At 43.3% G+C, this 57,671-nt stretch carries 48 protein-coding genes (1 of these 48 running past the window's edge); 32 read left to right on the plus strand and 16 right to left on the minus strand.

Features of this window, described 5'->3' with window-relative positions:
* Nucleotides 1-1,261 precede the first annotated feature (1,261 nt).
* The 3 genes from KO531_RS19185 to KO531_RS19195 are packed head-to-tail and all read left to right on the plus strand — an operon-like array spanning nucleotide 1,262 to nucleotide 4,505.
* Complete coding sequence (locus tag KO531_RS19185) at nucleotides 1,262-1,528, plus strand: OadG family transporter subunit (protein WP_113941635.1); 267 nt, start codon at nucleotides 1,262-1,264, stop codon at nucleotides 1,526-1,528.
* A gap of 11 nt (nucleotides 1,529-1,539) precedes the next feature.
* The gene (gene oadA / locus KO531_RS19190; protein WP_219252007.1) at nucleotides 1,540-3,366 is read left to right on the plus strand and encodes a sodium-extruding oxaloacetate decarboxylase subunit alpha; all 1,827 of its coding nucleotides are present in this window, start codon (nucleotides 1,540-1,542) and stop codon (nucleotides 3,364-3,366) included.
* Between the two features lie 8 nt (nucleotides 3,367-3,374).
* Nucleotides 3,375-4,505, plus strand: a complete 1,131-nt coding sequence (locus tag KO531_RS19195; RefSeq protein ID WP_219252008.1) for a sodium ion-translocating decarboxylase subunit beta — start codon at nucleotides 3,375-3,377, stop codon at nucleotides 4,503-4,505.
* A gap of 167 nt (nucleotides 4,506-4,672) precedes the next feature.
* On the opposite strand, the gene KO531_RS19200 is transcribed toward KO531_RS19195, so the two are convergent.
* The gene (locus KO531_RS19200; RefSeq protein ID WP_168823570.1) at nucleotides 4,673-4,840 is read right to left on the minus strand and encodes a hypothetical protein; all 168 of its coding nucleotides are present in this window, start codon (nucleotides 4,838-4,840) and stop codon (nucleotides 4,673-4,675) included.
* Nucleotides 4,841-5,072: 232 nt separating this feature from the next.
* Nucleotides 5,073-6,326, minus strand: a complete 1,254-nt coding sequence (locus KO531_RS19205) for a dicarboxylate/amino acid:cation symporter (protein WP_113941634.1) — start codon at nucleotides 6,324-6,326, stop codon at nucleotides 5,073-5,075.
* Between the two features lie 291 nt (nucleotides 6,327-6,617).
* Here KO531_RS19205 and KO531_RS19210 point away from each other — a divergent pair, with 291 nt between their 5' ends.
* From KO531_RS19210 to KO531_RS19230, 5 genes are all read left to right on the plus strand, one after another.
* Nucleotides 6,618-7,043 (plus strand): YqaA family protein, encoded by a 426-nt coding sequence (locus tag KO531_RS19210; protein ID WP_219252009.1) that lies wholly within the window; start codon nucleotides 6,618-6,620, stop codon nucleotides 7,041-7,043.
* A gap of 181 nt (nucleotides 7,044-7,224) precedes the next feature.
* The gene (locus KO531_RS19215) at nucleotides 7,225-10,077 is read left to right on the plus strand and encodes a pitrilysin family protein (RefSeq protein WP_219252010.1); all 2,853 of its coding nucleotides are present in this window, start codon (nucleotides 7,225-7,227) and stop codon (nucleotides 10,075-10,077) included.
* Nucleotides 10,078-10,262: 185 nt separating this feature from the next.
* Nucleotides 10,263-11,912: a glutamate--cysteine ligase gene (gshA, locus tag KO531_RS19220; protein WP_219252011.1), complete on the plus strand. Its 1,650-nt coding sequence runs from the start codon at nucleotides 10,263-10,265 to the stop codon at nucleotides 11,910-11,912.
* Nucleotides 11,909-12,373, plus strand: a complete 465-nt coding sequence (locus tag KO531_RS19225; protein WP_168823560.1) for a hypothetical protein — start codon at nucleotides 11,909-11,911, stop codon at nucleotides 12,371-12,373. The genes gshA and KO531_RS19225 overlap by 4 nt, the downstream gene beginning before the upstream one ends.
* Nucleotides 12,374-12,540: 167 nt before the next feature.
* Complete coding sequence (locus tag KO531_RS19230; protein ID WP_081729062.1) at nucleotides 12,541-13,158, plus strand: hypothetical protein; 618 nt, start codon at nucleotides 12,541-12,543, stop codon at nucleotides 13,156-13,158.
* 193 nt (nucleotides 13,159-13,351) lie between these two features.
* On the opposite strand, the gene KO531_RS19235 is transcribed toward KO531_RS19230, so the two are convergent.
* From KO531_RS19235 to dauA, 4 genes are all read right to left on the minus strand, one after another.
* Complete coding sequence (locus KO531_RS19235; protein WP_219252012.1) at nucleotides 13,352-14,605, minus strand: sensor domain-containing diguanylate cyclase; 1,254 nt, start codon at nucleotides 14,603-14,605, stop codon at nucleotides 13,352-13,354.
* A gap of 163 nt (nucleotides 14,606-14,768) precedes the next feature.
* Nucleotides 14,769-15,872, minus strand: a complete 1,104-nt coding sequence (gene purK / locus KO531_RS19240) for a 5-(carboxyamino)imidazole ribonucleotide synthase (protein WP_219252013.1) — start codon at nucleotides 15,870-15,872, stop codon at nucleotides 14,769-14,771.
* Nucleotides 15,872-16,363: a 5-(carboxyamino)imidazole ribonucleotide mutase gene (gene purE / locus KO531_RS19245; protein ID WP_028760937.1), complete on the minus strand. Its 492-nt coding sequence runs from the start codon at nucleotides 16,361-16,363 to the stop codon at nucleotides 15,872-15,874. The genes purK and purE overlap by 1 nt, the downstream gene beginning before the upstream one ends.
* Before the next feature lie 268 nt (nucleotides 16,364-16,631).
* Entirely contained in the window at nucleotides 16,632-18,395 is a 1,764-nt protein-coding gene (gene dauA, locus KO531_RS19250; protein WP_219252014.1) for a C4-dicarboxylic acid transporter DauA, read from the minus strand.
* Between the two features lie 232 nt (nucleotides 18,396-18,627).
* Between dauA and KO531_RS19255 the strand changes: the two genes are divergently transcribed.
* The 4 genes from KO531_RS19255 to KO531_RS19270 all read left to right on the plus strand — a co-directional run bounded on the left by KO531_RS19255 (nucleotide 18,628) and on the right by KO531_RS19270 (nucleotide 22,650).
* Nucleotides 18,628-20,499 carry a VWA domain-containing protein gene (locus tag KO531_RS19255; RefSeq protein ID WP_219252015.1) on the plus strand — a complete coding sequence of 624 codons (1,872 nt, stop codon included), beginning with the start codon at nucleotides 18,628-18,630 and terminating at the stop codon, nucleotides 20,497-20,499.
* 45 nt (nucleotides 20,500-20,544) lie between these two features.
* Complete coding sequence (locus tag KO531_RS19260) at nucleotides 20,545-21,150, plus strand: sigma-70 family RNA polymerase sigma factor (RefSeq protein WP_105249949.1); 606 nt, start codon at nucleotides 20,545-20,547, stop codon at nucleotides 21,148-21,150.
* Complete coding sequence (locus KO531_RS19265; RefSeq protein ID WP_219252016.1) at nucleotides 21,143-21,877, plus strand: hypothetical protein; 735 nt, start codon at nucleotides 21,143-21,145, stop codon at nucleotides 21,875-21,877. Before KO531_RS19260 ends, KO531_RS19265 begins: the two co-directional genes overlap by 8 nt.
* A 236-nt stretch (nucleotides 21,878-22,113) precedes the next feature.
* Nucleotides 22,114-22,650: a hemerythrin domain-containing protein gene (locus KO531_RS19270; protein ID WP_105249947.1), complete on the plus strand. Its 537-nt coding sequence runs from the start codon at nucleotides 22,114-22,116 to the stop codon at nucleotides 22,648-22,650.
* Nucleotides 22,651-22,963: 313 nt separating this feature from the next.
* On the opposite strand, the gene KO531_RS19275 is transcribed toward KO531_RS19270, so the two are convergent.
* The 5 genes from KO531_RS19275 to KO531_RS19295 form a co-directional block, all read right to left on the minus strand.
* Complete coding sequence (locus tag KO531_RS19275) at nucleotides 22,964-23,149, minus strand: DUF3545 family protein (protein WP_006080618.1); 186 nt, start codon at nucleotides 23,147-23,149, stop codon at nucleotides 22,964-22,966.
* A 216-nt stretch (nucleotides 23,150-23,365) separates the two neighbouring features.
* Complete coding sequence (pgi, locus tag KO531_RS19280; protein WP_219252017.1) at nucleotides 23,366-25,003, minus strand: glucose-6-phosphate isomerase; 1,638 nt, start codon at nucleotides 25,001-25,003, stop codon at nucleotides 23,366-23,368.
* A gap of 19 nt (nucleotides 25,004-25,022) precedes the next feature.
* Nucleotides 25,023-25,979, minus strand: a complete 957-nt coding sequence (tal, locus tag KO531_RS19285) for a transaldolase (protein ID WP_219252018.1) — start codon at nucleotides 25,977-25,979, stop codon at nucleotides 25,023-25,025.
* Nucleotides 25,980-26,229: 250 nt separating this feature from the next.
* A complete protein-coding gene (locus KO531_RS19290; RefSeq protein WP_219252019.1) occupies nucleotides 26,230-27,339 on the minus strand; it encodes an OmpA family protein in 1,110 nt (369 codons plus the stop codon).
* Between the two features lie 238 nt (nucleotides 27,340-27,577).
* The gene (locus KO531_RS19295) at nucleotides 27,578-29,944 is read right to left on the minus strand and encodes a phosphoketolase family protein (protein ID WP_105249944.1); all 2,367 of its coding nucleotides are present in this window, start codon (nucleotides 29,942-29,944) and stop codon (nucleotides 27,578-27,580) included.
* A 428-nt stretch (nucleotides 29,945-30,372) separates the two neighbouring features.
* Here KO531_RS19295 and KO531_RS19300 point away from each other — a divergent pair, with 428 nt between their 5' ends.
* Nucleotides 30,373-31,815 (plus strand): alanine/glycine:cation symporter family protein, encoded by a 1,443-nt coding sequence (locus tag KO531_RS19300; RefSeq protein WP_113941318.1) that lies wholly within the window; start codon nucleotides 30,373-30,375, stop codon nucleotides 31,813-31,815.
* 129 nt (nucleotides 31,816-31,944) lie between these two features.
* Nucleotides 31,945-32,718 (plus strand): peroxide stress protein YaaA, encoded by a 774-nt coding sequence (gene yaaA, locus KO531_RS19305; protein WP_219252020.1) that lies wholly within the window; start codon nucleotides 31,945-31,947, stop codon nucleotides 32,716-32,718.
* 65 nt (nucleotides 32,719-32,783) lie between these two features.
* Here the strand turns inward: yaaA and KO531_RS19310 are convergent, their stop codons facing one another.
* Nucleotides 32,784-34,187 carry a M28 family metallopeptidase gene (locus KO531_RS19310; protein ID WP_219252021.1) on the minus strand — a complete coding sequence of 468 codons (1,404 nt, stop codon included), beginning with the start codon at nucleotides 34,185-34,187 and terminating at the stop codon, nucleotides 32,784-32,786.
* Nucleotides 34,188-34,323: 136 nt separating this feature from the next.
* Here KO531_RS19310 and KO531_RS19315 point away from each other — a divergent pair, with 136 nt between their 5' ends.
* The gene (locus tag KO531_RS19315; protein ID WP_006084975.1) at nucleotides 34,324-34,620 is read left to right on the plus strand and encodes a metalloregulator ArsR/SmtB family transcription factor; all 297 of its coding nucleotides are present in this window, start codon (nucleotides 34,324-34,326) and stop codon (nucleotides 34,618-34,620) included.
* A 63-nt stretch (nucleotides 34,621-34,683) separates the two neighbouring features.
* On the opposite strand, the gene rpsT is transcribed toward KO531_RS19315, so the two are convergent.
* Nucleotides 34,684-34,950, minus strand: coding sequence for a 30S ribosomal protein S20 (rpsT, locus tag KO531_RS19320; RefSeq protein ID WP_011790375.1), 267 nt, complete (start codon nucleotides 34,948-34,950; stop codon nucleotides 34,684-34,686).
* A 252-nt stretch (nucleotides 34,951-35,202) separates the two neighbouring features.
* Between rpsT and murJ the strand changes: the two genes are divergently transcribed.
* The 12 genes from murJ (at nucleotide 35,203) to KO531_RS19380 (ending at nucleotide 48,960) form a co-directional block, all read left to right on the plus strand.
* Nucleotides 35,203-36,762, plus strand: coding sequence for a murein biosynthesis integral membrane protein MurJ (murJ, locus tag KO531_RS19325; RefSeq protein WP_219252022.1), 1,560 nt, complete (start codon nucleotides 35,203-35,205; stop codon nucleotides 36,760-36,762).
* A gap of 65 nt (nucleotides 36,763-36,827) precedes the next feature.
* Nucleotides 36,828-37,763, plus strand: coding sequence for a bifunctional riboflavin kinase/FAD synthetase (gene ribF, locus KO531_RS19330; RefSeq protein WP_219252023.1), 936 nt, complete (start codon nucleotides 36,828-36,830; stop codon nucleotides 37,761-37,763).
* 32 nt (nucleotides 37,764-37,795) lie between these two features.
* The gene (gene ileS / locus KO531_RS19335) at nucleotides 37,796-40,618 is read left to right on the plus strand and encodes an isoleucine--tRNA ligase (protein WP_219252024.1); all 2,823 of its coding nucleotides are present in this window, start codon (nucleotides 37,796-37,798) and stop codon (nucleotides 40,616-40,618) included.
* A gap of 9 nt (nucleotides 40,619-40,627) precedes the next feature.
* Nucleotides 40,628-41,143: a signal peptidase II gene (gene lspA, locus KO531_RS19340; protein WP_173246249.1), complete on the plus strand. Its 516-nt coding sequence runs from the start codon at nucleotides 40,628-40,630 to the stop codon at nucleotides 41,141-41,143.
* Nucleotides 41,140-41,562, plus strand: coding sequence for an FKBP-type peptidyl-prolyl cis-trans isomerase (gene fkpB / locus KO531_RS19345; RefSeq protein ID WP_028760921.1), 423 nt, complete (start codon nucleotides 41,140-41,142; stop codon nucleotides 41,560-41,562). Before lspA ends, fkpB begins: the two co-directional genes overlap by 4 nt.
* 1 nt (nucleotide 41,563) lies before the next feature.
* A complete protein-coding gene (ispH, locus tag KO531_RS19350) occupies nucleotides 41,564-42,520 on the plus strand; it encodes a 4-hydroxy-3-methylbut-2-enyl diphosphate reductase (protein WP_028760920.1) in 957 nt (318 codons plus the stop codon).
* Between the two features lie 183 nt (nucleotides 42,521-42,703).
* Complete coding sequence (gene pilV / locus KO531_RS19355) at nucleotides 42,704-43,291, plus strand: type IV pilus modification protein PilV (protein ID WP_212601294.1); 588 nt, start codon at nucleotides 42,704-42,706, stop codon at nucleotides 43,289-43,291.
* An 11-nt stretch (nucleotides 43,292-43,302) separates the two neighbouring features.
* Nucleotides 43,303-44,271 carry a PilW family protein gene (locus KO531_RS19360; RefSeq protein ID WP_219252025.1) on the plus strand — a complete coding sequence of 323 codons (969 nt, stop codon included), beginning with the start codon at nucleotides 43,303-43,305 and terminating at the stop codon, nucleotides 44,269-44,271.
* A 12-nt stretch (nucleotides 44,272-44,283) separates the two neighbouring features.
* Complete coding sequence (locus KO531_RS19365) at nucleotides 44,284-44,745, plus strand: PilX N-terminal domain-containing pilus assembly protein (protein WP_219252026.1); 462 nt, start codon at nucleotides 44,284-44,286, stop codon at nucleotides 44,743-44,745.
* A gap of 2 nt (nucleotides 44,746-44,747) precedes the next feature.
* On the plus strand, nucleotides 44,748-48,254 hold the full coding sequence (locus KO531_RS19370; protein ID WP_219252027.1) for a PilC/PilY family type IV pilus protein: 3,507 nt from the start codon (nucleotides 44,748-44,750) through the stop codon (nucleotides 48,252-48,254).
* 11 nt (nucleotides 48,255-48,265) lie between these two features.
* Complete coding sequence (locus KO531_RS19375) at nucleotides 48,266-48,658, plus strand: type IV pilin protein (RefSeq protein WP_131525276.1); 393 nt, start codon at nucleotides 48,266-48,268, stop codon at nucleotides 48,656-48,658.
* Nucleotides 48,655-48,960 (plus strand): TapY2 family type IVa secretion system protein, encoded by a 306-nt coding sequence (locus tag KO531_RS19380; protein ID WP_113941310.1) that lies wholly within the window; start codon nucleotides 48,655-48,657, stop codon nucleotides 48,958-48,960. The genes KO531_RS19375 and KO531_RS19380 overlap by 4 nt, the downstream gene beginning before the upstream one ends.
* Nucleotides 48,961-49,051: 91 nt before the next feature.
* Here the strand turns inward: KO531_RS19380 and KO531_RS19385 are convergent, their stop codons facing one another.
* Both KO531_RS19385 and KO531_RS19390 read right to left on the minus strand, forming a co-directional pair.
* On the minus strand, nucleotides 49,052-49,546 hold the full coding sequence (locus KO531_RS19385) for a GspH/FimT family pseudopilin (protein ID WP_028760913.1): 495 nt from the start codon (nucleotides 49,544-49,546) through the stop codon (nucleotides 49,052-49,054).
* A gap of 143 nt (nucleotides 49,547-49,689) precedes the next feature.
* The gene (locus tag KO531_RS19390; RefSeq protein WP_198573930.1) at nucleotides 49,690-50,202 is read right to left on the minus strand and encodes a GspH/FimT family pseudopilin; all 513 of its coding nucleotides are present in this window, start codon (nucleotides 50,200-50,202) and stop codon (nucleotides 49,690-49,692) included.
* 241 nt (nucleotides 50,203-50,443) lie between these two features.
* Here KO531_RS19390 and glnB point away from each other — a divergent pair, with 241 nt between their 5' ends.
* Nucleotides 50,444-50,782 carry a nitrogen regulatory protein P-II gene (gene glnB, locus KO531_RS19395; RefSeq protein ID WP_028760911.1) on the plus strand — a complete coding sequence of 113 codons (339 nt, stop codon included), beginning with the start codon at nucleotides 50,444-50,446 and terminating at the stop codon, nucleotides 50,780-50,782.
* A gap of 196 nt (nucleotides 50,783-50,978) precedes the next feature.
* Nucleotides 50,979-52,268: an NAD(P)/FAD-dependent oxidoreductase gene (locus tag KO531_RS19400; RefSeq protein WP_028760910.1), complete on the plus strand. Its 1,290-nt coding sequence runs from the start codon at nucleotides 50,979-50,981 to the stop codon at nucleotides 52,266-52,268.
* 48 nt (nucleotides 52,269-52,316) lie between these two features.
* On the opposite strand, the gene KO531_RS19405 is transcribed toward KO531_RS19400, so the two are convergent.
* Nucleotides 52,317-53,333, minus strand: coding sequence for a LacI family DNA-binding transcriptional regulator (locus KO531_RS19405; protein WP_131525952.1), 1,017 nt, complete (start codon nucleotides 53,331-53,333; stop codon nucleotides 52,317-52,319).
* Between the two features lie 428 nt (nucleotides 53,334-53,761).
* Here KO531_RS19405 and KO531_RS19410 point away from each other — a divergent pair, with 428 nt between their 5' ends.
* The 3 genes from KO531_RS19410 to KO531_RS19420 form a co-directional block, all read left to right on the plus strand.
* The gene (locus KO531_RS19410) at nucleotides 53,762-56,398 is read left to right on the plus strand and encodes a TonB-dependent receptor (RefSeq protein ID WP_247651455.1); all 2,637 of its coding nucleotides are present in this window, start codon (nucleotides 53,762-53,764) and stop codon (nucleotides 56,396-56,398) included.
* Nucleotides 56,399-56,495: 97 nt separating this feature from the next.
* A complete protein-coding gene (locus tag KO531_RS19415; protein ID WP_219252028.1) occupies nucleotides 56,496-57,200 on the plus strand; it encodes a SapC family protein in 705 nt (234 codons plus the stop codon).
* Nucleotides 57,201-57,220: 20 nt separating this feature from the next.
* A protein-coding gene (locus KO531_RS19420; RefSeq protein WP_219252029.1) for a tryptophan halogenase family protein crosses the window boundary here: on the plus strand, nucleotides 57,221-57,671 show its 5' end (the start). Its footprint extends 1,091 nt past the window's final position; only the first 451 of its 1,542 coding nucleotides appear in the window; it begins with the start codon at nucleotides 57,221-57,223; the stop codon falls past the right edge of the window.

Raw genomic sequence — 57,671 nt, forward strand, 5'->3', positions numbered from 1 at the left:
ATCCCGAACTCAGAAGTGAAACGCAAACGCGCCGATGGTAGTGTGGGGTCTCCCCATGTGAGAGTAGGTCATCGCCAAGCATCCAAATAAACACAAAAGCCCTAGCCTAAATCGCTAGGGCTTTTGTGTTTTATACGCTCCGCGAAAAACTTATCTCGATGTCGGTCAATAAATGTTCCTCCAATATTGACACTTCCACCATCCATGGCGGTCGCCCGCCGCTAAGCGGACTCCCCGGCTACGAAGACAAGCTTCTTCGCGTTCAATCATGGTTAAATACTCCGTATTGATAGCGTTATGATTTCACCCCCATGTGAGAGTAGGTCATCGCTAAGCGCCTAATTATCTCATTGAGATGTAACCAAGCCAGCTGAATAAGCTGGCTTTTTTGCATTCGCAATTTGTAGAAATTAGTCCGTTTTTCTTTCAGCTTGCATGTTTCTCCGCTATTTTTACTCACCAACTCACCAACTCACCAACTCACCAACTCACTAGCCATTTCAATTACTGAGTTCTTTGTCGGTCCTAGGATTTCCTATTTCGTTCTCGTCCTATTGCTTAATCCTGCGCATAACTAAACGCTTGAGCTCTAGCTCAGGTAGCACTGTTGCTTATCTTTTAAATAGCCGTTCCACACCAACCGTATTGCTAGGTACTGCTCTGTGTTGGTATCTAGGGGGCATTTAAGTTGATTTAATTTGCTGAATTGAACCCATTCCTCTGCTTCAAGCAATGTCTTCAGAACAATATTCCTTTTTATTTTGCCACTTAGTCAGATGGCAGTAGCTTGGATTGTTAAATTTGCATATTTTTTCACTTGATTTATTCCTATGCTCGTTGTTTTCAATTTAGGAATCATTTTTTAGCCTAAGACATCACTTCAGCTTAAATCCAACATTATGCTTGTTTCATTATGGAATATTGAATTAATCGCTCGATTTATGAGGATTAATAACTTGCCGCCTGTGGATTTACTTAATTTTGGTAAGACCAATTTACACTGATATGGTTTTTTTGTTATCAATTGGTTATGTTCGTAGCAGGTTGAGTTCAACTGGTTTTCTTGTTGTGTGATTAGTTAGCTTTGAAATGTGATTTTTTATTCGATTTTTCTGATTGGTGGTCGCTATGTGTCTGTTTACGGAAGAACCATAGTTTGGAGCTGTTCATTTGATGAATTTTGAACTTGTAATGCGATAGCGATGATTTTGGGGCAATCGCGCTGTTGATAGGGATCTAGAGAGTAAGGGTTAGGGGAGCTATGGAGGATGTAACGCAATCTTTATTGGATGCCGTTGGCATTATGTTTTTGGGGATGGGCTTAGTTTATTTATTTTTAAGTGTACTAATCCTTGGGATTCATTTGGTTGCGCGTTGGTGTGCAGTCGATGCTGCATCTGCACGTTTTGCTAAAAATCATGCTAAGAGTCAGCAGAGGGTAGCGCAATCTGATGCTAAACCTTTAGAGCCAAGTTTGGTCGCTGCGATTTCACTAGCGGTAAAGCAGTATCGTTCACAGATTAAGTAATGGGGAGCAGTATGACTTTTGTATCTAATTCTACGACAGCAGTGGCTAAGCCATTATTTTTAACTGATGTCGTATTGCGGGACGCACATCAATCCATTTTAGCGACGCGCTTACGCATTGATGACATGTTACCTATAGCGCCGTTACTCGATAAGATTGGTTTCTGGTCGTTGGAATCTTGGGGCGGGGCGACTTTTGATGCCTGTATTCGTTATCTTGGTGAAGATCCCTGGGACAGAATTCGTGAGTTGAAAAAGGCAATGCCTGATACGCCGCAGCAAATGCTGCTGCGTGGCCAAAACTTATTAGGTTATCGCCATTATGCCGATGATTTAGTCACGCGTTTTGTTGAGCGTGCCCATACTAATGGCGTCGATGTATTTCGTATTTTCGATGCAATGAATGATGTTCGTAATCTCGAAACTGCGGTGAAAGCGGTGCGCCAAGTTGGCGGCCATGCGCAGGGGACGATCTCATACACCACAAGTCCAGTGCATACCATAGAGACTTGGGTTGATATGGCAAAACGTCTCGAAGATATGGGATGTGATTCTTTGTGTATCAAAGATATGGCGGGATTACTTAAGCCTATGGAAGCGTTTGAGCTCATTAGCAGACTAAAATCCCAAACGCAACTCGTGTTATCTATGCATTGTCATGCGACGACAGGATTAAGTACCGCCACTTATCAGAAAGCCATTGAAGCGGGTATCGATGTGCTCGATACGGCAATTTCGTCAATGAGCCAAACCTATGGACATACTGCTACTGAAACCGTTATCGCTATGGTGGAAGATACTGAGCGTGCGACTGGTTACGATATGGTATTGCTTGAGGAGATTGCCGCTTATTTCCGTGAAGTACGCAAGAAGTACGCTAAGTTTGAAGGCGCGCTGAAAGGCATTGATTCGCGGATCTTACGTGCACAAGTGCCTGGTGGCATGCTGACCAATATGGAGAGCCAGCTTAAGGAACAAGGCGCGGCCGATAAGATGGACTTGGTCTTGGAAGAAATTCCCCGCGTGCGTGCTGACTTAGGTTTTTTGCCCTTAGTGACACCTACATCGCAGATTGTCGGCTCGCAGGCGGTCATTAATGTGTTGATGGGTGAGCGTTATAAGTCACTGACTAAAGAGACTGAAGGCGTGCTTAAGGGTGAATATGGCGCGACGCCTGCGCCAGTCAATGCCGCATTGCAAGCGAGAGTCTTACAAGGAACCGAAGCCATTACATGTCGCCCTGCTGATTTATTAACGCCAGAGCTGGCTAAATTACGGCTTGAGTTAGCTGATAAAGCACAGGAACAAGGCATTCGCCTATCTTCAGAGCATGACGATGATGTGCTGACCTATGCACTCTTCCCACAAATAGGATTGCAGTTCTTAAAGAATCGTGACGATCCAAGCGCCTTTGAGCCTAAGCCTGAATTGACTTCGGTACTTGCTGCTTCTAATGCTACAGATCGCGGCCCTGAAACCTACACGGTAACTGTCGAAGGGCAAGAGTACGTAGTTGAAGTCGCCACAGGCGGGGAGATCTCGCAAATCCAGTCACAGGGCCAAAGTGTTCATGCCGTACAAGCTGCTATTGCGAGTTCAACGCCAACTGCGAGCCATGGAGAGATCAGGCTTGAAATGAGCGCGCCTCTGTCGGGCAACATCTTCAAAGTGCATGTTTCTCCAGGCGATAGAGTGTGTGAAGGCGATGTCGTGATCATCCTTGAGGCGATGAAGATGGAAACTGAAATTAGTGCTCAGGGCGATGGCATTATCGCTAAGCTCTGGGTGAAAGAAGGTGACTCAGTGTCTGTGGGTTCTCAATTACTGGCCTTGGCGTAGGAGGCATTATGGAAGGTTTAATGGCTTTTTGGGCCGAGACGGGAATCGCTCACTTTACTGGCGGGCAAGTGTTGATGATGGCAGTGGGCGCTTTGCTCTTGTATCTCGCCATCGTACGTGGTTTTGAGCCTTTGCTATTGTTGCCCATTGGTTTTGGTGCAGTGCTGGCGAACATTCCCCATGCGGGATTTACCGAAGAAGGTGGCATGTTGTATTACGCCTATTATGTGGGGATTGAGACTGGGGTGTTTCCACTGTTGATCTTTATGGGTGTTGGTGCGCTGACCGACTTTAGCGCCTTGATTGCGAATCCTAAAACTCTGTTATTAGGGGCTGCTGCGCAGTTTGGGATTTTTGCGACACTGATTGGCGCAATCGCGCTGAACTTAGTGCCGGGATTTGAGTTCACCATGAAGGATGCGGCGGCCATTGCGATTATTGGCGGTGCCGATGGACCAACGGCGATTTTCCTTGCCTCAAAACTGGCGCCTGAGTTATTAGGTGCGATTGCGGTCGCGGCCTATTCCTACATGGCGTTAGTCCCTATTATTCAACCGCCGATCATGCGTTTACTGACAACTCAAGCCGAGCGCGAAATTAAAATGGAGCAGCTGCGCGAAGTCAGTAAGAAGGAAAAGATCGTTTTTCCTTTGATGGTACTGGGATTAACGATTCTCTTTTTACCTGCGGCTACGCCGTTAGTGGGTATGTTTTGTCTTGGTAACTTGATGCGCGAATCTGGCGTAGTGGATAGATTATCGAAAACGGCGCAGAACGAGCTCATCAATATCGTTACGATTTTCTTAGGTCTAGCTGTCGGTTCTAAGTTATCTGCCGACCAATTCCTGCGGCTTGAAACCTTAGGAATTTTGGTATTGGGAGCTTTAGCATTTGGCATTGGTACTGCTGCAGGTGTATTGATGGCAAAACTGATGTGTAAGTTGTCGGGTGGTAAGATTAATCCGTTGATTGGTGCCGCAGGGGTGTCGGCTGTACCTATGGCAGCACGAGTCGTGAATAAAGTTGGATTAGAGGCCAATCAACATAACTTCTTGTTGATGCACGCCATGGGACCCAATGTGGCGGGAGTGCTAGGTTCTGCTGTGGCTGCGGGGATTTTGCTTGCCGTGCTGGGGTGATGACAGATTGGGTTAACTGATTGTGCTTGACTGAGTGGGTAAATTAAGCGGGTTTATCTTCGAATTTATTCTAGTTGTTAACGCTGTTTTATCACTAAGGCCAACTCAGTATTGAGTTGGCTTTTTTATTAAGTCACTCATTTATATTATAAATCCTTGGTATTAACCTAAGCTGTTAACCAGAGTAATGCCATAAGGATTAAAATCAGCCCGCCACCTATACCGATAATGTAGATAAAACCTCGCCGGCCTTGTTTTAGCGTGAGTTTGTTGGCTTTTAAAAATAACGCCCAAAACAAACATAGGATCAGCGGGATAAGGAAGAGTCTCGTCATTGTCTGTTCTGCTAAAGTGTGAGTTAGAGTAGTTTTAGAGTCTAACAGCTTGATCTTATTTGAGTAACCTATTTTGCAGTTAATAGAGACTGTCGAAGTCGATTGTGGTCTCTAAAGCCAATAGATTAAAGACTGTTTGCAGGATAATAAAAGAGACCGCCGAAGCGGTCTCTTACTGTGGTCAATGGTACTGATGATTTAGCTTAATACTGTTTATACAGTATTGTTATTGCTACGAACTCACAGGTGTAATGTCTTGATTGTCATTCGAATAGAACTGTACTTCATCGAGTTCATTTTCGGATTTACCAATCACAACAGCAGTCATCATATCGCCCGTTACGTTCGTTGCTGTGCGGATCATATCGATAATACGGTCAATCGCGGCGATAAAGGCAATGCCTTCAAGTGGCAGACCAATCACACCTAAGGTGACAGTTAACATCACCATCGCACTTCCTGGTACGCCAGCGGTACCAACAGAAGCTACTGTCGCAGTCACGGCGATCATCACATAGTCCAGTGTATCGAGCGGAATATTGTAAATCTGCGCGATGAAGATAGCGGCAATCGCAGGGTAAATACCTCCACAACCGTCCATATTCATGGTCGCACCTAATGGCATCACAAAGGCACTATAACGCTTTGATACACCCATGGTTTCGACTGCGCGGGTGCTCGCAGGTAAAGTACCGAAACTTGAGGAAGTACTAAAGGCGACTAACTGCGCTGGCATAGCTTTGCGGAAAAATTGCAGTGGGCTTAAACCACCGACAAATTTCACTAAGCCACCGTAAACAAAGATGATGTGGATAAAAGCGGCAATGTAGATAGCCCCGATAAACTTACCTAAAGGCAATAAGGTTGATAAACCATATTCACCCACAACCCATGCCATTAAACCAAACACACCGATAGGAGTGAGTTTTAAGACCATGCGAGTCAGTTGGAACATGACTTCAGCACCTGCTTCAATGGTGCGTTTTAATGGCTCTGCTTTCTCGCCGACTTTATTGATAGCGATACCTACCAAAGCTGCAAACACGATAATTTGCAGTACATTGCCTTCAGCGAGTGAAGCAAAAGGATTGACAGGGATCATGTCGAGCAACACTTGTGCGAAACCGGGAATATTACGCTCGCGCACTTCAGTCGTTGTGAGTTGCATGGTGCCACCCATGTCGATCATTGAGCCCACAGCTAAGCCGATCAGAGAGGCGATTGTGCCTGTCAGCATGAACATACCCAAAGTTTTCAAGCTCAGGCGTTTCAGACTGGTTTGCGAGTTGAGCGATGTGATACTCACGACAATGGCACAAAATACCAAAGGTGCGACCAACATCTTAATGGCCCCAATGAACAGATCACCTAATGGTTTTAGCACTGTGGCGCTTTCACCTAAAATAACGCCAACGAGCGCACCTAAGATAAAGCCTGCTAAGACTTTTTGCCAAAACGGAATGCGGCTAATGGTTTGAAGGATCATGCATATTCCAGAAAAATAAATTAAGAGTGAGCCAATAGGCCTGCGATGATAGGATTCGTATTTAACGAGTTGAGCGTGATGTTAACGCGCTCTCAGTCATGCGCATGGTTATTGCCTGCCATAGTTAACCATTGTATCGACAGAGCTAGGGTTATAACAAACCGTTTTTCTTATAACTTATTGTGATAAGTGAGTTTGTTGTAAAAAGATTAAGTGAAACATTCAATTAACCCATGGCAAACCTTATCGCATTGAATACAAAAAGAGAGATTTATCATTGAGTAAGCCATTATGACTGAGTTAGGCATTATGTTCTCCGGCGCTTTTTTAGCGGCGACTTTGTTACCGGGGGGATCTGAAGTCTTACTCGTGGCGCTATTAAACAAAACTCCAGAGGCTTGGGTTGCGCTGGTCGTGGTGGCCAGTATTGGTAACACGTTGGGCGCGATGACTAGTTTCTATTTAGGCCGCTTAGGTCGCCTCGCAAAATCACCAGAAGCGTTAGCGACAGGTAAACACGCAAAGGGGCTCACCTTGATTGAACGCTACGGCGTGTGGGCGTTGTTACTCTCATGGGCACCAGTTGTCGGCGATATTCTCTGTTTATTGGCGGGTTGGTTGAGGCTACCGCTAATACCCTCTTTGGTGATGATTTTAATTGGTAAAACAATTCGTTACTTAATTATTGCCGCTGCCGTGCTGCAATGGATGGCATGATGGCGCTAGGATGTATTTAATGGTCAAGGGTGGGGAGTGTTTTTCCGTTTAGACTGAATTTACTGTATAGATAGGAACTTAGTGTTAATTTTGCGAGTCATAAATCCCAATGCTTAATCATTTAAGCGCACTATGACTAAACGCAGCACTATGATTATGAAGCTGTATTTTTGGCCCATTGATGTATGAGGGGAATGTTTTGAAGAAATGGATATTAGCGGTCGCAATTTCTGCCGCACTTGCGGGTTGTGCATCTGAAACGATTACGGCGAACTTACCCGCAGGCGTTAAACTTATCGAAAATGTGCAATTGGCCGATTCGCAAGTAGGGATCCCCTACAAAAAGTACCAATTAGCCAATGGGTTAACGGTTATTTTACATCAAGATGATTCCGATCCCTTAGTGCATGTCGACGTCACTTATCATGTGGGCTCTGCCCGTGAATTAGCTGGGCGTTCGGGATTTGCGCATTTATTTGAACACATGATGTTCCAAGGCTCGCAGCATGTTGCCGATGAACAGCATTTTGAAGTGGTTACCGAAGCCGGTGGTACCCTAAATGGCACGACCAATACCGACAGAACCAATTACTTTGAGACAGTACCCAACAATCAATTAGAAAAAATGTTGTGGCTCGAGTCGGACCGTATGGGCTTTTTGTTGCCGGCACTCACCAGTGAAAAATTTGAAGTGCAGCGCGAAACCGTCAAAAATGAGCGTGCACAACGTATCGATAATCAGCCCTATGGCCGCATGAGTGAGCGTTTTAGCCAAGCCATGTATCCTGTCGGGCATCCTTATTCTTGGCCTGTGATTGGCTGGCCGGACGATCTTAATCGCGCCACAGTTGATGATGTGAAACACTTTTTCCAACGTTGGTATGGCCCTAACAATGCAACCCTGACCATAGGTGGCGATTTCGATGAAATGCAGACCTTAGCCTGGGTCAATAAATATTTTGGTGAAATCCCCCGCGGTCCTGAAGTCTCGTTAGAGCAAAAGGCGCTGGTTAACTTAGATAAAACGCGTTACCTCTCCATGGAAGATCAAGTGCACTTGCCTTTGATCCGTATTGGTTTTCCAACCGTATACGCAAGGCATCCTGATGAAGCCGCGCTCGATCTGTTAGCCAATATTTTAGGTGGTGGTAAAACATCCTTATTATATAAAAACTTGGTTAAGGACGGTTATGCCGTGCAGGCTAATGTGAGTCATCCTTGTCAAGAGCTTGCGTGTCAGATGTCGATTTATGCTTTAGCCAATCCTGAAAAGGGCGGCAAACTGGCAGATCTGGAGCAACGTATTCTCGACTCGATTAAGGAGTTTGAGCAACGTGGCGTTACCGATGACGATTTGCAAAAAGTCAAAGTGCAGTTTGAGGCTGATACTATTTATAGCCTGCAGAGTGTTTCTGGCAAAGTGTCGACCTTAGCGATGAACCAAACGCTGTCGGGCAATCCGAACATGATTGCCTCAGATCTGAATCGTTATGCCAATGTGACCAAAGACGATGTGATGCGCGTGTTTAAGCAATACATTAAAGATAAACCTATGGTGGTTATGAGTGTGGTGCCGCAGGGAATGACGTCACTTATTGCTCATGCGGATAACTTCACGCCAGCAACGTTGCCGATTGCACACTCTGCGGTAGAGGGGGATTTGCCCAAGCCTGAACTTGTTTCAAGTTTTGATCGGACTAAGATGCCTGCATCTGGCGTTGCACCTATGCTCAAAGTACCTAAAATTTGGACAAAAACCTTAGCCAATGGCATCGAAGTCATGGGCACTCAAAGTACTGAAACGCCAACAGTTGAGTTAATTGTTTATCTCAATGGTGGCCACAGACTCATACCCGTCGAAAAAGCAGGCTTAGCAACGCTGACTGCGGAAATGCTTAATGAATCGAGCCAGAAGCGCAGCAGTGAAGCACTATCACAAGCCTTAGAAATGCTAGGTAGTAGTGTCGACTTTAGTGCGTCTGAATATCAAAGTTCGATCAAAGTATCGGCTCTGACAGCACATTTAGATGAGACGCTGGCGATTATGGAAGAAAAGCTGTTTCAACCAGCGTTCAGCGAAGCTGACTTTGCGCGAGTGAAACAGCAGCAATTACAACAGATCCAGCATATGCAGTCCGATCCTAGCTATCTGGCTGATACGGCGTTGTCGTCTTTGTTATACGGTAAAGACAATGCGTTAGGTGTGAATGATCTCGGTACGCTCGATTCAGTCGCGGCGCTTACGTTAGCCGATGTAAAAGCGTTTTATGCCCAGCAGTATCAAGGCGGCAACGCTAAAATTGTCACTGTTGCTAATTTATCTGAATCTGCATTGCTGCCTAAACTAGCGGGATTAAACCAGTGGAAAGGAGAAGCAGCTGTGGTACCGCCACTTAAGCCACTCCCTGCATTAAAAGGCGGCACAATTTATGTGATTGATAAACCTGGTGCGGCGCAATCGGTAATCAATATTGCCAAGCGCGCATTACCCTACGATGCCACAGGCGATTATTTTAAATCCTATCTGATGAATTATCCGTTAGGCGGCGCATTCAATAGCCGTATCAACCTGAATTTACGTGAGGATAAAGGTTATACCTATGGTGCTCGCACTCGTTTTACTGGCGGTGCTGAAGTGGGCGATTTTGTCGCATCAAGTAACGTTCGCAGTGACGTGACGGCGAAAGCACTCATTGAGTTTGTAAAAGAAATCAGTGCTTATCAGCAGCAGGGCATGACAGATGCTGAACTTGCCTTTATGCGTAATTCAGTCTCTCAAGGGCAAGCTCTTGATTATGAAACACCGTATCAAAAAGCGGGCTTTATGCGGATGATCCAACGTTACCAATTGAGTCAAGATTTTACGACTCAACAGGACAAGATCATTAATACTGTAACAAAAGATGAACTCAATGCCCTCGCGGCTTCCGAGCTAGATATCAATAAAATGGTGATTCTGGTGGTGGGAGATAAAGCGACAATTGAAGCGGATTTAGCGGTATTGGGCTATCCAATTGAAACTTTAGTATTGTAAATTAGTATTTCGCCCTTATATAGGTAGATAGACGGGTGCATTAGTTAACGACTATTTGCCCTATATTTACCGGATTTACATCGAAAGACGGTGACAGCATTAGCTGTCACCGTCTGCTTTTAATCATACAAGGTGTGAATTTGGCTTGCCCCACAGACAGGTTTAGATTTATTTTGAGGCATATTTTGCAAGATAAGCCTCAAAATAAAGGTCTGACTGTTAACCTTGTCGCGATAGCGAATCACCAATTAGAGAAGCGCAAATTGAAGTCATTCAATGAATTAGTACAACATCTCTCGGACGCCAATGGGCGCACCGCACTCTTGGGTATGTTACGTGGCATAGAACGTGAGGCGTTGCGGATTGATGAGTTTGGTTATCTCGCTACAGACTCGCATCCCGAAGCCTTAGGCTCGGCGTTAATGCATTCACGTATTACGACGGATTACAGTGAAGCCTTGCTCGAGTTTATTACGCCAGTAAATCACAATGTTGAGCAACTTCTCACTGGGTTAACTGAGACTCATGCCTTCAGCGTGCGCCACTTAAATGGTCAGCGTTTGTGGCCCGTGAGCATGCCTTGCTATGTGAAAGATGAGCAACAGATCCCCGTTGCCCGCTATGGCTCATCGAATACTGGCATGATGAAAACCTTGTATCGTAAGGGGTTAACCTATCGTTATGGCGCCCTGATGCAGATCATCTCTGGGGTGCACTTTAACTTTTCGGTATCGCAAGAATTATGGCAAAGTCTGTATGAGTTAAGTGATAAAGAGTTAACTTACGATGATTTTATTTCAGAATCCTATTTCGGCTTGATCCGTAACTATCGCCGTTTAGTGTGGGTACTACCTTATTTATTTGGTGCCTCGCCAGCGTTATGTAGCTCCTTTATTAAAGATCAAAAAACCGACCTCAAGTTTGAAAAAACGGGCCACGGAACTCTGTATCTGCCCTATGCCACTTCGTTGCGTATGAGTGATTTAGGCTACACCAACAAAGAGCAAGAAGATCTAAATATCAGCTATAACTCTTTGCCTGAGTATCTGGCTGGCGTGAATGCTGCCACTAAAATGCCTTCAGCAAACTTTGCTAATATCGGCGTTAAAGTCGATGGTGAGTATCGTCAACTTAATGCCAATGTATTGCAGATTGAAAACGAGTTCTACTCGCCAATCCGTGCGAAACGGGTCACACGTAGTGGCGAGAAACCGTCTGAAGCTCTGGCCCGTGCTGGGGTGGAATACATTGAAGTGAGAGCGCTGGATGTTAATCCATTTAGCCCAGTTGGCATTGAGGCGACACAAGTGCGTTTCCTCGATTTATTCCTACTCTATTGTTTATTAACGCAGTCGCCTAAGTCTGAGGCGAGCGAAGAGGCGAGATTAAGCGCGAATCTTAAAGCTGTGGTGCTTGAAGGCCGTAAACCTGGGCTTGAGTTATTAACTGCAGACGGTTCACGTTCGCTTAAATCTTGGTTAGAAGAGTTGTTTGATGCCTTGCAACCTTTGGCAGTATTGCTTGATGGTGAGGGGATGGATTATCAAGTGGCTTTGGCCCATTGGCGTAAAGCGGCTGAAGATCCGAATTTAACCCTGTCGGGACAAGTACTGCAAAACGTGATCAACAAGGGCCAAGATCATGGTCAGTGGGTGATGACGTTAGCGCAGCAATACTATCAATATTTTATCGATTATCCCTTGTCGAGCGAGACCATAGCGCAGTATCAAGCTGAAGCATCCAGTTCGCTTAACAAGCAAGCTGAACTAGAGGCGGCGCAGAGTGCAGTTTCATTCGATGATTATCTGGAAGATTACTTTGGAGTGAAGCCGTGAAAGAGGGGTTATTCTCTTTCACTGGCCTACGTGCCCGCGCAGCTTTGATTGTGTTCAGTGCCTTGTTATCTGGCTGCGCCGCGTCACCTGAAGACCCACTGGGCTGTGGTACTGTGTCGGGTTATTTGCAGCCCGATGCCAGTACTCACTGGTATCGAGTTGTGGTGACCCATTTAAACGGGCAGGCAGTCGTTTCTAAGCCTAATTATCAGTTAGCGCCTGGCGAATATGAATTTACCGTTGCGGAGCTGATCGATGATCCAAGTTTGTCAGTCACGCTTGCCGCGCGGACACCCAAAGTATTCAAGCTCAATGTTGAAAGTCATCAGCGTTATCATATCGGTGCGTTATTTCACACCGATAAGCGCTATATGGGTAAAGACACTGCGTATTGGGAACCCGGCGTGTGGCAGCAAGAAGATCATGAGTGTCAGTTTGAGCTGAGTCCCGAAACGAAATAGCCAAAGTGTTAAGTTCAAGTGGTAAGCCAGCAACATACGATTTAAGTCATATTGATTTAGCCCCTAGCGTTGAGATCTTCTAAGCGCAAAAAAGGCTTTTTATGCTTGCCTCAGCCTGAGTCTATGACATCATGGCGCGAGCTAACTCTCCAAAGAACATGATATTAATGAATAAATCCTCCGCTATCTTACTCTGCGCAAGTCTCGGCATCTTGTCAGGTTGTGCGACATCTCCGCCTAAGTCTCCCGAAAATTTGTGTGAGATATTTCAAGAACACCGAGATTGGTACGATGCCGCTAAAGATGTCCGTGATAAATGGGGTGTGCCAGTGCATGTGCCGTTAGCTATGATGTATCAAGAGAGTTCATTCAAGCACAACGCCGCGCCACCGATGGAATACTTTTTAGGTTTTATCCCTATTGGCCGTGCCAGCGATGCCTATGGTTATGCGCAGGCTAAGACCATGACGTGGGATGATTATGTGCGTGAGACGGGAAACAGTTGGTCGAGCCGCAGTGATTTCGATGATGCCTTGGATTTTATGGGCTGGTTTATTAGCAAAACCCATAAGATAAATGGCGTATCTAAATGGGATGCGCGGGCGCAGTATCTTAATTATCACGAAGGCTGGGGCGGTTATCGCCGTGGCAGTTATAAATCTAAGGCGTGGTTAGTGAAAGTGGCGAACAAGGTGGATGCGAGGTCGAAACGCTACGCGGCTCAATATAAAACCTGCCAAGAAGATTTAGATTCATCTTGGCTGTGGCGTTTATTTTTTGGTTAGGATTACGTTTTTATATCATTGTCAGCCACTTAAGTGAGAATGGCTGACTGTCGGTGTTCAATTTAGATATTTAATCGAGATAGCTAATCGAGATAGTAAACTCAAATCTTAAACTCAGATATTCAACTCCGACGCTTACTGATTGTTGATATTAGCCTTTTGACATCGGCTGCAGCAACTGACTTCAATTGATTTATTGCGCTTTCACTGCGAAGGTTTCTAATGCCTGAATGGCTTTTTTCTTCGCACGCTTTTGCTCATACATAGCATGATCTGCAGTCTTAAAGGATTGATACCAATCGGCTTCGAAGGGGGCAATACCAAAACTAAAACCTAGGCTAAGCTCTGAACCTTGATTCAAGGTTTTGCGCATATCATCTAAGTCCTGTTCAATTTGAGCTAACGGCCCATGGCATAAAGCGACAAGCTCATCGCCACCAAAACGGGAAATAATGCCTTTGTTTTGCCAATAGGTGAGCATGGCAGTGGCCGTTCGCTTGATGGCAACATCACCCATCTGGTGCCCATAGGCATCATTAATGGACTTGAGATTGTCCATATCGATAATAATTAAAAAACTGCCTAAGTGAGGTTTGTGCTGCCAATGGTGCAGTTCATCTTCAAAATTCTTTCGATTATAAAGTCCTGTTAATGGATCAAAATTGGCGAGTTTAGTGATCTGCAGTGACTTCTGATAGAGCGCAATGGCATTGCTAGCTTCGTGAGTTAGGATAGAGACAAGATTGCGGTCGTAATCGCTAAAGGCGCCAAGGCTACTGCTATCGAGATTGAGCATGGCATACAGTTTGCCATCAATACGAATAGGGCTAGACAGGGTTGAGCGTATCGGCTGCTTCGACACTGAGAGTAACACTTTTTGATCATCTTCCGTTAAGGTGCTAGCCGCATTGATATTCTTCATATCATTGATGACCACTACTTGATCGCATCTCCCTTCAGTGAGTCGATATTCAAAAGTTTGCTCTAAGGTAAAATCCAGTTGTCTGAGTTTTGCTAAATCGAGCCCCACGACAGATTCAAAATACAGTTTATTATTCACCTCGTTGATTTTAATGATGCTGCCCATTTCGGCACCATTAATCACGTACACGGCTTTATTGAGTAAGGCGTCCAGAAAGGCATGCTCATTTTTATAATGGCTCGAGAGATGGGCGAGTTCATAGATGGCATCGTTGATGGTGACGACTTGCTCTAAATGCTGCCATAGTCGAGTTAAACGGCCCTGATGCAAATAGTAAATTAGGCTGTAGGCAAAAATATAAATGATGCAAACAAACAGTAAGGGCAGGATAGTCCAATTTTCTGTGGGTGCATTAAAGATAAACAGCAGGATGAATAGACATATCGGCACTATAAGCAGTAGCAGATGATAGCGATAATCTAAGCGATCTATGGTCTTACGTTTGAAATTATCCCTTAATTTCACTCGACTATTCCTTTATCTGTGTCATTGCTAGTAATCATTGAATGCTATACATCACTAACGTATTCACACTGAGTTCAGTTAAGTATATAACGAAAATTGAAATATAAACTGATATGAAACTGTGAACAATTTCATATCAGTGATTTTGGTACTAAATACTGAATTAACGCGAATTTTCTGCGTATTCGGCCAATATCCAAGCTAATGGTGCTTGGTATTGGATTGGCATCCAAGTTTGCAGTGCGGCTATGCTCTGGTTGAGCACAGTTTGATTTGGCACTGATAGGTTTAAATGTCCGACTTTACGACCCGGGCGAACTTCTTTGTTGTACCAGTACAACTCAGCATTGGGCAAACTTAACCAGCGAGGGTCATTATCGATACCGATAAGGTTGACCATAACACACTGAAAATTCACTTGTGGCTGTGGGATCGCAATTCCGCAAAGTGCTCTAAGATGCAGCTGGAATTGATCCATATGGGTTCCGGCTTGGGTCCAATGCCCAGAGTTGTGCACTCGCGGCGCCAGCTCATTCACCAGTAGCTCATCGCCAACACGGAAGCATTCCATCGCCATCACGCCGACGTATTCAAGCTCGTGCATAATGGCGCTGAGCATAGTTTCGGCTTGGGTTTGCAAGGGGGTTAAGCGTGCCAGTGGCGAAATCGACGCCATTAAAATGCCGTCCTGATGCAAGTTCAGCGTCAGCGGATAAAACACGCATTCGCCTTCGCGAGTACGCACGCCAACCAATGATACTTCTTCATCAAAATTAATCGCTTGCTCAGCAATCGCAAGGTTACGCCAATCATTTGGAATATCGCCCACTTCGGCTTGTTTAAGCCAATGTTGACCTTTACCGTCATAACCACCGGTACGGCGTTTCATCAAGACTCTAGGACCATAATGTTGATACAGGGTATCGACTTGGGTGTTATCGTCGACTAAGGTCCAAGGCGCCGTGGGAACGCTGAGCTGGTCGAGTAGACTCTTTTGGCTAAAACGGTCGGCTAAACGGCTAAATACCGGACCATTAACAAAATGGGGGTGTGAGCTGAGTTGTAAACTCAGGGCGGACTCTGGCCACTGTTCGCGCTCGGCGGTGATAATGTCGTGGGGCGCGAGTGGCAGGATTTCATCCGTAGGCGTCATGATATCGACGGCGTTAACTTCAATTGCTAATGGCTCACCAGCGTGGGTCAACATGGCGCCCAGCTGACCATTACCTAATACCCAAACCTTAGGTTTAGTGTTTGTCTGGGTCATTAGACTTCCCTCGGGTCTGGATTGTCCAGTACCGCACGGGTCTGTTCTTCTCTGAAAGCGTCAACACGAGCCGCTAATTCTGCATCGTTATTCGCAAGGATTTGGCAGGCCAATAATCCCGCATTGAATGCGCCCGCTGTACCTATGGCTAAGGTGCCGACGGCGATGCCTTTTGGCATTTGAACGATAGACAATAAGCTATCCATACCTGACAGGGCTTTACTTTGGACTGGTACACCTAATACGGGTAAGCGAGTTTTAGAGGCGATCATACCGGGTAAGTGCGCTGCACCACCGGCGCCACCAATGATGATTTTAAAACCACGTTCGGCGGCAGAGGCTGCAAACTCCATGAGTTTATCTGGCGTTCTATGGGCGGAAACCACTTCAACATGATAAGGCACTTGCAGTTTATCCATTATCTCAGCGGCGGCTTCCATCGTGGGCCAATCACTTTTAGAACCCATAACAACAGCAACAAGGGCTTGCATGATAACTCCTTAACTCACTAATTTTAATTATATTTTGACCTTGTTTCAGGTCTAGGTACAGTTGATGCTTGTCTAGCCGTCACCGGTGGCAAGCATCATGGCGCTGAATAATACCATGATCCTCGTCATTTCTGCCCGTTTTTGCGAGCGAAAAAACGTCTTTTGCTGTGATGAATGGCTTGGGGAATTGAGCTATAAAAAAGACCAATCCTGAGATTGGCCTTTGAGATAAGTCAGCAGCATTAAGCCCTGAGATCGTGCTACTGGTTTACTGTGTCTGCTTATCCGCAGTGATTTCTGTTTGCTGAGTGATGACTGGCGCTTCTGTCATGGCTTCACGTAGGGTCGAGTAAAACTTCAATACACCTTCAATTGGCTGGATCTTCGCTCTCGCCAGCGTTCGGATGGGCTGGAACTGCAGATCGGCGATAATGAGCTTAGTCTTATTCGCTTTGCATTTTTCAATCAGCTTCGTCAGTGCGGCTAATCCTCCCGCATCCAGAATAGATACTCCATCGAGATAAAGCACTATCACTTGTTTATCTTCGGTGAGACTCGCGATTTCGGAGAAAATGCGGTCAGCAGCAGCGAAAAATAGCGGCCCGTTAATTTTGAGGACAGCCCAATCGGCAGGTAACTCTTGATCCACATAACGCTTGTTGGTGCTGATATCGTAAAGCTTTGTCATCTCGGCAATTTCTTTCATAAACAGCAAGGCAGCAAGGATAATTCCCACACTGATGGCTATCACCATGTCGAAAATAACCGTTAATGAAAAGCAACTGACAAAAACCATGATATCGCTGGTGGGCGCAGTTTTAATTAAATGTAGTGCTTTGTGGGCTTCACTCATGTTCCAAGCCACAACAAGTAGCAGGGCTGCCATGGCTGACATGGGCAAATAAGCTAATACGCCCGCTAAGGCGACTAAACCAATTAAGACTACTATGGCGTGGATCATGGCCGCTATCGGGCTCTGAGCGCCCGCTTTGACGTTTGCCGCGCTACGGGCAATTGCTGCAGTTGCCGGAATACCGCCAAAAAACGGCGTGATGATATTACCTATACCTTGCCCTAGTAATTCACTGTTGGCACTGTGACGTTTACCTGTCATGCCATCGAGCACCACTGCACACAGTAGCGATTCAATTGCGCCTAACATGGCAATGGCAAAGGCTGCAGGTAATAAGGCTTGAAAGGTCGCGAGATTAAACTGAAACGCTTGGCCATTCGCGCCAGCTTGCAGCCAAGGCCATTCGAAACTGGGTAATACGGCAGGAATTCCCATGCCTGTGGTGCCATCACTCAGTTGATAGTGAAAACGGGTTCCTATGGTTTCTATATCTGCACCCATGGCATTGAGAACCAAGGCGAACATAGTGCCGAGTATAATAGCTGGAAGGTGCGCTGGCACAGGTGTTTTGAGTTTTGGCCAAAGTAGCATAGTCGCTAAGGTCGCGGATGCTACCAGTAGGCTAGGTAAATGCACCGAGGGTAGCGCTTGAGCTAATGTCATCAACTTAGCCAGATATTGCTCTGGCATCTGGGCTATATCGAGTCCGAAAAAATCTTTGAGCTGCAAGGTAGCGATGACGACACCTATCCCCGCGGTAAAGCCTAAGGTGACGGATTCAGGGATATACAAAATTAATCGGCCAAGTCGCAGCATTGCCATGCCGACGAGTATCATTCCGGACATCACAGTCGCGATTAATAATCCTGCTAAACCAAACTGTTGGGCTATCGGATAGAGCAATACTACGAATGCCGCTGTCGGGCCTGACACGCTATAACGTGAGCCGCCAGATATGGCGATAATAAAACCGCCGACAATCGCAGTGTATAAACCGTATTGAGGTGCAACTCCACTGGCAATGGCTAATGCCATTGCTAACGGTATGGCAATAATGCCGACAGTGAGACCTGCAAGAAGATCTTGCCCAAAACGTTTAAACGAATACTTATCCTTCACGCAAGCTTCTGTGAGTGCGTGGGCGATTCTTAGGGAAAACAAATGAGCTGAGTGTGACACGAGTGGGTCCCATAGCGAGGCGAGTAACAAGCTTCTATTTTAGTGACCTGATACAAGACGCAGTGTGAGCTTGATTGCAAAAACGATTGAAAATACTTTGTTTTGTATAAATAGTGTGCTTGGGGGCTGTTTGATTCTCATTTAGGAGTGGTTTGTAAAATATTTTGATACTTTAACCCTTTTAGTCATTTGCGCCGTTTACAGCCTTAGGTCAACATCAAAGGCATTCAACATGAAAACAATATACTCCCAGAAAACCATTGCACATTCCTTATTATCTTGGGGAAGCGTCAGCATATCGGCGAGCAATAGCGCAGCTTTATTCTTAGTCATGCTGAGTTTAACGGCCTGTGGCGGTAAAGGCTCTGAGGCTCAACAACGACAAGCGGAGCTGCAAGCCGAACAGAGTCATAAAGAAGTGTCACTGCGCCGTGCTGAAATGCGTGATGCTACTCAGATTGAGATGGCCAGAGTCGCGGCGCCGATGCAAATGTCTACCCATGGTGCAGTGATGGGAATGAACATAGCCCCAATGCCGTCAGACTATGCTGCGATTCCGTTAGCACAAAATAAATTCGAGCCGCTGGTGCAAAATGGCATCATGGTGGCAGGAGAAATCCCAGTATCGACTTTTTCCATCGATGTTGATACTGGCAGTTATGCCACCTTAAGGCGGATGCTGAGGGAAGGGCGCTTGCCTGAGAAAGGCACTGTCAGAGTTGAGGAAATGCTCAATTATTTTTCCTACGATTATCCCTTACCTGCTAAAAATGCCGCGCCGTTTAGTGTTACGACAGAGCTTGCGCCATCCCCTTATAACGATGACATGATGCTGTTACGGATTGGTCTTAAAGGATATGACTTACCTAAATCTCAGTTAGGCGCGAGTAACTTAGTCTTTTTGCTCGATGTGTCAGGTTCTATGGCATCTGCCGATAAATTGCCTTTACTGCAAACTGCACTCAAGTTGCTGACGGCGCAATTAAGCGCTCAGGATAAAGTTTCTATTGTGGTTTATGCTGGGGCCGCTGGTGTGGTGCTCGATGGCGCGTCGGGGAATGACACTCAAACTTTAACCTATGCGTTAGAGCAATTGAGCGCAGGTGGTTCAACCAATGGTGGGCAAGGAATAACACAAGCCTATCAATTGGCGAAAAAGCATTTTATCCCCCATGGTATTAATCGAGTCATCCTCGCGACTGATGGTGATTTCAACGTTGGTATGACAGATTTTGATGATTTGATTGCCTTGATTGAGAAGGAAAAAGATCATGGTATTGGCCTGACAACCTTAGGGTTTGGTTTGGGGAATTACAACGATCAACTCATGGAGCAATTAGCGGATAAGGGCAATGGTAACTATGCCTATATCGATACCCTGAATGAAGCTCGAAAAGTGCTGGTGGACGAGTTAAGTTCAAGCTTGTTCACTATTGCTAAAGACGTCAAAGTGCAAGTGGAGTTTAATCCGGCCTTAGTGTCTGAGTATCGTCTAATCGGTTATGAGAATCGTGCTTTAGCACGGGAGGATTTCAACAACGATAAGGTGGATGCGGGCGAAATTGGCGCGGGTCATACAGTGACTACCTTATATGAATTAAGATATGTTGAAGCAGGGCAGATGGCGAATGATAAACTCAGATATGGCGTTGATGCTCAAACGGGGCAAGAAAAATACAGCCGTGAAGAAATCGCTTTCCTTAAACTGAGATATAAGCTGCCAGAGCAAACACAGAGTCAGTTACTGAGTTATCCCATCAGGTTAGACCAAAATGTTAAGCTGTTAGAACAAGCGAGTGATGATTTTAGATTTGCAGCAGCGGTTGCAGGATTAGGGCAATTACTGAATGGCAGCCATTATCTACATCAATTTGATTATACTAAGTTAAGCCAGTTAGCACGTTCGGCATTAGGGGACGATCCCTTTGGATATCGCCATGAGTTTGTGCAATTAATGGAAACCGCCGCGGCCATAGAGCAATCTAATCATGTGCCGATTAAGAAGGTATTCGATGGTACGGATAAACCTTTTCCTCCCCAAGATAAGCTTCATGGCGAGCCAGTGAGAGACAAGAGCAATACGCGCAATGAGAGATTACAATAGTAAAAGTAAATTCGTGGGGCTAACCCCAATGATGAGGAATTTCCCGTGGCATTAGCAATAGCGCAATTATCAAACCATGAGCACTCAGATGAGCAATTGATGTTGTGCTATGCCAAGGGCGATTCAAAAGCATTTGAACAGTTATACCTGAAGCACAAAGGTGCACTCTATCGCTACTTTGTACGCCAGTTAGGTGATAAGCAGTTAGCTGAAGATTTGTATCAAGAAACCTGGGGGCGGGTGATCCGCGCTGCGGCTAACTACGAAGCCAGTGCTAAGTTTACTACTTGGCTATATCGTATCGCTCATAACTTATTGATTGATCATGTACGGGCGGTTAAGCCCGTGGATTTAGTCGCTACTGATGAAGATGATGCAGGACTCGATACTTTTGTGGCGGGTGAGCAAGATAAGCCCGATGTGCAGTGGCAAGAAGCGCAAAAGAGCTTATTGCTAAAGACCTGTATCGCACTGTTACCCCAAGTTCAGAAAGAGGCATTTATCCTGAATATTGAAATGGGTTTTACGGCTGCCATCATTAGCGACATTGCGGGCGTGACCTTAGAAGCGACTAAAAGCCGTATTCGTTATGCTTACCAAAGCCTAAAAGATTGTGTCAGCGCGAAATGGCAGGAGGCGGGTCATGAGTAATTCTTCTTCAAGTGCTGATGAGCGCGCATTACAACAGGAAGTGCTGGCTTGGTATCGCCAGCAGGCCTTAGAGGTTCCACCGCAGCAACTCGATCAAGATATCTTACAGCTGGCGCAAACTCACTTAGCTGAAATGCATCAAAGCAAAATAACCGCCGTTGAAGCGCCAAGTTCTGTCTGGCGACGCCATCCTTGGGCGTTATCGAGCGCGGCATCGTTAGTGCTTGTTGTTGGTCTGCTGGTGCTGAATCGACCTCAAGTCGAAGATACACTTGTTCCAAGTCCTATGGTGATGAGTGCCCCCGCGCCACAAACGATGGCAAGAATGGCTGATACTGAAGCGATGCAATCTTTAAAAATGCAAACAGAAGCCGTGGCTGAACATAAAAGACAGACGGAAATGCAGCAAGCTAAAGCCGCATTGGGAGCAACTGAGCAGCAGGATACAATTAGCCCCGCTATCGCTGCAAGGTCTATGAATGCACCAAAATTATCTGAGTCTGCTGAAATCAATCAAGTGTCATTGACTGAGTATTTACATCGGTTACAAGTCCTCATCGAAGCGAAGGAGACTGAGCAAGCATTCGTGCTGGAACAAAAACTGCTCAAAGATTACCCGTATCTTGCAGTTAAGGATGTCGATGAAGCGCAGCAAATCGAATCGCAGCAAGTATTAAGACTTGAGTTTAAAAAGCTACAACAGCAATTACATCAGCTTGCCAAATGACTATGTGATTGTGGTATTTAGTAATAAAAAAGTGATTAGAAATCGCAAAGTGGTGAGATAAACAGCTAAATTTCCCTGAAATATGCCGAGACGTGCTAATGTTTGTGGTCTGTTTACTGTTTGGTATGTGATTTACTTGATCAACATCATAAAGTGAACAGGTTTTAGCCTGTTATATTGGTGTTAGTTCACGACTTGGCTAGTATCAATAGTCAGACCCATATTCAGGAGGCATTATGCTTAAAAGACTCATGCATGATCATAAACATATAGCTGTATTGCTAAATGTTTTAAAAAACAAGCAGATGAAACTATCCGAAGGTGAGTCAATCAACTTCAGCGTCGTGCGCGATATTGTTGAATATATGCAAGGATATGCTGAACGTTGCCATCATCCCATTGAAGACATTATTTATGCCTACTACCTAGCCCATAAAACGAACGATACTATCGATAAATTGAGTGCCGAACATGAGTCGGTGATCCAATCCTCGGCCACCTTGATGGCGACTTTAAACTTGATCCTCAGTGATATTGTGGTTGCCCGCGAGAAACTGATTGTTGATTTTGCAGAGTATGTCGCATTGCAAGAGCGACATATGCAGATGGAGGAACGGGAAATATTTCCTTTGTTAGCCAAAAGTTTAACTGAGCAAGATTGGCAAGTTATTGAGTTAGAGTGTCAGAAATCGCTGATCGATGATCCTTTGTTTCTTGACCGAGAGCAGAAAGAATTTGAAGATTTACGGGTTTATCTCACAGCGTCTGACTAATACTCTTTAGTTTATTGGGTCCATGTTGTCGGCTTAAGCTGGTGTTTTTATACGGCTGAGGAGCACATTTTTGATTCTGACGGCGATGTCTCGTGAGCCAAAGTTGGTTGGGATTTGTAAAGTATTATCGGTGTTGATGACGTTGGTTTTTATCGTAACTTACTGGTTTTTTTGATGTGTTTTTAAAGCTCCGGCTCGTAAGGCCATACCCCGCTTATATTCTGTTTTCTCCAATAGTTGTAAATAAAAAAAGCGCCGAAGGGCGCTTTTCTATTCATGTTTGAAATGATAACTAGCTCATATAAACATGTAATTACAACTGGATAGCATCAATGTCGTAGTTAAAGTTATTATCGATTTCTTGGAGTTCTTTGAGCAAACGATGCTTATCTTTTAACGCTTCGATCTCACGCCATTTACGCTTTTTATTGGAGCCTCGCGAACGATCGGGTCTTTCAACGACTTCATCTAGCGCACAACCATAATCTAAACGATCCATGGCAACCTCCTGTTGTTGTATGTTTTGTCAGCGATTAAATAACATATTTTTAAAACAGGGTGCAAGAATTATGTTTCATTTGTGTTAAGTTGAAATGAACTTTGAGTGATATGTCATTGATGTTATATGCAGAAGTAGAGCGGAGTTAAGTAGGAAAATTTAATAAAAAGAACGGGGTAGAATTAAAAAGCCAGCAATTGCTGGCTTTTTGTTCGATTAGATTTTGCCTTGTCGATAAAGGTTAATCAATGCGTTGCTTGAGGCATCTAAAGCATCGGAATCTTGCTCTGCGCCAATGCGTGCTAACACATCGTTACCGAGATTCTTACCGAGTTCTACACCCCATTGATCGAAGGAGTTGATATCCCAAATAGCACCTTGAACGAATGTTCTATGTTCATACAAGGCAATTAAAGCGCCTAGGGTACTTGGTGTGAGCTTATCCATAAGTAAGGTATTGCTCGGCTTGTTACCAGGCATGACTTTATGTTGAGCGATCAGCTGCTTCTCTGTGGCGGATAATGCGCTATTAGCAAGTTCGGCTAAAGCTTCATCAAAAGTACGACCTTGCATTAAGGCCTGGGTTTGACCGAAGCAGTTTGACGCTAATTGGTCATGGTGCTCACCGATAGGATTATGGCTTTGCAGCGGCATAATGAAATCGGCAGGGATCAGTGCGGTACCTTGATGTAATAACTGGTGGTAGGCATGTTGGCCATTAGTGCCTTCGCCCCCCCAAATGACGGGACCTGTGCTGTAGTCAACATCAGTACCATTTAAGGTGACTGATTTACCGTTACTTTCCATATCGAGCTGCTGGAAATAAGCGGGTAAACCACGTAGGTAATGATCGTAGGTTAATACGACATGGGACTGAGCATTAAAGAAGTTTCCGTACCATAGGGAGAGTAATCCCATGATAACCGGCATATTCTCTGTCAGTGGCGCTGTGGCGAAGTGCTCATCCATCTGATGCGCACCCGTGAGTAGAGCCCTGAAGTTATCCATACCGATCAAAAGTGCAATCGGTAAGCCAATCGCTGACCAGAGAGAGTAACGGCCACCAACCCAATCCCACATAGGGAAAATATTGTTTGCATTGATACCAAAATCTGTCGCTTTTGCTACGTTTGAAGTGACTGCGACAAAGTGTTTTGCCACATCAGACTGCAAACCGCCTTTCGCTAGGAACCAGTCTCTTGCGGTGAGGGTATTGGTTAAGGTTTCCTGTGTCCCGAAAGATTTGGATGACATGATGAACAAGGTCGTTTCAGGATCCAATAACTTCAGCTTCTCACTAATAGAAGTCCCGTCGACGTTTGCCACAAAGTGACAATTTAATTCGGAGTTCCAATAAGGGCGCAACGCTTGAGAGACGATTTTGGGGCCTAGGAAAGAGCCGCCAATACCAATACTTACAATATCGGTTATCGCTTTACCTGTGTAACCTTTCCATTGACCTGACGTCACTGAGTTCACAAACCCTTGCATCTTATCAAGAGTTTGTTGAACTTCAGGAACTATGTCTTGACCCTCGGCAATAATCGATTGTTCTGCAGTACTGCGAAGCGCTGTGTGCAGTACGGCGCGCTTCTCTGTGGTGTTAATGATTTCACCTGCAAACATCGCTTTGATTTTTGCTTCAAGTTGGCTATTGCTTGCCAACGCAAATAACAGATCAAGCGTTTCCGCTGTTGCTCTGTTTTTAGAGTAATCCAGTAATAAACCACAGGCTGATAGCGACATTTTATTGAAACGTGCCGCGTCAGTTGCAAACAATTCCCGCATATGCGGAACATTTTTACTGTGTGCTGATAAAGCTTGCCATGTTGAGCTTTGGGTCAAGAGTGTCATTTCACCGTCTCCAGAGTGCTTAGTTCGCGAGCTTAGCCGTGAGCATGACTTCGAGCTTACCTTGGTCTATCGCAAAGTTTCGAATGCCTTCGGCAAGCTTATCAACCGCCATTGGATCTTGGTTAAAGTCCCAACGGAATTGTGCTTCAGTCAATGGGGGTTCTGCAGCGACAGTGGTCGTTGCTGCAACCAGTTTAGGTGTGATGTCAACTTGCGAATTAGCCAGTTCTTCTAATAGAGAAGGGCCAATGGTCAGACGATCGCAACCTGCTAGCTCAATAATTTCACCGATATTACGGAAACTTGCACCCATAACAACAGTGTCAAAACCGTGTTGTTTGTAGTAGTTATAAATTTCAGTCACTGAAATGACACCAGGGTCATTTACGGCAGTGTAATCTTTACCTGTATCTTTTTTGTACCAATCAAGTATGCGGCCTACAAAAGGAGAAATGAGATAAGCACCCGCTTCGGCACACGCACGCGCTTGAGCAAAGCTAAATAGTAGGGTTAAGTTGCAGTTGATGCCTTCTTGCTCTAGTTCTTTAGCGGCACAAATGCCTTCCCAAGTTGAAGCAAGTTTGATCAGAATGCGTGATTTATCTACACCCGCTTCTTTATATAGGCGAACCAATTTATGGGCTTTAGCGATTGATTTTTCTTTATCGAATGATAAACGGGCATCAACTTCAGTTGAAATACGGCCAGGAACGAGTTTCAGTATTTCTACGCCGATATTGACCGCTAGTTTGTCGCTGGCATCATCAAGTTGCTGCACGAGATCGGTACTTTGTGATTTTGCCCAGTCGATAGCGTTATCTATAAGGGATTCATATTCAGGAATTTGAGCCGCTTTCAAGATGAGTGATGGATTAGTGGTCGCATCTTCAGGTTGGTAGCGTTTAATCGCTTCGATGTCGCCTGTGTCAGCGACGATAGTGGTATATAACTTGAGTTGCTCTAATGTATTGGCCATGAAAAACATCCTTCTCAGGTAGCAGTTTTAACTCGGAATTCACTGATGACTATTAGAAGCGATTTTGCCAACTTTTCCAACCTTGAATGTAAAAAAATTACAAAAATGACAATTTTATGTCTATTAAGGTATGGCTCGAGCTACGGGCTATCATCTTGGCTGCAGTAGAGGGCGTCGCTTGTCCTAGTGTATACCCCACAAAAACAAAAAGTCGCTGCAAGCAGCGACTTTTTTACTTCAGTAAGTACTATTACTTCAGAACAGGTTGTTTTGTTGTGGTAGTCACGATAGCTTCGATGCGACGGTTCGCAGCGTGAGCTTCTTTTGAATCACCAGCAACCAATGGCTGAGTAACACCGTAACCGTTAGAAGTTACGCGGCTTCCGCTGATACCATATTTCTCTACAAGAATCTTGGCAACGGCGTCAGCACGTTTGTCAGACAATTCCATGTTGTATTCTGGTTTACCTACATTTGAGGCGTGACCTGCGATTTCAACAGTGAAAGCTGGGTTTTTGTTCAAATAGTTAGCTAATCTTTCGATGTCTTTGTAGTAAACATTTTTAACTACAGCAGAATCGTTAGCAAACTGGATTGAACCTACGTCTTCTTTGTTCTTCACGTTTTCATAGATAGTACAGCCAACAGAGTCAACTTTGTGAGTTGCTGGTGTTGCTGGACATTGATCTTTGTCGTCGTAAACGCCATCGTTGTCAGAATCAACAGGTGCTGCTGCAACGACTGCTGCGGCAACTGGAGCTGCTGCAACTGGAGTTCCGAAACGGTAGCTCAGTTCTAGACCCCAGTAGTTGCTATCAGCTTCAACAATATTGTAATCATCGTTTAAGTTTTCATAACGACGATATTTAGCTTGTAATTTTAAGTTGTCAGTGAAGTTATAACCAACACCAGCACCTAAATATGGAGCAAAATCATTTGTACTGTATTTGCTCGACGTTACACCATTGTTTTGGCTGTTTTCGAGTGAATAGTACATTGCACCAGCTTCAGCTGATAGGCTCCAGCGGTTAGCTAGTGGCCAAATACCAACTAGACCAAGTGTAGAACCTTTAACGCCTGCATCATTGCTGATACCCGCTGCGTTCCAATCTGCATTACCTAAATCACGGAAGCCGATTTCAGCACCGAAGTAATCGTTGAACATGTAGCCTGCGAAAACATCCCAAGCGTATGGACTGTCTTCACCGTTCTGAGTGGCAACGTGCTCATAGTTATTAACGCCTAAACCGGCACCAACATACCAAGGTGTAAGTTCCTGAGATGCGCTGGCTGCGAGTGGAAGCAGAGATGTCAGTAATACTACTTTTAATGTGTTCTTCATCATTTTATTTACGTCCATTGATTATGATTCTCCACCAATATGCTTTGCTGGTTTTGTGCAAAACATTGCTAGCACTTAGTGTGGGGATCCTTTGATATTTTAGCCAGCGGTTAATTATCACTTGGTTTGTTAACTTTTTCCAGTATTAAGATCAACCTTTTAAGGGCTGCCATTCTGTAACTGGTATTTTTAATGCAAAAAAGGCACTCCGAAGAATGCCTTTAAATTACAATCTAATGTTAATTAGATGTTTCTATTAGCGTGTCCATACCCAATTTTCGATTTCTACTGGGTCTACACCATTCGCTTTAATATAGTTGCGGTGGTCAACTAATCTTTGCAGCATATCAGTGGTAATAGAGACGTGCATAGTTTCATCAATAACACCCTGTTGGAACAGCTTGTAAGCCATATCAATTACAAGGTGATAGCGAGATGTACCGTTACGAACACCCATATCAAATGGCGTTGTTGTTGAACCTTCTTCTTCGTAGCCTTTAATTCTGAAGCGACGGCTGCCTTTGTAATCAAAAATTAACTTTTTGATTGTATTTGGGTAACCATGGTAGTTGAATACCACGCCTTTATCTTGAGTAAAGATTTCGTCCATTAACCAAGGTTTTTCTTTAAATTTACGGCTACCTAAGCCATCACTGCTTAATTCAGTGACACTAACGAAGCGGATTTTCACTCTTGGAAGGAGTTCTCTGATTAATACTAGAGAAGCCATACATTCTTGAGTGACATAATCACCACAACCTGCCAGCACAATATCGGGATTCTCATCTGAGGCAAAATCCCACACCATTACGCCGTCTTTTGTTTGTTTACGCGCTTCTTCCAAGCTTAGCCATTGTGGTAACTCTTTTTTACCTGCAACCAGAATATTGAGTTTGTCACGGTCTGCGAAGGCTCGCTCTGTATAAACCAATGTGCTGTTGGCATCTGCGGGTAAGTAAGCCGAGATTATTTTTGGATGTTTCTCCAGCATAGCCCCAAGGAAAGATGGGTTTTGATGTGAATAGCCATTATGATCTTGGCGCTCAAGTAATGAAGATAATACGACATTACAGGCTGGCAGTGGCTTACGGAAATGTACGCCTTGGCTGGCGTAGACATATTTACAGTACTGATCGGCCATCGATGAGATAACTTGTGAGAATGCTTCGTAGGTGGGTAGCATGCCGTGGCGGCCTGTTACTGTGTAACCATGTAGCATGCCAAAAAGTAAGTTTTCAGAAAGCAGTTCAATGACTCGACCTTCACGGGACATATCTTCATCCCAACTCTCAATTGGCCACTGCCATGCACGATCGGTTTCTTCAAATACAGCTTGTAGTTGATTTGAATAGGTTTCGTCAGGACTAAAAATACGTAGATTACGTTGGTCGCGGTTTAACTTGAATGCATCGCGCATCCATTCGCCCATTTTTAACATTGAATAGCCACGTTGACCACGTGGTACTTCTGGACCATAGCTGAGTTTTTCAAGATCTGGATTGGTTAATGCTCTAACAACTTCCCCGCCATAGGTTAAATGTTGACGGCCACAGGCAAGTTGCTTGGGTGGGATTAATGAACAAATGTCGGCATCAAAAATCAGTTCGCCTTTTTCATTCATTTGATAGAGTTCTTGGAAGTCGTAACTGGCAAGCCAATTATCCAGTGCATCTAAATGGCCCTTATCAGTGGCACATTTATTGACGATTACTTGATGCGATTCGCAGTTACCTTCTAATTTCTTACCTTTATATTCACTGACACCAGTCCAACCTTTGGCTGTGCGCATTAAAATGACTGGCCATTTTGGTTTAACTACGTCTTCGCCACTGCGTGCTCGACGTTGAATGTCATTGATCATGGTATAAGCGGTATCCATGGCATTTGTCATCTGCACATAGATATCTTCTTCTAATTCGTTATCAACTATGATGGGGAAATAGCCAAGACCACGGAATTCAAGATCCAGTTCTTCATGGCTCATACGGCCCATGCGGGTAGGACCGGAAATCTTATAGCCGTTAATGTGCACAATTGGCAATACTGCACCGCTGGTCGCTGGTGAAACTAAGCGGTTTGCATACCAAGATGCGGCTAATGGTCCCGTTTCTGCTTCGCCGTCACCAATTAAGACGGTTGCGATCAGATCTGGATTATCTAATACTGCTCCCCAGCCTACTGAGAGTGAGTAGCCTAATTCGCCACCTTCAAGAATTTGTCCAGGTGCTTCAGGGTTTGCATGTGAAGGATAACCATAAGCGGCAGAAAACTTCTTACAAATATCTTCGATGCCAGTTTCATTGTAGGGAATAGTTTCTGGGTAGAAATGACTTAAAGAGCCTTCAATGAATAAGTTTGCTTGTACAGCGGGAAAACCATGGCCTGGACCGACTAAATAGATAAAAGAGCGGTTATGCTTCACTATCAAACGGTTAATGTTGGCATAGACAAAGTTAATACCTGGGCAGGTACCCCAATGGCCAAGTAAACGTGGCTTGATATCAGTATGGGCAAGTGGACGTTTATGTAAGACGTTTTGTTTGAGGTAAATTTGCGAGGTCGCAAGAAAGTTTGTCGCTCTGACATACTTTTTCAGAGCATTGATTTCATGTATTTGTGTCATGTTAAGCCTCACTAAAACAAACAAGAGATGATTGAAGTTTCTATGGGGTTACTATATTTGTAGTTTTATTACAAAAATGTGCCCTACATCCAAATTTTAAAAGTTGTTTTTGCTGTTAAAAATAATGGCTCAACTTAGACCTTTTGTTAATCTAGCTTTAACAGTAGCTTAGCTAGTGTTGTAAGACGTGATGTTAATGCCGTTTAACTGTGCAAACGCGAGCTTGATCACATGAGCAATTTCGAATACTGTGCTATTTTGCTGCGTTGAATTCGGTAGCCGTGATGTTGTAAATTCACGGAAGGATAATTTGAAAAAATAAATCTACCGAAATTCTTACCTTTAACTTGGAAGGATTCATTCACCACAGATGTTGTACCTTTAATTGCAATTAGAGGAGCATTTGCTACGGGAAGAAGTAAAATAATATGTTAGAAACCATAGTTAATTTTTTGAATGCGCTACTTTGGGGTAAGTTGTTAGTATATGGACTAGTAGGAGCTGGTCTCTATTTCACCATTAGACTTGCCTTTATTCAGTTAACCCACTTTAAACATTCCATCAAAGTTATGACCATGAGTCGGCAAGGTTGCGATAGCGGTCTTTCTTCATTTCAAGTCTTTTGTACGAGTATGGCAGCCCGTGTCGGTGCTGGTAATATGGCCGGTGTTGCTGTTGCTATTGGTGCAGCGGGTCCAGGTGCAGTATTTTGGATGTGGCTTATCGCTATTTTAGGTATGGCGACTGCTATGGTTGAATCAACCTTAGCGCAGGTTTATAAAGTCCGAGATCATAATGGCCAGTTCCGCGGTGGTCCTTCCTACTACATGGAAAAAGGATTGGGTCAGAAATGGATGGGCATTTTATTTGCTGTCTTTTTGATCATTGCTTTTGGTTTAGTATTCAATGCAGTACAAGCTAACACTATTACCGGTGCCATGGAGCGAGTATTTGGTTTTAATCCAACCTATGTAGGGATTGGGCTAGTGATTGCCAGTGGATTTGTGATTGTCGGTGGTCTACGTAAAGTCGCGCGAGTATCTGAATTTCTTGTCCCCATTATGGCCTTAGCCTACATTCTTGTAGCCTTCATTATCGTTATTTTCAACCTAGAACAATTACCTGCGATTATTAGCTTAATTGTGAAAAGTGCTTTTGGTTGGCAAGAGGCTGCCGCTGGCGGCGTGGCTTATACTGTCGCGCAGGCAATGCAAGCGGGTATTGCTCGCGGACTTTTCTCGAACGAAGCGGGTATGGGCAGTGCGGCGAATGTCGCGGCAAGTGCATCGCCTAACCCTAATCATCCAGCATCCCAAGGTTTTGTGCAGATGATGGGTGTGTTTGCGGATACTATCGTTATCTGTACTGCAACGGCTGCGATAATCCTGCTATCAGGGGATATTGGCTCGAGTGATGATGGGATTCGATTAACCATTAATGCCATGTCTGCACATGTTGGCGACTGGGGTGGCGCATTTATTGCGGTGGCTATTTTCTTATTCTGCTTTACATCCATCATAGCCAATTACTCATACGCTGAAACAAATGTGATGTACTTAATGGGAAATAGTACCAAAGCACTGCCTTTATTCCGTTTGTGCGTGCTTGGCATGGTCATGTTTGGTGCCGTCGCTAAGATAAGTTTAGTGTGGAACTTGGCTGACGTTTCGATGGGGTTGATGGCGACGGTAAACATTGTTGCTCTATTACTATTATCGGGCCTGGCAATTCGCGTTATTAATGATTATCGCGAACAGATCAACGCGGGTAAGACTCCAGAATTCGATCGTAGTAAATTTCCTGAGTTGATGGATCAGCTTGATGATGATATTTGGCAAGATACCAGTCTCGTGCCGGCTAAAAAGCTTTAGTTAGCCTAGCGCATCGAGAATAGGCATTACTGATTGTTGTAATCGAAAAGACCACGCTGTTAAAGCGTGGTTTTTTTATGTTCGTTCAGTATCATAGGCATGTATTTTTGTTTCTGTTGGGAGTTTTTGATGTTGATATTGGTTTCGCCGGCGAAGACCTTAGATTTTGAACAGCCGCCACTGACGCAGGTGTATTCACAACCTGATTTTTTAACTTATAGTCAGGAGTTGATCCAAGTGTGTCGGCAATTGACCCCTACAGACATCGCCACTTTAATGAAGGTGAGCGATAAAATTGCGGGTTTAAATGCGGCACGTTTTGGGGAGTGGCGGCCAGATTTTAGTTTAGATAATGCAAAACAGGCCATTTTTGCTTTTAGAGGCGATGTGTATACTGGCTTTGATGCTGATACATTGTCTGAAGATGAAATTGCTCGAACTCAGTCACAACTACGTATTTTATCTGGACTTTACGGTTTGCTCAGACCGCTGGATTTAATTATGCCTTATCGTTTAGAAATGGGCACGGCACTTTCTAATCCTAAAGGTAAAAACCTATATGAGTTTTGGGGAGAGACGTTAACTCAAGCGGTAAATGAAACGCTTGCTGAAACGAGTAGTGATATTATTGTCAATCTTGCATCTAATGAATATTTTAAAGCAATAAAGCCTAAAAAACTTCAAGGGCAATTAATTTCACCCATATTTAAAGATTGTAAAAATGGTCAATATAAAGTGATCAGTTTTTTTGCTAAGCGTGCTAGAGGCATGATGGCGAGATATCTCATTACGCATCAAATTGACACTTTAGATGAATTAAAAGCATTTAATGTTGCTGGTTATTATTATAGTGAAGAGCAGAGTTCCCCAACAAATCCAACGTTTTTACGTGAAGAGCAATAGCGAAATATCGATAAGATGTTAATTGATAGAGAACAGCTAATGCTGTTCTCTATATTATTGATGGCCTATTTTTCAGATTGAGTGACTAAAGGCGTTAATGTCACCGTTGAATTTGCCATGATATAAGCAAATTGTGCGTAGGCGGCGACGTTTTGAGCCAATGCGGCAGGGTCGATTTTATCTAAGGTATCATTCGGTGTGTGATGGTAATCGAAATAATCGTGGCCATCTTGCCTCAAGGATGCAACTGGAACACCTAAGGCAGGGAGCATAGACACGTCTGGCCCGCCAGAAGCTTGGTTATTGCCCAGTGCAACGCCATTGAATGACATAGGGCTGAGCGCTTGCTGTACTTCGGTGAATATGTTCTCATTCACTTTAGTATCGATTTGATAAATTCTACCGGCCCCAAAATCAGACTCTGCAGCTATGTAGTGCAGCGGTAATTCAGCTTTATGAGCCTCTGCATACGCTTTACCGCCAACGAGCCCAACTTCTTCAGCGGCATATAGCACGACTCTAACAGTGCGAGCGGGTTTTATGGGGAGATCTTGAATATGCTTGGCTGCAGCCGTCACAATGGCGACACCAGCGCCATCATCAATCGCGCCAGTACCCTCATCCCAGGAATCTAAATGAGCACCAATGAGCACTATTTCATTGGGCTTACTACTGCCCTTTACTTCGGCAATGACATTGTAGGAAGTATTAAAACCTAAGTTTTTTGGCGACATATGCAATTCGAGCAGGGCATTAGGATCGCGTTTTAGTAATGCACCAACCAAATCAGCATCGGGATTTGACATGGCAGCCGCGGGGATTTTAGGCACGCCATCTTGGTAGCGCATGATGCCAGTATGGGCCATGCGGTCATGATCTGTGCCAATAGAGCGGATCACGATAGCAACTGCGCCTTTTTGCGCTGCAGCGACTGCCCCTTTCGAGCGGCCACCAACGCTTTTACCATAACCTTCACCAGTGATATGGCGCTCTGTTTTTTGGTCAATAAAAACAATCTTACCTTGCACATCTTCAGGCTTGGCATGTTGTAATGCCTCTAGGCTATCAAAGCGCGCGATTTTAGCTTGTATACCTCCAGCAGGAGTTGCAATACTGCCACCAAGCGCAGTAATGACCAACGGTTGTTCTACAGGGACGGTGATTTTGGCTTTGGCTTCACCGCGCTCCCAAATTGGCACTTGTACGGCTTCTTTATAAACACGGTCAAAACCAAGGCTGGTCAGTTTATTTATCGCCCAGTTAACGGCGAGGATATCCTTTGGACTACCTGCAAGTCTTGGACCCACTTCAACCGTGAGTGATTCGACTAAGTCATAGCTTAATTGCGAAGATAATGCTGCCTGTTGTAATTGAATGACTTCACTAGGGGCAGTTTCTACTTGAGTTTGGCACGCACTTAAACTCCCGATTAAAAGACTCGAGAGAAGTGTAGTTTGATAGGGCTTCATTAGATTTCCTTTATTTTTATTAAGCATGTCCCATTTTTAAAAACAATCTAGCAAAAAGTGTGCTTTATGTCCCGACTATATCCGTAAGGCGACGCTATATTAGCGCAGGGGTTAGTTTTAGGAGAGAAAGTGCGTAATGAATATTGAATTAATGCAGGAGCGAGCCGATCATGCCGTAGTGCTATTAAAGGCACTCGCGAACGAGCGCCGTTTATTTATTCTTTGTTATTTATTGAATGAAGGAGAAATGTGCGTTGGCGAAATGAATAAAAAATTAGGCTTAAGTCAATCGGCACTATCACAACATCTTGCTTGGTTACGCAAAGATAATTTAGTAACCACACGCAAAGAAGCGCAAACGGTATTTTATTCACTCAAAAGTGATGAAGTACGGGAGATGATTCACTTATTGAACAACATTTATTGTCATTAATAGTGTTTTTCAGATATAAAAAAACCGGCAATTGCCGGTTTTTTTCATTTGCTATTTTATAGATTAAGCAGCGATTGCTTTTATCTTAGCGTTCAAACGTGCCTTTTGACGAGCGGCTTTATTCTTGTGAATAAGACCTTTAGTCGCCATACGGTCAACGATTGGTTGTGCAACAGCAAAAGCTTCTGTTGCTGTTTTGTGATCGCCTGCTTTAATTGCAGCGATTACTTTTTTAACGTATGTACGTAACATTGAGCGACGGCTGGCGTTATGCTGACGACGCTTTTCAGATTGAAGCGCGCGCTTCTTTGCAGACTTGCTATTAGCCAAGGTGCAACTCCTAAAAACTGGATTTGATACTTTTAAAGGCCGAGGAATATGCCTGCATTTAGTCACTTTGTCAATGACTATGATTGAATATTCATCATAAAGATAAATTAATCCAACCTGCCTTGGCTATCTTCGACCCAACTCGTGTAATATGTGGCGCAATTCTAGCAGCTATTACCGCAGTGTGACAGAGCCTGAATCGATTTTTTGAGATGTATCACCTAATCAATTCGATATGGGTCTGGGGGACGTTTGAGTAGAAAATTATTAAAATCTGGCCTGATTGTTAGTGCTATGACATTGATATCCCGAGTTTTAGGTCTAGTTAGGGATGTGGTTGTTGCTAATTTGATGGGCGCAGGGACAAGTGCTGATGTGTTTTTCTTTGCAAATAAAATTCCTAATTTTTTACGCCGTTTGTTTGCTGAAGGGGCTTTTGCACAGGCGTTTGTACCTGTTTTAACTGAGTACCAAGAGAAACATACCGCAGAAGAGACTCGTGATTTATTGAGTAAAGTTGCGGGCACATTAGGTTTACTAGTGACAATAGTGACCCTTTTGGGGGTGGTTGCATCACCTGTGCTGTCAGCTTTATTCGGTGGTGGTTGGTTCATCGCTTGGCTTAACAACGAGCCAGATGGTGCTAAATTTGAACTCGCTACCGTTGTGCTTAAAATTACTTTTCCTTATCTGTGGTTTATCACATTTACGGCATTAGCGGGCTCAATTTTAAATACCCGAGGCCGTTTTGCGGTATCGGCTTTTACACCCGTATTTCTCAATGTGGCAATTATTGCGGCGGCTATTTTCTATGCGCCTACATCGACCCAGCCTGAGATTACCTTGGCTTGGGGCGTTTTTTGTGGTGGTTTGATTCAGTTCCTATTTCAAATTCCCTTTTTATTGCGTGAAAATGCGCTCGTCAAGCCTTCTTGGGGCTGGCATCACCCGGGCGTGGTGAAAATCAGAACTTTGATGATCCCAGCATTGTTTGGCGTGTCTGTCTCACAGATTAACCTGCTATTTGATACATTTATCGCCAGTTTTTTGATGACGGGTTCAATAAGTTGGCTCTATTATGCCGACCGTTTACTCGAATTTCCCTTAGGATTGTTTGGGATAGCGATTGCTACTGTGATTTTACCTGCGCTGTCACGAAACCATGTGAATGACGAAGGTGCGGGCTTTGGCAAGACGATGGATTGGGGGATTAAAGCGATTCTACTGCTAGGTCTACCGGCTATGATGGGATTGATCGTGCTCGCAAAGCCTATGTTGATGGTATTATTTATGCGCGGTGCTTTTTCATTGCATGATGTTGAAATGGCTTCCTATAGTTTGATGGCTTATGGCAGTGGTTTGCTTAGCTTTATGCTGATTAAGGTGCTTGCTCCTGGCTATTACTCTCGTCAAGATACCAAAACACCTGTGCGTTATGGCATTATTGCCATGATCACAAACATGGGCTTTAACTTACTGTTTGCTATTCCTTTTGGGTATGTTGGACTGGCGATTGCGACTTCGATGTCAGCATTGCTTAACGCCGCATTACTATACCGAGGCTTGCATTTAGCTGGTGTTTATCGTGTTTCTAGGCCGACTATGGTGTTTTTTGCTAAAGCCGTGGTCTCGACAGTCTTGATGGTGGTAGTCTTGTATTACTTTTTGCCTTCACAACAAATTTGGTTAGATTGGCATTTGTTCGATCGTGCGAAAGCCTTGATAGGCTTAATTTTAGTTGGGGCAGTCAGTTACTTATTGTGTCTGCTTTTGCTCGGAATTCGTCCTTGGTCAATTAAACGGGGAGCTTGATTGCTGATTCTCATCGCTAGCTGTTATATAATCAGCCGATTTGCGCTTGGCAGTTGTCTAACGTTATGGAATTAATCCGCGGTATACATAACATTTTGTCATCCCACCACGGGTGTGTATTGACTATAGGTAATTTTGACGGCGTCCATCGTGGTCATGCACAGGTGATTGCGAACTTAGTGCAGAAGGCGAAGCAGTTATCGCTGCCATCGACATTAATGACGTTTGAACCTCAGCCGCAAGAATTGTTTAGCGGTGACAACGCGCCGGCTCGTTTAAGTTTATTACGTGATAAAGTCATTTTACTCGATGAACTCGGGGTTGAGCGGTTAGTGTGTGTTAACTTTAATCGCACTTTTGCTAATCAACCTGCAGAGCATTTTATTGAAGAATTGTTGGTCCGCAAACTGGGTGTCAAATACCTCGTCGTCGGTGATGATTTTTGTTTTGGTCAAGGCCGTAAAGGCAATTTTGAAATGCTAGTGCATGCGGGTATCCAATATGGTTTTACTGTGGTCAGCACTCAAAGTTTTATGCTGGGCTCGCAAAGAGTGAGCTCGACTGCTGTGCGTGAACAATTGGCGAAGGGCAATCTTGAACAGGCGAGACGCCTATTAGGACATCCTTTTACCTTGAGTGGTCGTGTAGCGCATGGGCAAAAAATTGGCCGCACAATTGGTTTCCCCACCGCTAATATCGCCTTAAAGCGCAATGTTGTGCCGGTACGCGGTGTGTTTGCGGTTAAATGTTATTGGGATAACAGCGATATTTATGAGGGCGTAGCCAATATTGGGTTTCGCCCGACAGTGAACGGTCAAGTGTGTCAGCTTGAGGTGCATCTTTTTGATTTTGAAGGTGACATTTACGGCAAACATGTTGAAGTCGAGTTGGTGGCTAAACTCCGAGATGAGCAACCTTTTGACTCATTGGATGCGCTAAAAAAACAGATTTTAAATGATGCAAATGAAGCCAGAGCTTTATTTGGTAATGATGCAGGCTGAAATTTATCAGTTTAATTAACGGTATAGGATCAATGAGCGACTATAAATTTACTTTGAATTTGCCGGAAACAGAGTTTCCGATGCGTGGTAATTTGGCAAATCGCGAGCCAGAGATGTTAGAGCGCTGGACAAAAGACGGTTTGTATCAACAGATCCGTGATAGCCGAATTGGCCGTACTCCCTTCATTTTGCATGACGGCCCACCGTATGCGAATGGCAGTATTCATATTGGTCACTCAGTTAATAAAATCCTCAAGGACATTATTGTTAAGTCAAAAACCATGTCTGGTTTTGACGCGCCTTATGTACCAGGTTGGGATTGTCATGGTTTGCCTATTGAGCTGAAAGTTGAGCAAAAAGTGGGTAAGCCAGGTCAAAAAATCTCTGCGGCAGAATTCCGTGAAGAATGCCGTAAATACGCTGCTGAGCAAGTTAACGGTCAACGTGAAGACTTTATCCGTTTAGGTGTGCTGGGTGATTGGCAAAATCCGTACTTAACGATGGATTTTTCAACAGAAGCTAATATCGTTCGTTCTTTATCGAAAGTGATTGAAAGTGGTCATTTGCATAAAGGCGTCAAACCTGTGCATTGGTGTACTGATTGCGGTTCTGCCTTAGCTGAAGCTGAAGTGGAATACGAAGACAAAACATCACCTGCTATCGATGTGGCGTTTGTGGCTGCCGATAGCAAAGCTGTTGCGGCTAAGTTTGGGGTAAGCGATTACTCACATCCTGTCTCTATGGTGATTTGGACGACCACGCCATGGACGCTACCAGCGAACCGCGCCTTGTCTTTGAGTCCTGAACTGGATTACAGCTTAGTCGAATTCGAAAAAGACGGTGTGACGCAAGCGCTTATTTTAGCTGAAGTCTTGGTTGAATCTTGCCTGACTCGCTATAACATCGAAAGCCATACAGTGCTTGGTACAACCAAAGGCGCTGCGCTTGAGCTTGTCCGCTTTAATCACCCGTTCTTGGATTTTGATGTGCCTGCAATTTTAGGTGATCATGTCACTACTGATGCGGGTACCGGTATCGTTCATACTGCACCGGGTCATGGTCAAGACGACTTTGTTGTCGGTCAAAAGTACGGTTTAGAAGTAGCAAACCCTGTTGGCGACAACGGCGTGTATAAGCCTGACACTGAGTTTTTTGCTGGCCAACATGTCTTTAAAGCCAACGATAACGTCGTAGCTTTGCTGAGAGAAAAAGGCGCCTTGCTGAATCACGTGGCTTATCGTCACAGCTACCCACATTGCTGGCGCCACAAAACACCGATCATCTTCCGTGCGACACCGCAGTGGTTCATTTCTATGGATAACCACGGTCTACGCACGCAAGCATTGAAAGAAATCGAGCAGACTCAATGGATCCCTGATTGGGGCCAAAGTCGTATCGAAAAAATGGTTGAAAACCGCCCTGACTGGTGTATCTCACGCCAACGTACTTGGGGTGTGCCTATCACGCTGTTTGTGAACCGAGAAACCGAAGAGTTACACCCTGATAGCGTGTCGCTGATGGAACGCGTGGCGAATCGTATCGAACAGCAGGGTATCCAAGCTTGGTGGGATCTTGATACCGCAGAATTGCTGGGTGATGAAGCGGAACAATACCGTAAAGTCACTGATACTTTGGACGTTTGGTATGACTCTGGCTCAACCTTCTCATCAGTGGTAGCCGCACGTCCTGAATTCCACGGACACGGGGTTGACTTGTATCTTGAAGGTAGCGATCAACATCGCGGTTGGTTTATGTCATCTTTGATGATTTCAACCGCAATGAATGGCAAAGCACCGTATAAGCAAGTGCTTACCCACGGTTTTACCGTCGATGGTAAAGGCCGTAAGATGTCAAAATCTATTGGTAACGTGATTGCACCACAAACGGTAACCAACAAATTAGGCGCCGACATTCTGCGTTTATGGGTTGCGGCAACAGATTACAGCGGTGAGATGACGGTTTCAGACGAAATCTTAAATCGCAGTGCCGATGCCTATCGTCGTATTCGCAACACTGCGCGTTTCTTATTAGCCAACTTAAACGGTTTCGAGCCCGCTAAGGATTTAGTGGCCGTTGAAGATATGGTGGCGTTAGATCGTTGGGTTGTTCGCCGTGCCGCTGCGCTACAACAGGAAATCATCGAAGCCTATGATCAATATAACTTCCATATAGTGACTCAAAAACTGATGCAGTTCTGCTCGGTTGAGTTAGGCAGTTTCTATCTGGACATCATTAAAGATCGCCAATATACGGCTAAGCAAGAAGGCCATGCACGCCGTAGTTGTCAATCGGCGCTGTATCTGATCTCTGAGGCCATGGTGCGTTGGATTGCGCCAATTCTAAGCTTCACTGCTGACGAAGTATGGCAATTACTGCCTGGCGAGCGTGATGCTTATGTCTTTACCCAAGAATGGTATCAAGGCTTGAAATCAGTCACCTTAGCGACTGATTTGAGCGATGACTATTGGCAGCAGTTGCTAACCGTGCGTAATGAAGTCAACAAAGTGATTGAACAAGCTCGCCGCGACAAACGTATCGGTGGCTCATTAGAAGCTGAAGTGACCTTGTTTGCGGATGCTGCCTTGACTGAGCAATTAACCCATATCGGCGATGAGCTGAGATTTGTGTTGTTGACCTCTGAAGCCAAAGTATTGCCTTTAGCCGATGCGACATTGGAAGCGGTTGAGACTGAGTTGGCATCACTGAAATTAGTGGTTGCTTCAAGCACTGCCGAGAAGTGTGAGCGTTGTTGGCACCACAGAGAAGAGGTTGGCACTATTGAGGCTCACCCGACACTTTGTACTCGCTGCGTAACCAATATTGAAGGTGACGGCGAAGTTCGTCAGTTTGCGTAAAGGATCTGTATGCCATTAACTTGGAAAGACAGTGGCTTACGTTGGTATTGGGTAGCTGTATTGGTGTTTTTAGCCGATCAGCTATCTAAGCAATGGGTCTTAGCCAATTTTGATTTGTATGAATCAGTGAAATTATTGCCCTTCTTTAATTTCACTTATGTACGTAACTATGGTGCAGCTTTTAGTTTTTTAAGTGAAGCCGGAGGTTGGCAGCGCTGGCTGTTTACGATTGTTGCGATTGGATTCAGTACGTTATTGACTGTGTGGTTGCGTAAGCAATCGTCTTCTTTGTGGAAACTGAATCTAGCTTACACCTTAGTGATTGGTGGTGCTTTAGGTAATTTAGTCGATCGATTGATGCATGGTTTCGTGGTTGATTTTATCGATTTCTTCTGGAATAAGAGCCATTATCCAGCATTCAATATTGCCGACGCTGCCATTTGCGTCGGTGCAGTGCTGATTATTTGGGATGCATTTGTCAGCGGAAAGTCTGAAGCTGATAGCGCTGAAGGGGTTAAAAAGTGACTGTGACACGTTCATTATTATGCCACATGAACATTGTGCTTGCTGATGGCTCAACTGCCGATAGCACTAAAGCCTCGGGTAAACCGGCTCGATTAAATGTGGGTGATGGTACTTTAAGTCCTGCATTTGAGGCGCAGCTGGTGACGCTTGCTGAAGGTGATAAGCACAGTTTCACGCTTGAAGCGATTGATGCCTTTGGCGAATCCAATCCTGATGCTATCCATTATCTAGATCGAAGCCGTTTTCCGGCTGACATGAGTTTAGAGGCTGGCGTGATTGTGAGTTTTGCTGGCCCTGGTGGTAGTGAGATCCCTGGTATTGTCCGTGATGTTGCGGGTGATTCCATCACAGTCGATCTTAATCATCCTCTGGCAGGACACAAGATCACTTTTGAACTGGACGTAGTAAAGGTATTTTAAGATGAAACTCGATCCTACTAGCCCAAGTTTAAATATTATGCTCGCTAACCCGCGCGGTTTTTGTGCGGGTGTTGATCGTGCTATCAGTATTGTTGAACGGGCGTTGGAATTATTTTCGCCTCCTATCTATGTTCGCCATGAAGTCGTGCATAACCGCTATGTCGTGCAGAATCTGAAGGATCGCGGTGCGGTTTTTGTCGAAGAGTTAGATCAAGTGCCGGATAACAACATTGTTATCTTCAGTGCCCATGGTGTATCTCAAGCGGTGAGACAAGAGGCTAAGGCGCGAGGGCTGAGAGTCTTTGATGCGACGTGTCCTTTAGTTACTAAAGTACATCTTCAGGTGACGCGTGCCAGCCGCAAAGGTATTGAGTGCATCCTGATTGGCCATGAAGGGCACCCTGAAGTCGAGGGTACTATGGGTCAATACGATAATCCTAATGGTGGCGTTTATCTGATTGAGTCGCCTGCAGATGTTGAAGCTTTGGAAGTGCGCGATCCCAATAATCTCTGCTTCGTGACACAAACTACTTTGTCTGTAGATGATACTTTGGACATTATTGTTGCGTTACAAAAAAGGTTTCCCTCTATTGAAGGTCCGCGAAAAGACGATATTTGTTATGCAACGCAGAATCGTCAAGATGCGGTACGCAATTTATCTGCAGACGTTGATTTGTTGATTGTTGTTGGCTCAAAGAACAGCTCTAACTCTAATCGTTTACGCGAGCTAGCATTGAAAACAGGAACCCAGTCTTATCTAGTGGATACTGCAGATGATGTTGAGTCTAGTTGGTTTGATAATGTTACACGTGTAGCCGTCACCGCAGGAGCTTCAGCCCCCGAGGTCTTAGTCCAACAAGTGGTTCAAGCAATCGCTAAACTTGCCCCTAGTGTTGTGACTGAAGTTGAAGGGCGTAAAGAAGACACTGTTTTTGCTGTGCCAGCCGAATTACGTTAAATCTGTGTACTGTTTAATCGACAATAAAAAAGAGGCTATAAGCCTCTTTTTTATTGTCTCAAATTCATTCAAAGCATAATGATGTCAATGCTTATGTGCTAATGTTACTGGCTACTTACATTTTACTCATCTATTATTAACTGTTGGTGATTTTTATCGTAATACTAAGATTTTAAAAGGTAAATAGCTGAAAAGCTTGTCAAAAATATGGCTAAAATCGAAAGGTTGACACAAAGGGGATTTCAACGGGGCTTCTCATTAATTGAAGTGCTTGTTGCGTTAGTGATCTTAGTCATTGGCTTAATTGGTATTTTTAATCTGCATATTGTTGCAAAGCGTGGCAGCTTTGAATCCTTTCAGCAAACTCAAGCCTCCTATTATGCAAACGATATTATCAACCGGATGAAGCTTAATAGAACACAACTGGTCAATTACGATGGTGAGTATACAGGCTCTCTGGGTAAACCCGGTAATGTTTGTGACGTTGCTGTTGGCGCAGTGAGTATATGTACTCCAGAAGAGACTGAAGCTTGGGATCTTTACCAGTGGGAACAGAGTTTTATGGGGGCAGCCGAAGTTATGGATAGCCAGAATGTTGGTGGGTTAGACTCTCCAACAGCTTGCATTAATGTAGATGGTTCAACTGTAACGGTCGCAATTGCGTGGAGAGGGATCCGAGAGGGCGCGGGTACAAGTTATTCTGGGAGTGAATGTGGAGAAGATATTGGTACGCGTAGGCGGCTTTTTATTCTTTCGACAATGATTATTTAGGTTAACTATGTATGGATAATTTAAAAAACAGTGAGAAAGGGATGTCGCTGGTTGAGCTAATGGTCTCTATGGTTATTGGCTTATTTCTCACTCTTGGGCTTTTTGGCATGTTTAGTATGTCTTCTTCCAATGTGATCACAACGAGCCAGTTTAACCAATTGCAAGAAAATGGACGAATTGCTTTGTCACTAATGGAAAGAGACATTAGTCAGTTAGGTTTTATGGGGGACATAACGGGAACTGATTTTGTACTTGGAACCAATATGACCTTGAGGGATGGTGTTGCAAATGATTGTATTGGTGCAGGCGTAAATAACGGTACTTTACCTAATGCTGAACCTGCACACTTTAGGCGTCTATGGGGATATGAAGAGGGCGAGAGTGGGGATACATTAAGTTGCTTATCAGGTGTGAATCAGAATACGGATGTCATTCAAATTAAAAGATTAGTTGGCCCACCAGTGACTAATCCCAATGGCGAGCGTTTTTATATGGCTGCAACTTCGAGTGAAGCTGTGATGTTTAAAGGCGGTAATCCTCCCAATCCAGTACTCGAAAATGCTCGTTTTTGGGAATATCAGCATCATATTTATTTTATTAAAAATGATGGGTCTGTACCTGTTCTACGCCGAAAAACATTAACCAAGAATAATGGCATGAATAACGAAGAGCAGTTAGTTGAAGGCATTGAGAATATGCGTATTCTTTATGGTTTTGATAGTAATGGAGATGATACCGCCGATAGTTTTATGCCAGCAGAAAATGTAACCACATTAATGTGGGACAACGAATTATTTCAAAGACTTGTTGCCTTAAGGGTTTTCTTGTTGGTTCGCGCTATTGATGAAGATAAAAGTTACACCAACGAAACTACTTACACTCTGGGCGATAAGGAAATTAAAAATTTGAATGATCATTATCGACGCAAGATAGTTTCGACGACTATGGTGCTTGCTAATCCAGTGTTAATTAGAAATTAGAAGGTTGGTAAGATGAAAAAGCAAAAAGGAATTGTATTATTTTTTGCACTTATCATATTGTTGCTTATGACTATTATTGGTGTCGCTTTGGCTGTTAATTCGACCCAATCTATGCGTATGTCTGGAGCAGGCTCTGAGCGGATTGAGGCTAAATCAATTGCTGATGGTGGCTTAGAGGCGGCAATCGAAGCCAATAAAGGTGCTAGCTTAGCCAAACTATCTGAGATTTCATCTGTGGTTGAATTTGGTTCTAACCAAACGTTAATGCCAATTCCTTATGAAGTTGATGCTGCAGGTAATGTTGTCATTAGTGCAAAAGATGTTGGATGCCAGCGGAGTACAAGGCCAAATAGTGGTAATTTAATCAGCTGTCGGCGTGTTGAGATTAGTAGTACAGCAGAATTTGGTAGAGATAAACTGGGCCAACTCACTGTTGTCGCAGGTGTGGAGCAAGAAGTTTTAACTGGGAGTTAGATATGATTATTAAAAAGCTGGCTTGTTCTATACTACTTGCGCTGACTTTTGTGTCGGCTTTCTCCTTTAGTGACGATACTGAGTTATATGTAAAAGAATCAACAACTCGAACGGGTGCAAGACCTAAAGTGCTCGTTATATTTGATAACTCAGGAAGTATGTCAACTGAAGAAATTACTCAGGTTGTAGATTATGACCCTAACTATGACTACCCAGCCGTAAGTGGTTCTGGGTATAGTGATACTCTTATTTATTATGCTGTTGGCGGTGGGGGATTACCCACCCCTGATACTAGCTCTGATAAGCGTAATTTTAAAGCTAGTTTAAATGGATGTAGTCAAAGCAAAGCTGCATTAGCAGAGTTTGGTCGTTTTACTGGGTATATAAGAGAGTTCACATCAAGTGGTACTACTGGCGTTTGGAAAGAACTACCTGAAACAAATGGTACTGCAATAAAAGTAATTGATTGTTGGGAAGATATTTCTCAAATAAATCCGAGTAATTCATCATCATATCCTAATGGATTTCCTGCTAACGGGGTAACAACGGGGTCAGGTAGTAAAAAGAAAGCATATCCATATTTTACTTCCTCACTACCAGGAACAACTTGGACCAATGCTTTAGCCGCAGCCAATAATACTGACTTTGGTGTTGGACAACCTATTACCTTGTACACTGATAATTACCTAAGATGGTACGGATTATCCAAAGCGGGAAAATTACCAACGGTAAAAGTTTCAAGACTAGAAATTGCGAAGAAAGCGATTTCTAATATTATTAGTTCAACTCCAACAGTGGATTTTGGACTTGCTGTATTTAATTATAATTATCCAAATGAAGGTAATCGAGACGGTGGTCGAATTGTCTCTGGCATTACTCAGATGACGGATAGTACGCGTGCGAGTTTATTAACTACTATTGATAATTTGCTGGCAAAAACAAATACACCACTATGTGAGACTATGTATGAAGCTTACCGTTATTTTGCCGGTAAGGGCGTTAAATATGGTCATAGTGATACAGATTATGGCTCTTATGTTGGAAATAAACCACCGTATGACAGCTTAGTGGAGAAGAGTGGTAACTACGCAAGTCCATTTAAAGTATGTACGGATATTGCTTATGTTATCTATGTCACTGATGGCTCTCCAACAGTTGATAAAAATGCGAATAATGACGTTATTAGTTTAACTGCCACTGGAAGTAAGGAAGGGGATTACTCTTCATTTTCTAAAAATCTAGATACAGCAAGCTATTTGCCCGCATTAGCTAGTTATATGTTTAATAACGACTTAATTAACAAATTGGACAGTTCAAATACTGAACAAATGCAGAATGTTCGTACTTATACTATTGGTTTTAGTAAAGGTGCAGAAGATGCCGCACCTTTACTTGCTGAGACGGCTAAAAGAGGTGGTGGTTTATATTTTGCTGCTCAGAACAGTCTTGAACTACAGAATGCACTTAATGATGCGTTATCAAATATTTTGAATATTGATTCAAGTTTTACATCTCCAAGTATTGCTAGTAATAATTTTGATAGGACTCAGACATTTGATGCCGCTTATTACGCTATGTTTCTCCCAGGCAAAGGACCTCGTTGGAGCGGTAATTTAAAAAAATTAAAAGTAACCGCAGATGGAACATTGGTTGATAGTAAAGGGAATGCAGCTATAGCAGATAACGGCAATATTAAAGATGGTGCCTGTACTATATGGTCGGATTGTGTTGCGCAAAAGGATGGGAATAAAGTTGAAGTCGGCGGAGTCGCGGCACAAATCAGAAAGCAAGAAGTTAGGAATATTGTAAGTAACTTAAATGGGTCCTCCAGTTTAACGCCCTTAACACTTGCTAATGCACAAACTGCAGCAGGCGGTGATGCTGCGCTAGCTAGCTATATGAGAACTAGCGTAGATGAGCTTGCTAATACGTTAAATTGGCTTAATGGGATAGATGTCGACGACGATAATAAAGATGGTAGTACGACAGATATACGTAATGATGTTATGGGTGATCCTCTTCATTCTAAGCCACTTGCACTCAATTTCGGCACAAAAAACGCGACTGATATTCGTATCATGCTTGGCACTAATCAAGGTGTTGTGCATATGTTTAAAGATGCGGGCGAATCTGTATCAGAGACTTGGGGCTTTATTCCCTATGAGTTATTGCCTAATTTAACAGAACTGAGAAGTAATAATCCTTCAGGTGTACACACAGTATACGGAATGGATTCATCTCCAGTTGCTTACACAGAAACTGATGCTGAGGGTAAAGTGATTAAAGCATGGGTCTATATGGGGATGCGTCGAGGTGGCTCGTCTTATTATGCCCTCAATGTGACAAACCCTGATAGCCCTTCTCTAATGTGGACTATTAATCCATCAACGGATGGTTTTTCTGATCTTGGACAAACATGGTCTGAGCCTATAGTGACGAAAATCGTTGGTTATGAAAAGCCTGTACTCATTTTTGGTGGTGGCTACGATGTTAGTTTTGATGCAACTCCTTCATCTTCTCCGGTAGGTCGTGCGGTTTATATTGTCGATGCAGAGAAGGGAACTTTGATTCATTCATTTGGTGGCTCTGCATCGGGTGCAACAGTACTTTCGGGTATTCAGGATAGCATTCCAAACTCAGTCGCCGTACTTGATAGTAATAATGATGGGTATACAGATAGGATTTATGCCTCCGATGTCGGTGCAAATGTCTGGCGCATTGATCTTCCAAGTGCAAGTAAGTCGAGTTGGAGTGCATTTAAATTTGCTTCTTTAGGTGGTACTGATAGTAATAATCGTCGTTTTTATGCAGAACCTGTTGTAGCACAAACGATGTTTACTAATTTATCCGAAGTTAAGGTGACAACAGAGAGTGGTACTACTACGACTAAAACTTATCAAAATGTTCCCTATGATGCGGTGGTGATTGGAAGTGGAACGCGACCCCACCCATCATCTACTGATATCAATGATATGTTTTTTACATTGCAAGATCGTAATGTGGTGACTAAGAGTTTTACTGGCGGTGATGTTCCCGAGGCGATCACAATCAATGATCTCTATGATGTGACTTCTAATGCACCTGCGTCTGAAGCCGACAACATAAGTTTCGGTAAAAAACTCGGCTGGTTCTATGATTTTAGTGGTCTAGGTGAAAAGAGTTTAACTGCTGCCTTGATTGTCCAAGGCAAAGTTTATTTCACTTCTTATTCTCCCCCTGCAGACTCGGTTGCCGATAACGTGTGTTTGGTGTCTGGTTCTGGCAAATTATATCCGTTCGATTTGCACAAAGGAACGAGATCCTTTTCTCAATTATATTATGAACTGGGTGAACGAGTACCGGATACACCACAGATTGTTATTCCTGCACCTGAATCCGGTAAAGATCCCTATATCTATATTATTGGAGTTGGTAAAGGTGATAAAAATGAAAATGGGGATTATACAGGTACAATCAACGTTGCTTCTGGGTTAGGTGTTAATAAAATTTATTATCATATAAATGAATGAGTTATTAATTTATGAAGGTTCAACTTAAAGGTTTTACCCTGATAGAGGTGATGATCGCCGTCGTGATCATTGGTATTTTGGCATCGATTGCATACCCTTCTTATACGCAGTACATTGCTCAGAGTGCAAGATCAGAAGGGTTAGCTGCTTTGATGCGTATAGCAAACTTGCAGGAACAGTATTATCTCGATAATAAAAAATATGCTACAGATTTAACAAAACTTGTAGGGGCCAACCCTTATATCACTGAACACAAACATTACTCTGTATCATCAAGTGGTGCATCAAGCTTTACGATTAAGGCAGTTGCTCAAGGGGTTCAGGCTAGCCGTGATGCCTCGTGCTCTCCTTTAACAATATCAGATACTGGGGCAAAAGGTCCGAGTGCGGAGTGTTGGAAATGAAATTAATAAACCTCTTTATAACGGTGGCTTTCTTACCAAGCTTAGTTTGGGCTGACTCTGGAGCGACAGTCAGCGAACAAGACTTCAAATGCTACATTACATCAAAGAAAAGTGCTGAGATTGCCTTCTATCATTGGAAGAGTAGTGAAATGAATGTGAGAATGGCTAGCCTTGTTGGTACTACTCGCCAATCAAATGATGGATCGAAATATTACATCTATAGTGTTGAGGAGTGTGTCGCATTAAACGCTGAATTTACTAATACTAAGGCGCAAGTTTTGGATAAGTTAACACCTAGATAAACATCAGCATGTATTTTTAAATGTTAACAACGAACGATTTAAGGATAATATTATTTTAGGGTAGTGAACGGTAGATTTAGTCTCCCATAGTTTATGTGCAGCTTTTCCCATCTGCGCCCTCTTTTATTAAACCTGAAGTGCTAATGTTGATGCTTTTAGAATTGTCACTTTGCCCATTTGAACAATAGATAATTGATGTTTCAACTGAGACTAAACCATCGGGTGTAAAATCAATTTTTTTATCGGCGGGCCCTGATAGGGAAATTACATCGTGTGTATTGAAACTATCGATCACTTTCAATACATTCTTGGCACCTCCATTGTCAATATATACACTGAATCCTTTATTCCAGTCTGTGCCGCATGGTGATGCCGCGTATGGGCAGACTGTTACTGTTGCGCCATAGTTGACAGCTTGGTTTCTTGCAAAAGCAAACACATCACTAATTTTTCGTATTTCATTAGCGCTGCGTGTCCCTTCGTATAGCGACGTAAGTGATGGAACCCCTATGGCTAGTAGGATTGCTGCTACGGCAATTGTGACCATCAGTTCGACTAAGGTAAATCCTCTTGAAATAATTAACATGTAGCTATCCTCGTTAAAACTTAGCTAAGTATATGCGAGGAGACTCTAATGGTCAGTATCTATTCTATATTTTCAATATACCCAATAAATTGATTTTCTTGCTTTTATATAATTAAATTTAAATAGGGAGTATATATTTAAATTTAATCGCAATTGATATTCTTTGCGGTAGAAAGGCGAACTCTACCCGCCTGATTAACAACGATTGCACGGGAATTTTTGCTATCAATTGTTCGTGGGCAATACTTGAAAGTACCATTACTTCCAGAAGCTAATCCATCAGGTTGAAATTTTATCGAACTTTTATTGTATGTTAAAAAATCCTTTGAATCGAATTCATCAATGACCCTAATAATTTTATCGTTAGCATCGAGGCTTTCGACTACACCTGTATCAATGAAAATTGTTAATCCCTTTTGCCAATCTTGAGTGCATTTCCCATTTACGAGTGGGCATACTGTGACCCTATAACCATAACTAACAGCTGTATTTCGCGCAAATTGAAGTGTTTGCTGGATAGTTTTAATATTGGTATCAGCTCTTATCTGATCACTGAGCTCGGTCAAGGAAGGAGCTCCAACTGTTAACAAGATTGTTGAAATCGATATCGTAGTGATAAGTTCTATCAGGCTAAAGCCTTTTCGATGGAAGTTCATAACAGATCCTTGTTATTTTACGCTTGCATCCCGCGAGCGAGTTAGTGCTGGTTAGAATGTAAGTATAAAATCTGAGGCAATATTCATAGTACTTTTTTTAGACTTTTATGTGCTAAAAGCGATTTTATAGAAACTGTGTTTTATGAGTAAAGCACTACATTCACTTCAATATTGACGTAACCCCGTGTAAGCTAGTGTTATTCTGTTTGTTTATGTTATTGCAAGGGATGAGGAATTTTTAATGAAAAAAGTTGAAGCCATTATTAAGCCATTTAAGTTAGATGATGTGCGCGAATCACTTGCAGAAATTGGTATCACTGGGATGACGGTACTGGAGGTTAAGGGTTTTGGTCGTCAGAAAGGGCATACAGAGTTGTATCGTGGTGCCGAATATATGGTGGATTTTCTGCCAAAAGTAAAAATAGAGTTAGTGATCCAAGACGATCTGCTCGACCAAGCAATTGATGTCATTGTTGAAACGGCCCGCACAGGCAAAATTGGTGATGGTAAAATTTTTGTCACTGATGTTGAACGTGTTATCCGTATTCGAACGGGTGAAGAAAACGAAGAAGCGGTATAAACTGCTTACGAACGATTCTAAAGGGCCTAGTGGCCCTTTTTTGTTGCCTAAGCATATGGAAAAACTAAATAGTACTGCTGGGTTTCTGAAATATCTTTAATGGAAAATCGCCTGTTTTACTCAACTAATGTAGTTATCTCTTATCTGTAACATGGTATAACTTAGCCTCGCAAATGAGTTTTATGAGGTTGTCATTTTGGCTACAAAAAGAATAGTGATCGTGGGTGGTGGTGCTGCTGGTTTAGCGCTTGCATCGAAGTTGGGCCGTAAATGGGGCGGTAGTGATGTCGTCGATGTGTGCTTAATTGATAAAAGTCCTATTCATATATGGAAGCCTAAATTACACGAAGTCGCTGTAGGTGTGATAGATCAATCTATTGAAGGTTTACTCTATCGCGATCATGGACTTAAAAACGGTTATCGCTATATTCGTGGTGAGATAGAGCAGTGTGAGCCGGATGCTAAATCGATTCAGTTAGCCGCAGTCTATAATGATGAAGGCGAGTTGCTCTTAGAGCAGCGACAAATCGATTATGATTTTTTAGTGCTTGCATTGGGTGGAGTTTCTAATAGTTTCAATACATTAGGTGCTGATGAGCATTGTATTTTCTTAGACAGCCTTGAAAATGCCAATTTATTTCATCATAAATTACTCGACGCTTTACTTCAATTAAACGAAACGCAAGAAAGAGTCAGCATTGGTATTGTCGGTGCGGGTGCGACAGGGGTTGAATTGGCAGCAGAGCTTCATCATGTCATTGAGTCTGTTAAAGAGTACGGCTATCTGAATATCGCTAAGCATCATCTTGATGTGCATTTGATTGAAGCGTCCCCCAAAATCCTTCCTCAATTACCAGAGCGTGTAAGCGCTAGGGCTCAGGCTGTTCTTGATCAGATTGGTATACGTTTACATATCGGTGTTCAAGTTAAAGAAGTGACTCGTGATGGTTTCATTACCCAAGATGGCGATGTGATTAAAGCAGGCTTAAAAGTATGGGCTGCCGGTGTCAAAGGACCAAAAGCATTTCAGCATTTTGCAAAACTGCCCATTACTCCGCGAAATCAGGTAGAAGTTGATGATTGTATGCGAGTGAAAGGTCATCAAGATATCTACGCCCTTGGCGATTGCGCTCTATTGATCCAAAGTTCTGGCCAGCCTGTTCCACCAAGGGCGCAAGCAGCAGCTCAGATGGCTGATACCTTGTTTGATAATATCGTTAATCGATTACAAGGTAAGCCTGAAAAGGCCTTTATTTATAAAGATTATGGCTCATTAGTGTCTTTAAGCCGCTTCTCTGCGGTAGGCAATTTAATGGGGAACCTACGCTCTGGCACTTTCTTTGTTGAAGGCCATATAGCAAGATTGATGTATATCTCTTTGTATCAGAGGCATTTAGCCAGCCTTTATGGTTGGTTTTCGGCAATTGTGTATCGAGTGGCACAAAAGTTATTGAAGTGGCAGCGTCCAAAGCTCAAATTACATTGATTTCTATGTGATTTAGGAGATAGAAAGAGAGCAAATATGCTCTCTTTTTTATTGTTTAGGAATTGCCGACGAGTCACGAATGATAGGTTCAGGAGTAAAGGTTCTAGAATATATGGCATCTTGCTCGCGACGTTTTGCTATTAATAATTCAGTAGCAACCTGAGCTATTTCTGCGTTTGGCTGATGTACTGTGGTAAGTTTAGGCCAGGTTTGACGTGAGAATGGGCTATCTTCGAAACCGACAATTGATAAATCAACGGGTATGTCTAAACCCGCTAAACGAGCCGCAAAAAGTGCACCAGCGGCAATTTCATCGTTACAAGCAACAATCGCCGTAGGGCGATTTTTTAGTTTGATGAGCTTGTTAGCACCATCAACACCGGACTCAAATGAGTACTTCCCTTCAATTATGTAGTTTTCATTCAGCTTTAGGTTATTTATTGTTAATGCCTGTTTAAAACCAAGTAATCGCTCTTTGGTGGATTCATGGTGTAAATCTCCGCTTAAAAAAGCGATATGCTTGTGGCCTAAATCAATTAGATGCTGGGTGATTTGAACTGCACCGAATTTATCGTTGACTAAAATAGTCAATCCATTCTGATCGTTGTCCTTTTCTCCCGCAATAATGCGCACATAGTTAGCATCAATTTCAGTGAGTGCTTTGAGTACTTTAGGATCTTCTGACAAGGGAGGTGTTAGTACTAATCCTGCGAGCCTAGAATATTTGACTAGTGCTGTAAGCTCATCACATATGGTCTCTGATTTGGCATTGCAAGGGTGGATGACAAGTTCATAGCCCTTGTCTTTACAGGCTGACAAGATCCCATTTTGCATATCAATAATATAGTAAGCGTTTGGATTATCGTAAATAAAACCAATAGCATAGGATTTAGTTCCTGCTAGATTTCTTGCTGCTAAATTAGGTTGGTAGTTAAGTGCTTTTATCGCCTCGTTCACTTTGTCAACGGTGGCCTGCTTCACTGAAGGTTCGTTATTGGTTACACGGGATACTGTCTTGATAGACACTCCAGCATATTTAGCTACGTCGTTGATAGTGACTTTCATTGATGTAAAAACTCTTTGTCTAAGGTCGCGAGGGGTTAACTGTTCTATGAACCTAAATTCTTTACCAGCAATTTACAAGCTTACATTTTTTATCAGTTTTTTCTGAATTATACATCTTATAGTGCGAGCTTTTGATGTGCTTAGCAATCCTGAATTGTTACAAATTGGCGTTAATTTATCATTGTTACAATTATGCTGGAGTTGTAAATTTACGTCATAATATTAAAGCTCATGTTTTATAATGGTTTTTAATAAAACTACTGATTCAAAATTCTGCTTTATGACATTTTTTTGCTTCCATCGTTATTTTGTTGTGGCAAGGCTGTTAATTATTGTGTAATGTTTGCACTAGACATGACAGCGTTGTCATTCCGCGAGGAATGGTTATGAATACTAAAACGATAATAAAGTTATGGAAGGGAAACGAGATGCGACCATCAACCTTTAAGAAAACTGTACTAGCTACAAATATTGCTATCCTACTTGGCAGTGCTGTATCCATCAGCGCTGTTGCTGCAGACGCCGTGGCAACCACCGCAGCACCTGATAATATTGAAAAAATTGAAGTTCGCGGTATTCGCGCTTCCCAGCAAGCTAACTTAAATGCTAAACGCTTCTCAGACAGTACTGTGGATGCGATTACTGCTGAAGACATTGGTAAATTTCCGGATAAAAACGTTGCAGAATCTCTGCAACGTATTCCTGGTGTCACGATCCAGCGTCAATTTGGTGAAGGCGCGGGTGTTTCAATTCGTGGTGCGGGTCAAGATCTGACTTTGACGACTCTGAATGGACAAAACGTAGCTTCAACAGGTTGGTTTGTTCTTGAGCCAGCAAAACGTTCATTTAACTATGAATTATTACCATCTGAATTAGTTGGTAACTTAGAGGTCTATAAATCATCTCAAGCGGACTTAGCTGAAGGTGGTGTGGGTGGTACTGTTGTAGTTAATACCCGTAAGCCATTGGATATGGATTCAATGACTTTCTTTGCTTCTGCTGAAGCTCAATATCAAAGCGATTCGGGTGAAACAGATCCACAATTTTCAGGCTTAGGTAGCTGGAAGAATGATGATGAAACTTTTGGTGTATTAGTTTCTGGCGTTATGCAAAATCGTAGCTTGCAGCGTCAAGGCGATGAAGCTTTTTGGGAATGGGGTGCTGGCCCTGTCGCATTTGAACAAGAGCGCGAACGTTCAGCTATTGCTGCAACATTTCAGTATGCCCCGTCTGATTCATTAAACTTTGTGTTTAACGCGATGGACATGCAAATGGCCGCGGACAACACCAACTACGCATTATGGTTTACGCAAGCTGACACTTCATGGTCAGGTGCTCCTGGTTCTGGTGCTTGGGATAACACGGAATGGATTGGTGGCTGCGGTTTATGTGGTGGTGATAAGCCAGATGCATCACAGTCAGGTTCTCAAGTTGCAGGCCCTGTTAACTTAGCATATTGGCAAGCTCGTCCTCGTGAAGCGACAATGAAGTCTCAAGTTTTCGACTTGAAGATGGAATATAGCGGTGATGGATACCAGTTTACGACTCAAATCGGTGATACAAGTTCTACTGGTGGTACCGATTTTGAAATGGTTGTTGAAGATGGTCTGGGTGGTACAGCATTAAATGGTGCGACTTACGACTTTACCAATGGTCATCAAACTTGGGATTTAAATGGTTTTGATACAGCTACTTATGATCCTGGTTCGCTTGCAATGGGTACTGGCAGTAACTTTAATAAAACACCAAAAACAGATGATGAAACTTATATTCAAGCAGATATTAAGTTTGATGTAGATCTAGGTGTGGTTAATGCCATTAAAACGGGTCTGAAATATGCGAAGCATAATACAACTAGTCGACGTTTTGACTTTGTACAAGCCGATGACTTTAATCCTGTCATATCAACAGCAGGCTTAAATACTGGTACTTTTGCTGTAGGTACGAGTGAATACGATATTATTCGTTTTGATCCAGATGCACTAAAAGATTGGGCTAAATCGAGCATCATCGGTGAGACTGAAGATTTTGGTTCATACCGTGAAATTGATGAAGATAACTATGCTGCTTATGTGATGGCTAACTTTGCATCAGAAGGTGTACGCGGTAACTTTGGTGTGCGTTATGCGGGTACTGAAGCGACCTCAACGTACTATGTTGATGGTAAGAAAGCCGATGCTTCAGCTAATTATGGGGAATGGTTACCAAGCTTAAACGTAGCATTCGACTTAGCACCTGATCTCATATTGCGCGCATCAGCGGCTCGAGTTATGGCTCGTCCACAGTATGATGACATGTATGTTAACCCTAACGTTTTAGGTGCAAATGATGATGTGCCTAATAACCAAAAATGGGTTGTTGGTAATATCGGGTTAAAACCATTTATTGCTAATCAAATAGACTTAGGCATTGAATGGTATTTCAATGAAGAGTCATTACTTTCTGCGGCTTTGTTTATGAAGGATGTTAAAAACTTCGTAACCTTTAGTGAGTACCATGCAGATAGCGCCGATATCCCATTTACTGGCACGTTAAAACCTGATGAAGTTGCTGGTGGTTGGACTGTGCAAGAGAAAGCCAATGGCGAATCGGCGACAATCCAAGGTTTAGAGCTGCAATATCAACAAGACTTTGGGAACGGCTTCGGCTCAATTGTTAACTACACTTATACTGATAGTGAAACTAGCCCAAATACATATACAGATCGCAACCCGTTCTTAAGCGATAGTTCAAAGCACTCATATAACTTAACTGGTTATTTTGAAAACGATTTGTTCCAAGTTCGTTTAGCATATAACTGGCGTAGTGAATATATGATCCGTGAAACTGGTTCATACGGTAATCGTTTACACGATGCATTTGGTAGCTTGGACTTGAGTGCAATTTGGCATGTTACTGATTATATGGATATTAAACTTGATGGTAATAACCTGTTAGAAGAAGGTTCACGTCAGTTTGGTAACAATCAGTTCCAATCTAATCTAAGTGGTTTTACGGATGGCTTCCCTGTATTTGAATACAACATGGCCCGCCGAATTACATTAGGCGCTAGCGTACGATTCTAATCTCGATTTAACTCATGTATAAATGAAAAAGGGAGCTTGCTCCCTTTATTTTATATCTCAATAATATTCAATCAGAAGAAGCCCTCAAGGAGCTCATATGACTAATTCAATCACCCCACTTGACTCAGCAAAACATGCGCACCTGAAAGTGACTCCTACCACTTATGAACATGTTGCTGCGCAACACTTACTACCTATTTCAATTTATGAGTTTGCCTTTGCTGCTGTAGATGCTCCTGTTGTTTTTGTTAAAAATAGTGAAACAGGAGAATATCAGTCCGTAATTATGCTTGGATTAAAACCTGGACAGAATTTGAAGCAAAAAGATGGCAAATGGTTAGGGCTGTATATTCCAAATATACTTAAAAACTATCCGTTTGGTTTAATGTTGAGTGCTGAACAGCAGGATAAAGTATGGGTGGGGATACGAGAAGAAAGCGCTCATGTGAGCACTGATAAGGGAAATGCATTGTTTGAAGGTGGAGAGGAAACTGCGTTTTTAAGATTGCGTAAAGACAGTATTATAAAAAACTTCGAACAAGAGCAAATGAGTAAGGCAATTATTGCATTTTTTGCTCAAAAAGAATTATTTTCTCCCCAAAGTCTTACCGTTGACATCAAAGGCGAAAAACACGGCATAAATGGTATCTATTTCATCGACGAAGCTAAGTTAAATCAACTCAGCTCAGATGAGTTCTTAGATATCAAGCAACGAGGCCTTTTAGCTCCAATTTACAGCCATTTGAACTCATTACATCAAATTAATCGCCTAGCGAAAGAAGAAATCGAGTTGAGCGTTTAAGTAATCAGCAGGCATAGGTCATGACTTCAATAAAAAATATAAAGAGTGTCGTCATTGTTGGTGGCGGAACTGCAGGTTGGATTTCTGCCTGTCATTTAGCTAAAAAGTTGAATGCTAGAACACCTAAAATACAAGTTATGTTAGTTGAGTCCCCGAACATTCCTACTATAGGCGTTGGTGAAGGAACAGTGCCTATGTTACGCGAAACATTAAAATATTTTGGTATTCGAGAAGATGAGTTTATTCGTTGCTGTGATGTAACATTTAAGCAGAGTGTTAAATTCATTGATTGGAATAAACCCAATTCAGGGGAGTACTATCACCATTTATTTGATTATCCCTACTTTAAAGATTTCACTTCAACTTGGCTCAATAAATCTCTTTCAGATAGAGGCCGCTACGCTGATCTTGTGTCAGTTCAAGGTCATTTGATTGATGCGGGATTTGGTCCTAAAGCGATGACACAGCCTC

Source organism: Shewanella sp. NKUCC06_TVS (assembly GCF_019345515.1).
In the GTDB taxonomy this organism is placed as follows: domain Bacteria; phylum Pseudomonadota; class Gammaproteobacteria; order Enterobacterales; family Shewanellaceae; genus Shewanella; species Shewanella oncorhynchi.

Excerpts from the sequence above, each read along its gene's own strand:
- KO531_RS19185 (WP_113941635.1), top strand. The coding sequence starts at position 1,262 with ATGGAGGATGTAACGCAATCTTTATTGGATGCCGTTGGCATTATGTTT.
- oadA (WP_219252007.1), top strand. The coding sequence starts at position 1,540 with ATGACTTTTGTATCTAATTCTACGACAGCAGTGGCTAAGCCATTATTT.
- KO531_RS19195 (WP_219252008.1), top strand. The coding sequence starts at position 3,375 with ATGGAAGGTTTAATGGCTTTTTGGGCCGAGACGGGAATCGCTCACTTT.
- KO531_RS19200 (WP_168823570.1), bottom strand. The coding sequence starts at position 4,840 with ATGACGAGACTCTTCCTTATCCCGCTGATCCTATGTTTGTTTTGGGCG.
- KO531_RS19205 (WP_113941634.1), bottom strand. The coding sequence starts at position 6,326 with ATGATCCTTCAAACCATTAGCCGCATTCCGTTTTGGCAAAAAGTCTTA.
- KO531_RS19210 (WP_219252009.1), top strand. The coding sequence starts at position 6,618 with ATGACTGAGTTAGGCATTATGTTCTCCGGCGCTTTTTTAGCGGCGACT.
- KO531_RS19215 (WP_219252010.1), top strand. The coding sequence starts at position 7,225 with ATGTATGAGGGGAATGTTTTGAAGAAATGGATATTAGCGGTCGCAATT.
- KO531_RS19230 (WP_081729062.1), top strand. The coding sequence starts at position 12,541 with ATGAATAAATCCTCCGCTATCTTACTCTGCGCAAGTCTCGGCATCTTG.
- purK (WP_219252013.1), bottom strand. The coding sequence starts at position 15,872 with ATGACCCAGACAAACACTAAACCTAAGGTTTGGGTATTAGGTAATGGT.
- purE (WP_028760937.1), bottom strand. The coding sequence starts at position 16,363 with ATGCAAGCCCTTGTTGCTGTTGTTATGGGTTCTAAAAGTGATTGGCCC.
- KO531_RS19255 (WP_219252015.1), top strand. The coding sequence starts at position 18,628 with ATGAAAACAATATACTCCCAGAAAACCATTGCACATTCCTTATTATCT.
- KO531_RS19265 (WP_219252016.1), top strand. The coding sequence starts at position 21,143 with ATGAGTAATTCTTCTTCAAGTGCTGATGAGCGCGCATTACAACAGGAA.
- KO531_RS19270 (WP_105249947.1), top strand. The coding sequence starts at position 22,114 with ATGCTTAAAAGACTCATGCATGATCATAAACATATAGCTGTATTGCTA.
- KO531_RS19275 (WP_006080618.1), bottom strand. The coding sequence starts at position 23,149 with ATGGATCGTTTAGATTATGGTTGTGCGCTAGATGAAGTCGTTGAAAGA.
- pgi (WP_219252017.1), bottom strand. The coding sequence starts at position 25,003 with ATGACACTCTTGACCCAAAGCTCAACATGGCAAGCTTTATCAGCACAC.
- tal (WP_219252018.1), bottom strand. The coding sequence starts at position 25,979 with ATGGCCAATACATTAGAGCAACTCAAGTTATATACCACTATCGTCGCT.
- KO531_RS19290 (WP_219252019.1), bottom strand. The coding sequence starts at position 27,339 with ATGGACGTAAATAAAATGATGAAGAACACATTAAAAGTAGTATTACTG.
- KO531_RS19295 (WP_105249944.1), bottom strand. The coding sequence starts at position 29,944 with ATGACACAAATACATGAAATCAATGCTCTGAAAAAGTATGTCAGAGCG.
- KO531_RS19300 (WP_113941318.1), top strand. The coding sequence starts at position 30,373 with ATGTTAGAAACCATAGTTAATTTTTTGAATGCGCTACTTTGGGGTAAG.
- yaaA (WP_219252020.1), top strand. The coding sequence starts at position 31,945 with ATGTTGATATTGGTTTCGCCGGCGAAGACCTTAGATTTTGAACAGCCG.
- KO531_RS19310 (WP_219252021.1), bottom strand. The coding sequence starts at position 34,187 with ATGAAGCCCTATCAAACTACACTTCTCTCGAGTCTTTTAATCGGGAGT.
- KO531_RS19315 (WP_006084975.1), top strand. The coding sequence starts at position 34,324 with ATGAATATTGAATTAATGCAGGAGCGAGCCGATCATGCCGTAGTGCTA.
- ribF (WP_219252023.1), top strand. The coding sequence starts at position 36,828 with ATGGAATTAATCCGCGGTATACATAACATTTTGTCATCCCACCACGGG.
- ileS (WP_219252024.1), top strand. The coding sequence starts at position 37,796 with ATGAGCGACTATAAATTTACTTTGAATTTGCCGGAAACAGAGTTTCCG.
- lspA (WP_173246249.1), top strand. The coding sequence starts at position 40,628 with ATGCCATTAACTTGGAAAGACAGTGGCTTACGTTGGTATTGGGTAGCT.
- ispH (WP_028760920.1), top strand. The coding sequence starts at position 41,564 with ATGAAACTCGATCCTACTAGCCCAAGTTTAAATATTATGCTCGCTAAC.
- KO531_RS19360 (WP_219252025.1), top strand. The coding sequence starts at position 43,303 with ATGGATAATTTAAAAAACAGTGAGAAAGGGATGTCGCTGGTTGAGCTA.
- KO531_RS19365 (WP_219252026.1), top strand. The coding sequence starts at position 44,284 with ATGAAAAAGCAAAAAGGAATTGTATTATTTTTTGCACTTATCATATTG.
- KO531_RS19370 (WP_219252027.1), top strand. The coding sequence starts at position 44,748 with ATGATTATTAAAAAGCTGGCTTGTTCTATACTACTTGCGCTGACTTTT.
- KO531_RS19375 (WP_131525276.1), top strand. The coding sequence starts at position 48,266 with ATGAAGGTTCAACTTAAAGGTTTTACCCTGATAGAGGTGATGATCGCC.
- KO531_RS19380 (WP_113941310.1), top strand. The coding sequence starts at position 48,655 with ATGAAATTAATAAACCTCTTTATAACGGTGGCTTTCTTACCAAGCTTA.
- KO531_RS19385 (WP_028760913.1), bottom strand. The coding sequence starts at position 49,546 with ATGTTAATTATTTCAAGAGGATTTACCTTAGTCGAACTGATGGTCACA.
- KO531_RS19390 (WP_198573930.1), bottom strand. The coding sequence starts at position 50,202 with ATGAACTTCCATCGAAAAGGCTTTAGCCTGATAGAACTTATCACTACG.
- glnB (WP_028760911.1), top strand. The coding sequence starts at position 50,444 with ATGAAAAAAGTTGAAGCCATTATTAAGCCATTTAAGTTAGATGATGTG.
- KO531_RS19405 (WP_131525952.1), bottom strand. The coding sequence starts at position 53,333 with ATGAAAGTCACTATCAACGACGTAGCTAAATATGCTGGAGTGTCTATC.
- KO531_RS19410 (WP_247651455.1), top strand. The coding sequence starts at position 53,762 with ATGCGACCATCAACCTTTAAGAAAACTGTACTAGCTACAAATATTGCT.
- KO531_RS19415 (WP_219252028.1), top strand. The coding sequence starts at position 56,496 with ATGACTAATTCAATCACCCCACTTGACTCAGCAAAACATGCGCACCTG.